The following is a 57,671-nucleotide window of genomic DNA, read 5'->3' on the forward strand; positions in this document are numbered from 1 at the left end:
GGCATGGGCCGTGACCTGCTGCGCCACGAGCCCGCCTTCCACGCCGCGCTGCGCCGGGTCGACGCGGAGATCGCCGAGTACGCGGGCTGGTCGGTGCTCGACGAGCTGACCGGGCCCGGGTCCGCGATGGACCGGATCGACGTGGTGCAGCCCACCCTGTTCGCCGTCGAGGTCGCGCTGGCGCAGCTGTGGCGGTCGTGGGGGATCACCCCGGACGCCGTGGTCGGCCACAGCATGGGCGAGGTCGCGGCCGCGCACGTGGCAGGCGCGATCAGCCTGGCCGACGCGGTGCGGATCATCTGCGGGCGCAGCGCACTGCTGCGCGGGGTCAGCGGCCGCGGCGCGATGCTGGCCTGCGAGCTCACCGTGGCGCAGGCCAACTCTGTCCTCAGTGGATACGAGCACGCAGTCTCGGTCGCGGTGAACAACAGTCCATACGCGACGGTATTGTCCGGGGATCCCGATGCGCTGCGCGAGATCGCCGCCGGTCTGGCCAGCGACGGGGTCTTCCACCGCTGGGTCAAGGTCGACGTGGCCTCGCACAGCCCGCAGATGGACCCGCTGCGCGAGGACCTGCTCGAGCTGGCGCGGCCGGTCTCCCCCCGCCGCGGGCAGGTCCCGGTGTACTCCACGGTGACCGGTCGGGTCACCGATGGCGCGGACCTCGACGCGGGCTACTGGGTGGACAACCTGCGCGAGCCGGTGCTCTTCGGCGACCAGGTGCGCGCCCTGCTCGACGCCGGGACCACCGCGTTCGTGGAGATCAGCCCGCACCCGATCCTGCTGCCCGCGGTCGAGCAGGTCATCGCCGACGCGGGCGCGGTGGCCGAGGTGTTCCCGTCGCTGCGGCGCGCCGAGCCGGAGCGGGCCACCATGCTCGACTCCCTCGGCGGCCTGACCGTGCTCGGTGTGCCGTCGGCGGTGCGCACGCCCGGCAGGCTCGGCACGCGGTTGCCCGCCTACCCGTGGCAGCGGGAGCGGTACTGGCTCGACCACATCGGCGCACCGGGTGCGCCGCGCGGCGTCGGCGCCGGTGGTCACCCGGTGCTCGGTGAGCGGCTCGATTCCCCGATCGACCCCGGGACCTCGTACTGGCAGCGGGCGCACAACGAGGCCCTCGACGGCGCCGGGGTCATGGAGGTCGTGCTCGCCGCGGTGGCCGAGACCTTCCCCTCCGGGGTGGTGGAACTCGTCGACCTGACCGCGCGCCCGGTCGGACCCGGCCTGCTCCAGACCGTCGTCCTGCGCACCGGCGAGCACGCCACCGTCCGGGTGTTCGCCCGGGACGGCGCCGACACCACCGAGGTCGCCTCGGCGGCGGTCGAGGTCGTCCCGAGCGCGGGCACCGGACGCGCCGACATCGCGACCGCGTTCGCCTCGGCCCTGCGCGAGGTGGCCGGGGAGGGGTTCGGCTGCGAGCACATCGAACGCGTGCTCGTCCACCGGCGCGACGTGGCACCTGGACGGCCAGAGGCGCTGGTGCGGGGCGATGCGGCGGCCGCCGTGCGCGGCGCGGACCTGACCCTCGCCGACGTCGAGGGCGCACCGCTGGTGTGCGCGACCGGGATCACGTTGGCACGCAACGAGACCAGGGCAGCGGCCGACCCGGCTGGGATGTCCGCGCACGACGCGCTGTGCCTGCTCGACCTCGACGACCGGCCGTCCGCCGCCGAGCTGATGGTGCGCGAGTGCGTCGCCGAGGTGGCCAAGCTGCCCGCGGCGCGGATCGACCCGGACGGCCCGCTCAAGGCGCTGGGGATCGACTCGATCATGTCGCTGGAGCTGCGCAACCGGCTGGAGAAGCGGTTCGGCACCCGGTTGTCGGCCACCGTCGTCTGGAACTACCCGACCACCCGCGAGCTGGCGCCGATGCTGCTCGACCGTATCGGGGTGCCGGTCCGCTCGGCCGCCGAGCCGCTGGAGCTCGTCGCCGAGCCCGCGCCGGCCGCCGGTGGCCAGGGCCTGACCGCCGAGGAGCTGCTCGACCGCGAGATCGCCGAGCTACACCAGCGCTTGGAGACCATCTGAGATGAGTGACGCCCACCTGACCAAGGCGCTCGCCGCGATCCGCGACCTGCGCGCGAAGATCGACTCACTGGAGAACGCCAAGCGGGAACCGATGGCCATCGTCGGCATCGGCTGCAGGCTGCCAGGCGGGGTGCGCTCGCCGCGGTCGTTCTGGAGGTTGCTCGACCAGGGCCGCGACGCGATCTCCGAGGTCCCCGGCGACCGCTGGGACGTCGAGGAGTTCTACGCCGAGGACCCCGCGGTGCCGGGGCGGATGTCGCTGCGGCACGGCGGTTTCCTCGACGGTGTTGACGAGTTCGACCCCTACTTCTTCGGCATCTCGCCGCGGGAAGCGGAGCGGATGGACCCGCAGCAGCGGCTGTTCCTGGAAGTCGCGTGGGAAGCGCTGGAGGACGCCGGTCGCACCCGCGCGCAACTGCGCGGCAGCGCCACCGGCGTGTTCGTCGGCACGAACTGCACCGACTACCTGCACCTGCAGCTCGCCGACCCGACGGAGATCGACCCGTACACGATCATGGGCGGGCTCGCCTGCGCCATCCCGAACCGGCTGTCCTACCTGCTCGACCTGCGCGGGCCCAGCCTGAGCATGGACTCGGCGTGCTCGTCGTCGCTGGTCGCGGTGCACCTGGCGGTGCAGAGCCTGCGCAGCAGGGAGATCGACACCGCGGTCGTCGGCGGGATGAACCTCATCCTCTCGCCGATCGCGACCATGGCCCACGCCAAGGGCCTCCCCCTCGCCCCGGACGGTCGCTGCAAGACCTTCGACGCGCGAGCCGACGGCTACGTCCGCGCCGAGGGGGTCTCCGCGATCGTGCTCAAGCGGCTCTCCGACGCCGTGGCCGACGGCGACCGGATCTGGGCCGTGGTCAACGGCTCAGCGGTGAACCAGGACGGGCTCACCAACGGGCTGGCCGCGCCGAACGGGTTGGCGCAGCGCGATGTCATCGAGGCGGCGCTGCGAGCTGCGCGCGTCGAGCCCGCCCAGGTGACGCTGCTGGAGGCGCACGGCACCGGTACCTCGCTCGGTGACCCGATCGAGGTCGAGTCGCTCGCCGAGGTCTACGGCGGTGCGGGGCAGCCGTGCGCCCTCGGCTCGGTCAAGACCAACCTCGGTCACGTCGAGGCGGGCGCGGGCATCGTGGGGTTGATCAAGGCCGCGTTGAGCGTGCACCACCGCCGCATCGCGCCGAACCTGCACTTCGACTCGCTGAACCCGCACATCTCGCTCGAGGGCAGCAGGCTGTTCGTGCCGACGCGCAGTCGCGAGTGGACGGTCGACGACGAGCACAGGCACGCGGCGGTCAGCTCCTTCGGCGCGGGCGGCACCAACGCGCACGTGATCCTCGGCCCCGCGCCCGCCACCGACGCCGCGGAGCCGGTGGCCGCAGGGCCGTTCCTGGTCCCGTTCTCCGGCCGCACACCGCAGGCCCGCCAGGCCGCCGCCGCTGCCCTGCGCGAGCACCTGGCGGACGACCCGGCGCCGTTGCGCGACATCGCGTTCACCGCGGCCCGCAGGCGGACCCAGCACGAGCACCGCGGTGCCGTCCTGGCCGCGACGGCGCGGGAAGCCGTGGCGCGGCTGGACGAGTGGTCGGCGGGCGAGGGATCCGCCGCTGTCGTCACGGGGTCGACCACGGCGGGCATCGACCACGGCGTGGTGTTCGTCTTCCCCGGGCAGGGTTCCCAGCGGGCGGGGATGGGCCGCGAGCTGATGCGGCTGTGCCCGGTGTTCCGGGCCGCGGTCACCGAGGTCGACGAAGCCATGTGCCGCTACCTCGGGCACCCGGTCATGGCCGAGGTGTTCGCCGCCGACGACGAGCCGACCCGCATCGACTTCGTCCAGCCCGCGCTGTTCGCCATCGGCGTCGGACTGGCCGCGCGCTGGCGTTCGCTGGGGGTCGAACCCGCCGCGGTCGTGGGCCACAGCATGGGCGAGGTGGCCGCCGCGCACGTGGCGGGCGCGCTGTCGCTGGCGGACGCGGTGCGCGTCATCTGCGGTCGCAGCAGGCTGCTGCGCCGGGTCAGCGGACGGGGCTCGATGCTGGTCGTCGCGCTGCCGATGGCCGAGACCGACGCCCTGATCGAGGGCTACCGGGACCGGGTGTCGGTCGCGGTGTGCAACAGCCCCACCTCGACCGTCGTGTCCGGTGATCCCGCGGCGCTCGAGGAGATCGCGACCGCGCTGCGGGCCAGGAACGTGTTCTGCAAGCCGGTGCGGGTCGACGTGGCCTCGCACAGCCCGCAGATGGACCCGCTGCGCGAGGACCTGCTGGCCGAGCTGGACGCGATCACGCCGATGCGGGCCACCGTCCCGATCCTGTCCACGGTCACCGGACAGGTGTGCGACGGCACGGAGTTCGACGCCGGGTACTGGGTGCGCAACCTGCGCGAACCGGTGCTGTTCTGGGACGCGGTGACGCGGCTGATGGACACGGGCAACGGCGTGTTCGTCGAGATGAGCCCGCACCCGATCCTGCTCTCCGCGGTGGAGCAGGGCTTCGAGGCCACCGACCAGACCGGGGTGCTGATCCCGTCGATGCGCCGCGACGAGCCAGAGGACCGCGCGATGACGATGGGCTTGGCGGCGCTGCACTGCGCGGGGGTCGCCGTCGACCAGGACCTGCTGTTCCCGGCGTCCGGGCGGGTGGTGTCGCTGCCCGGCTACCCGTGGCAGCGGGAGCGCTTCTGGTTCCGCGAGTCGGGACCGCGCCACGTCCAGGGCGCGCCACTCCCCCAACTCCCAGCGGTCGCCCCAGCACCGGCGGTGCGCCCGCTGGTCGCCGACGGAGCTGTCCGGCGCGAGCAGGTCCACGACACCGTCCTCGACGCGGTCACCGCCGTGCTCAAGCTCGACCGGGCCCGCGTCGACCCGGGGGCCGGGTTCTTCCAGCTGGGCATGGACTCCTTGCTGGCGGCGCAGGTGCGTTCCCGCCTGGAGATCGTGTTCGGGCGCAAGCTGCCCGCGACGGTGATGTTCGAACACCCCACCTCCGACAGCCTGGCCGCCCACCTCGCGAGCCTGCTCGACCCGACCGGCACGCCCGCGCCGGAGCCCGCGGCCACCCGCGTGGCCGAACCGGTGGCCGAGCCGCTCGCCGACGACCTGACCGAAGCCGAACTCCTGGCCATCCTGGCCGACGAGGTGCGCGCCGCACGCGCAGCAGGGAGCACCAGATGACCGCGCCCGAGACCGACGACCGGCACCAGTTGCTGGTGCAGAGCGTGGTGGAGATCCGCAAGCTGCGCGCGCGGATCGCCGAGGCCGAGCTGGCCAGGTCCGAGCCGATCGCGATCGTGGGCATGGCCTGCCGGATGCCCGGTGGTGCCGACACCGCGGCGTTCTGGGAGCTCCTGCGCTCCGGCGGCGACGCGATCACCGAGGTACCGGATTCCCGCTGGGACACCGGGAAGTTCTACGACCCGGCACCCGATGCACCTGGGCGGACCTGCACCAAGCGCGCGGGACTGCTGTCCGATGTGGACCAGTTCGACGCGCCGTTCTTCGGTATCTCGCCCAAGGAGGCGGCCACCCTCGACCCGCAGCAGCGGCTGGTGCTGGAGGTCGGCTGGGAAGCGCTGGAGGACGCCGGGATCCGGCCGGACGACCTCGCCGGGAGCAGGACCGGGGTGTTCCTCGGGGTCACCAACAACGACTACGGCCAGCTGCAGGTCCAGCAGGTCGACCCGGCCGAGCTGCGGGCGCACGCGTTGACCACCAACGCCTCCACCTTCGCCGCGGGCAGGCTGTCCTACTGGCTCGGCCTGTCCGGGCCGAGCATGTCGGTGGACACCGCGTGCTCGTCCTCCCTGGTCGGCCTGCACCTGGCCTGCCAGAGCCTGCGCTCGGGCGAGACGTCCATGGCGCTGGCGGGCGGGGTCAACGTCCTGCTCTCGCCGGAGTGGTTCGTGGTGCTGTCCAAGGCGGGCATGCTCGCCCCGGACGGGCGCTGCAAGACCTTCGACGCCGCCGCCGACGGCTACGTGCGCGGCGAGGGGTGCGGCGTGGTCGTGCTCAAGCGGCTGTCGGACGCGCAGCGCGACGGCGACCGGATCTGGGCAGTCGTGCGCGGTTCCGCCGTCAACCAGGACGGGCGCAGCAGCGGCGTCACCGTGCCCAACGCTGCGGCCCAGCGTGCCGTCATCGGTGAGGCGCTGACCGCGGCGGGTGTGCGGGCCGACCAGGTCGGCTACGTCGAGGCGCACGGCACCGGCACTCCCCTGGGCGACCCGATCGAGCTGCGCGCGCTCGACGCCGTCCTCGGCGACCGCGCGGGCGGCGACCCGGTCTTGGTCGGGTCGGTCAAGACCAACATCGGCCACCTGGAGCCCGCGGCGGGGATCGCCGGGCTGATCAAGGCCGCCCTCGCGCTGCACCACGGCGAGATCCCGGCGCACCTGCACCTCACCGAGGTCAACCCCGAGATCGGCATCGAGGACCTCGCGCTGCGCATCCCCACCGCGCTCACCCCGTGGCCGCGCGGGCCCGAGCCGAGGGTGGCGGCGGTGAGCTCGTTCGGCGCCAGCGGCACCAACGCCCACGTCGTCCTCGCCGAGGCGCCGCTGGCCGATCCCCCGGACAGGACCGTTCCCGAGCGCGCCGCGCACCTGCTGACCTTGTCGGCGAAGTCGCTGCCCGCGCTGACGGCCCTGGCCGAGCGCTACCGCGACCGGCTCGCCCGGACCGCCGATGACGAGCTCGCCGATGTCTGCCGGACCGCCAACACCGGTCGCGCCACCTTCGCGCACCGGCTCACCGTGGCGGGGGCGACCCCGAAGGAGATGCACGTCGCGCTCACCGAGGTCACCGCTGGTGCGACGGTGTCGGCCGCCCGCCAGGGATACGTGCCAGCCGGGAGTCGGACCGATGTGGTGTTCCTGTTCACCGGGCAGGGCGCCCAGTACGCGGGCATGGCGGGTGAGCTGGACGCGACCGAGCCGGTGTTCCGGGCCGCCCTCGACGAGTGCGACGCGGTCCTCGCGCCACTGCTCGGCAGGCCGCTGCGGTCGGTGCTCGACCCGCAGGAGGTCGGTCTTGTCGACCAGACCCGCTACACCCAGCCCGCGCTGTTCGCCGTGGAGTACGCGCTGGCTCAGCTCTGGCGGTCCTGGGGCGTCGAGCCCGCAGCAGTGCTGGGCCACAGCGTCGGCGAACTCGTGGCCGCGTGCGTCGCGGGCGTGCTCGACCTGCCCGACGCCGCGCGGCTGGCCGCCCGCCGGGGCGCGCTCATGCAGGACCTGACCACCGGCGGCGCCATGGCGGCTGTGTTCGCGAGCTCCGAGCGGGTCCAGCCGCTGATCTCCGACATCGCCGACCTCGCCCTCGCGGCGGTCAACGGGCCGGAGAGCGTCGTGATCTCCGGGGCGGAGGAGGCAGTCGCCGCGGCGGTGGCGCTGCTGGCCGAGCAGGGCGTCCGCACCAAGCCGATCACCGTCAGCCGGGCGTTCCACTCACCGCTGATGGACCCGATGCTCGACGCGTTCGAGGCCGAGGCATCCACTGTGGACTTCCAGGCGGCGCGGATCCCGCTGGTGTCGAACCTCGACGGCGGTGTGCTGCGCGGCGAAGGTGTGTACAGCGCCGAGTACCTGCGCGCGCACGTGCGCAGGCCGGTCGACTTCCACGCGGGCATGCGCACCCTGTTCGACCTCGGGTACCGGACCTTCGTGGAGATCGGGCCCGCGCCGACGCTCACGGGCATGGCGAAGCGGTTCGCCCCCACGGACGAGCCGATGACGTTCCTGCATTCGCTGCGACCCCAGCACAGTGACGCCCAGGTGATGCTGGAGAGCCTCGGGGCGCTGCACGTCGCCGGGGTCGCGGTCGACTGGGCGGGCTTCGAGGCGGGTCGGGCCCGCACCCGCGTCGACGTGCCGCTCTACCCCTTCCAGCGCTCGCGGCACTGGTTCACCCCCAGCGCGCCGCCCACCGCGGCGGCCGCGCCCGCCGCGCCCACGGGGTTGCTCGGCAGGCGCGTTCCCTCGCCCCTGGACCTGGTCCAGTTCGAGTCCGTGCTCGACGCCGCCGCGCACCCGTGTCTTGGCGACTGCGTGGTCGACGGCCTACCGGTGATCAATATCGGGGTGTACCTGGAGGCGGCGTTCGCCGCAGCGGTCGAGCTGGTCGGTCCGGGACCTGCCGCCGTGCGCGACTGCCTTGTGCTGCAGAGCCTGGTGCTCGACCACGACGAGCGCACCGCCGTCCACCTCGTCGTCGAACCGACGACCGACGGTGGGCACTCGTTCGACTACTACGGCGAACACGCGGGCGACTGGGTGCGGCACGCGCGCGGATTTGTCCACACTGGACCGCAGGACTCCCGCACCGCCGACTTGGACGCCATCAGGGCGCGGCTCGCGGACGAGACTTCGGGGGCGGACTTCTACCGCGCGATGTGGCGTCGTCGGGTCTACCTCGGCGCGGCGGCGCAGTGGATCGAGCACATCCACCACGTGCCGGGCGAGGCGCTCGCCCGCATGCGCGTGCCCGGGCCGCGCGAGTGCGACCCGTACCTGCTGCACCCCGGGCTGACCGACGCCATGTTCCAGGCGCTGTTCTCCTGCCTGCCAGAACGAACCCCGTCCGACGCGGTGTTCATGCTCGTCGGCGTGGAACGGTTCGCCTTCCACGGCTACGACCCCGACCAGACGCTCTACACCCACGTCGTGCTGCACCCGGCCGCCGACCCGACCGCGATGCTCAACGCCACGGTCCGCCTGGTCGACGCCGCGGGCAACCCGGTCGCCGAGGCCGAGGGCGTCTACCTCAAGCGCGCGCAGCGGTCGAGCATGCTGCGCACCCAGGCACCCGCCGAGGCCGTGCCAGCCGCCCGTCGTCCTCTCCCCGCCAGCCCCAAGGCGACCGGGTCCACAGCGTCCATTTCGGACTCACGGACGGATCTGCTTGCCACCTCGCCCGTGGACCGGCCAGGCAAGGTGACGGCCGTGCTGGCCGCGGTGGTCGGCCGCGCGCTCGGTGCCCGCGCCGAAGACCTCGACGTGCACGAACCGCTGCCCAACCTGGGGTTGGACTCGCTGATGGCGTTGGAGGTCAAGGACGCGCTGTCGGCGGAGTTGGGGATCGCGCTCCCGCTGGTGGCGTTCCTGGAGGGGCGCAGCATCACCGGCCTCGGCGAGGAGGTCCTCGGCCTGCTGGGTGCGCCGACCGAGCCCACCGAGCACGCCGGGAGCCCGCGACCCGCTGCCCTGGTGGCCGACCGGGACAACCGCCACGAGCCGTTCCCGCTCACCGACCTGCAGCAGGCCTACCTGGTCGGTCGGTCAGGGGCCTTCGAGCTCGGCGACGTCTCCACCTACTTCTTCCTCGAGGTGGACGTCGAGGTCGACCTCGACCGGCTGCAGTCCGCGCTGCGCACGATGATCATCCGGCACGACCAGCTCCGCGCCGTGGTCAGCCAGGAGGGCTGGCAGCGGGTGCTGCCCGAGGTTGAGGACTACGTCATCGCGGTGACCGACCTGAGCGGCGCCGCGGACCAGTCCAGCCGGCTCGCCGAGATCCACCGCGAGCTCGAGGACCAGGTGTTCGACACCGCCACCTGGCCGCTGTTCGACGTGAGGGCCACCCGGCTCGACGACACGACCACCAGACTCCACATCGGACTCGACGCGCTGATCATCGATGCCTGGAGCACGTCGCTGCTGTTCAAGGAGTGGGCGGCGACCTACCGGGGTGAGGTCGACTCGCTGCCCGAGCTGGAGATCACCTACCGCGACTACGTGACCGCGGCCGCCGAGATCGACAGCCCAGCCGCCCGTGACTACTGGAAGGAGCGGATCGCCACCCTGCCGCCCGCTCCTGAGTTGCCGCTCGCGGTCAGCCCGGCCTCGATCGGCACGCCGCGGTTCACCCACCGCTCCACCCGGCTCGATCCGGCCACGTGGTCGGCGTTCAAGCGCAATGCCCAAGAGCACGGCGTCACCGCGTCCGCGGCGTTGGCCACCGCTTACGCCCAAGTGCTCGCGGCGTGGAGCAAGTCGAGTGACTTCACCCTCAACGTGCTGTTCTTCAACCGGGTCCCGCTGCACCCGCAGGTCCCCGACGTGGTCGGCAACTTCAGCGCCACAACGCTTCTGGAGGTGCACAGCGCGGCCGACGAAGCGTTCGCCGCGCGGGCCGACCGCGTGCAGCGGCAGCTGTGGACGGACCTGGAGCACAGCGCGGTGTCCGGCGTTGAGGTGCTGCGCGAGCTGAACCGGACACGCGGTACCTCGGGTGCCGCGGGCATGCCGGTCGTGTTCGCGAGCATGGTCAACTTCTCGGCGCGCGACGACGAGCCCGCCGCCACCGGGTTGGCCCAGCACCTGGCCGGGCTCAGCCCGCGCGGTCGCGAGGTCTCCAGCTCCATCCGCACGCCCCAGGTGTGGCTCGACCACCAGGTGGTCGAGGACATGGGGGCGCTGCTGGTCAACTGGGACGTCGTCGAGGCGCTGTTCCCCGAGGGGGTGGTGGCGGCGATGTTCGCCGCCTACGTCGAGGTGCTGCACGAGCTGAGCGAGGACCCGGCGGCATGGCGGCGCCCGGCGCCGGTCCTGGTCCCGCCCGCCGACCTGGCCGTGCGCGCCCGGGCCAACGCGACCGACGCCGACCTGCCCACCGGGCTGCTGCACGGCCCGTTCCTCGAGCGCGCCGCCGCCCGGCCCGACGACGTCGCCGTGCTCGCCGCCCGCACCCTGACCTACGGGGACCTCGACGCGCGGTCCAACCAGGTCGACCGGTGGCTGCGGGCCAACGGGGTCACCCCCGGCGCGCTCGTCGCGGTGGTGATGGACAAGGGGTGGGAGCAGGTCGTGGCCACCCTCGGTGTCCTCAAGGCCGGGGCCGCCTACGTGCCGGTCGACGCGGGGGTGCCCGCCGAGCGGCTGCGCACGCTGCTGGAACTCTCCGGTGCCGCGGCCGTGCTGACCCAGTCCGCGGTCGAGCGCCAGATCCGGTGGCCCGAGGGCACGGTCCGGCTCAGCGTCGACCTCGACTCGGCCGAGAGCACCGAACCGCTGCCCGCCACCGCCGTCGCCCCGCGCGACCTGGCGTACGTGATCTTCACCTCCGGCTCGACCGGGACGCCCAAGGGCGTGATGATCGAGCACGCCGCGGCGCTCAACACCATCCACGACGTCAACGACCGGTTCGGGATCACCGCCGCCGACCGCGTGCTCGGCCTGTCCGCGCTGAACTTCGACCTGTCGGTCTACGACGTGTTCGGCGCCCTCGCCGCGGGTGCCGCGGTGGTGCTGCCCGAGCCCTCGGCCCTGCGCGAGCCCGCTAGGTGGGCAGAGCTGGTGACCGAACACCGGGTCACGGTGTGGAACAGCGTGCCGACGCTGATGGAGATGTTCACCGAGCACGCGCTGGCCGCAGGACTCACCGACCTCCCGGTGCGCGTGGTGATGATGAGCGGGGACTGGATCCCGGTCACCCTGCCCGGCCGCATCCGCACCCTGCTGCCGCAGGCCGGTGTGTGGAGCCTCGGCGGTGCCACCGAGGCGGCGATCTGGTCGATCCTGTACCCGATCGGGGACGTCGACCCGGGCTGGACGTCGATCCCCTACGGCACCCCGATGCGCAACCAGCGGTTCCACGTGCTCAACGACGCCATGCGCCCGTGCCCGACCTGGGTTCCCGGGCAGCTCTACATCGCGGGCGTCGGCCTGGCCCGCGGCTACCTCGGCGACCAGGCGCGCACCCGGGCGAGCTTCGTGCGGCACCCGGTCACCGGCGAACGGCTCTACCGCACCGGCGACCTGGGCCGGTACCTGCCGGACGGCACCATCGAGTTCCTCGGCCGCGAGGACTTCCAGGTGAAGGTCAACGGGTTCCGGATCGAACTGGGCGAGGTCGACGCGGCACTGCTGCGCAGGCCCGGCATCCGCGCCGCGGTCGCGGCCGCGGTGGGCGAACGGCACGCCAAGCGGCTGGTCGCCTACGTCGTGGGCGATGCCGTCGACGAAACCGACCTGCTCGCCGGACTACGCGCTGAACTCCCCGAGTACCTCGTGCCCTCGCGGGTCGTCGCGCTCGACTCGCTCCCCCTCAGCGCCAACGGCAAGGTCGACCGCGCCGCGCTGCCCGCGCCGGACGCCACACCGGTCGGGGCAGCGGGCACCGGCCCGCGCGACGCGGTCGAGGTCCGCCTCGCCGAGATCTGGGCCGAGTTCTTCCCCACCGCCGAGATCGGCGTCGACAGCCACTTCTTCGCGCTGGGCGGGGACTCGCTGCTCGCCGTCCGACTGATGTCGAGAGTCCGAAGTGGACTGGGCCGGTCGCTCCCGCTGGCCACCCTGTTCGCCAGGCCCACCATCGCCCAGCTCGCCGAGGCGCTGCGCGGCGCGGCCCAGCACGACCGCCGCGCGCTGGTGCCGATCCGAACGACCGGGCAGCAGACGCCGCTGTTCTTCGTGCACCCCGTCGGCGGCGATGTGCTGTGCTACTCGGCCCTGGCCGAACTGCTCGGTCCCGACCAGCCGTTCCACGGGCTGCAAACCCCCGACGAGCCGCCTGCCTCGCTCTCGGCGATGGCCGCGCACTACGTCGAGGCGATCACCGCGGTCCACCCCGGCCCGTACCGGCTCGGCGGCTGGTCGATGGGCGGGGTACTGGCCGTGGAGATCGCCCGCCAACTGGCCGAGGCGGGCCGTGCGGTCGAGTTCGTGGCGGTGGTCGACCTGGTGGAGGCACCCGGCTCCGGGCAGGAGGTCGACGAGTCGGCGCTGCTGTCCTGGTTCGCCCGGGACCTCGCGGGCCTGGCGGGCCGCGACTGGACACCCGCCGGATTCACCTCCCTGCGGGAGTTCTACGACCGAGCTCGCGCGGAATCCGTTCTGCCGCACGACATCGACTTCGACACGCTCACCGCCATCGTGGACCGCTTCTCGCACAACAGCCGCGCCTTGCTGGCCCACCGGCCGCGCCCGTACCCGGGTCCAGTCCTGGTGTTGCGCGCCCGCCACGGCGCGACCACCGAGGTCACCTCGGCGTGGCTGGCCCTGTTCGGCCCCGGCAGCGAGGTGGTCGACCTCGAGGGCGACCACTACAGCGTGATGCGGCCGCCGCTGCTGGCCGCGTTGGCCGACCGGCTGCGCACGGCACTGCCGCCGTGCGGGGGGACCACCGGTACCGACGAGGAGGCCAGCAGCTAGCCGAGAACCCGCTTCGCCCGAGGTCAACCAGAGAACCCAGTCGTCCCAGGAGGACACACCCGATGAGCCAGTTCGTCGCACACACCCCCGAGACCGCCCCAGCGAGCTCGAAGCCCATGGTCGAGGGCTCGCTGAAGAAGTTCGGCTACGTCCCCGCACCGGTGGCCAACATGGCCACCTCGCCGGATCTGCTGGGCACCTTCATGGGCAACATCGGCGCCTTCGACAAGACCACGCTCACCGCCATGGAGCGCGAGGTCGTCATCATGGCGATGGCCACCCACGTCGAGTGCCACTACTGCGTCGCGATGCACTCCACCATGCTGGCCGGGCAGGACGTCGAGGCCGACGTCATCGACGCGCTGCGCGAGCGCGAGCCGCTGGCCGACGACAGGCTGGAGGCCATCCGCCGGTTCGCCATCGCCGTGATCACCAAGCACGGCGGCGTCGCCCCCGAGGAGCTCGCGGCGTTCCTCGACGCGGGCTACACCCGGCGCAACGCGCTGGAGGTCGTGCTGGGCATCGGCACCTACACCATGTCGACCTTCGCCAACCGGCTCACCGGCGCGAAGCTCGACGCCGCGTTCGAGAACTACCGCTGGGAAGGGCACTCGGCGCACTAGTTCGGTTCACGGGCGGTCCCAGCACTGGGACCGCCCGCTCACACAACAAAGTCCGCACCACGGGGGGAACCCATGAACAGCAACAGAATCCGCAAGATCCTCTTATCGGTGGCCCTGCTCGCCTCCGGCGCCACCGCGTGCACCGCGGCGGCCGCCCAGGACTCGGGGCACGACGGCCACGGCAACAACGGCATCATCGTGGAGAACCGCGCGTCCCTGGGTGACGGCTACGTGCAGACCGTCTACTCGAAGTCGTCCAACGGCGCCCCGACGATGATCGGCATCACCGTGGACGACGCGGCCGCCCGGTCGATGCCGACCCTGCCGCTGCACGACGGCAACACCTGCTTCGACAAGGACGCCAACGGCACCGTCGACCCCGTGTCGGAGTGCAAGAGCGGGCACGAGCGGGTGCTGTGGTTCCCGAAGCTGCAGGGCCTGCCCTTCCAGTGGATGATGTTCAACTGGCAGCCCGGCGGGCACGGGCCGGAGCACGTGTTCGACAAGCCGCACTTCGACCTGCACTTCTTCATCCAGGACTACTACGCGCGCAACGCCATCCGCACCGGCCCGTGCGGCGCGGTGCTGATCAACTGCGTCGACAACGACAAGGCGCTGCGCCCGGTCCCGGACCCGTACAACCCGATCGGCTTCGGCGCCCCCGGCGCGGCGGGCCGGATGGGCAACCACATCGCCGACCTGAGCGCACCGGTGCTCAACGGCGGCCCGTTCACCCAGGCCTTCGTCTACGGCACCTACGACGCGCACATCACCTTCTGGGAGACCGTCTTCGCCACCGACTGGCTCAAGACGACCAAGCCCGTGCGCGACTGCATCCCGCTGAAGTGGGCACCGCAGGTCGAGCAGAGCGGCTTCTACCCGCGCCGGTCCTGCGTGAGCTACCGCCAGCGCGAGCGCGACTACCTGATGACACTCGAGGACTTCGCCTACCGCACCGCACCCGCAGGCGCCGTGGCGCCCAAGTGGGAACAGAGCAGCACTGTTGCGCCCGGCGCCCCCGAGCACCACGGCCACGGCACCGGCTGACCGGACGCCCACACTGCCAACCCGACGAGAGGACAACAGTGACCGCTGATCAGACACCGGCCGCCGTGCAGCGCCGCGCGGTCGCGGGTCTGTTCGCGAGCCAGCTCGTCGGCGGGGTCGGGTTGGGCATCGGGATCGCGGTCGGTGTGCTGTTCGCGGCCCGGCTGGTCGGTCCGTCGCAGGCCGGGCTCGCGGGCAGCGCGATGGTGGTCGGCTCTGCCCTCCTGGCCCCGGTGGGGGCCGCGCTCATGCGGACCCGGGGCAGGCGGGTCGGGCTGGCCGCGGGCTACCTGGTCGGGGCGGTGGGCGCGGCGCTGCTCACCACCACGGCCGCCACCGGCTGGGTGGCCCTGCTCTACCCCGCGATGTTCTGCTTCGGCGGCGCCACGACGTCCAACTTCCAAGCCCGCTTCGCCGCCACCGACCTGGCGGACCGGGCAGGCCGTGGCCGCGCACTGTCCACAGTGGTGTGGGCGACCACCGTCGGCGCGGTGACGGGCCCAGCGATCTCAGCCGCGGTCGACTCCCTGTTCCGGGGATGGCACGCCGCGGTGATGGTGGGCCCCTTCGTGCTCAGCGGCCTGACCTTCCTCACCGCCGCGCTCATCGTGCTGGTCGTCCTGCGCCCCGACCCCCTGTTGCTGGCCCGCGAACTGGGACTCGCGGGCGACCGCCCCGCGGTCGGCATCCGCGCGGCCCTGCGCACACTGCGAACGCGCCCACCCGCCCGCCTCGGTCTGCTGGCGGTGGTGACCGGACACCTCGTCATGGTGTCGCTGATGTCAATGACCCCGGTCCACCTCGACCACGGCAGCCTGGGCGTGGTCGGCCTCGTCATGAGCACCCACCTCGCGGGCATGTTCGGCCTCTCCCCCCTCGTCGGCTGGCTGGGCGACCGCTTCGGCAGGCGTCCGCTGCTCGCCGCGGGCGCCGCGGGCCTGCTCGCCGCCTGCCTGCTCGCCGCGGCCGTCCCGCACGACCCCGCCCTGCTGACGGTCGCCCTGGGCCTGCTTGGCCTGTCCTGGAGCGCAACCCTCATCGGCGGCTCGACGCTGCTCACCGAGTCCCTCCCCGCGGAAGTCCGCCCGGCCGCACAAGGCCTCACCGACCTCCTGATGGGCCTCGCGGGCACCGCGGGCACCGCAGTGGCAGGCATCGTCCTGGCCCAGGCGGGCTACCCGGCCCTAGCCCTGTCCTGCGCCGCCGCGGTGGTCGTACTCACCACGACCGCCATCGTCCACACCAGCTGAGCCGGGGTTCACGGGCTCAGCCCGGCTCTGGCGGTCCAGTCGGAACGGTCAGCGCGGGAAATGGGCGGCCAGCGCGCGCAGGGTCGCCTGCTCGTGCTCGGCCAGGTAGAAGTGGCCGCCGGGGAGGGATTGGGCGGTGAAGGTGCCCGCGGTGACCGCCGACCACGACAGGAGGTCGTTGTGGCTGACGTCCGGGTCGTCGGCGCCTCCTAGGGCCAGGAGCGAGGCTTGGACGGCGAGGGCCTGGGGACGCAGGTAGGTCTGGCTGAGCCGGTAGTCGGCGCGGATGGTGGGCAGCAGCAGCTCCACCAGGTCCGGAGCCTCCAGCAGCGGCGCGAAGGACCCGTTGACCCGCTTGACGTCGGCGAGCAGCTCGGCGTCGGGCAGGGTGTGCGCCTGGTGCGGATCCCGGTGGTGCGGGGCGATCGAGCCGGAGGCGACGAGCAGGTCCACCACCGGGCCGTGGCGGCGCTCCAGTTCCACGGTCAGCTCGTAGCCGACCGAGGCGCCCATGCTGTGCCCGAACACGACCAGCGGCTCACCCGCGTACGGGGCGAGGGCGTCGGCGATCGGGTTCACCAGGTCCTCGATGCGGGTGGCCGGTGGCTCGGCCAAGCGGTCCTGCCTGCCCGGGTACTGCACGGCCAGCACGGCGACGTCGTCGGGCAGTTCGGTGGGCCAGGTGCGGTAGGCGTGCGCGGTGCCGCCCGCGTGCGGCAGGCAGAGCAGGCGCAGCCGGGGGCGGGCCACGGTGTTGCACGGGCGCAGCCAGCGGGTCGCCGGGCTGGTGGTGGCGGGCATGGGATGTCCCCTTTCCGAGATCCGGCTCCAGTGGGCACCACCGGGCTACGCGACCGCTATATCCGTTCCACAGCAGACGATTGGGCCCGCGCCCGTCCTGGGTGGACGGGCGCGGGCCGGGGTGGGGGGTGACGGGACCCGGGGGCGGAGGAGCGGGGGGATCGCCCTCCACCGGTCCCCGCCACCCCCTGGGCGGCCCGCCGCGGGGAAGCGGCGGGCGGGTCAGGCGCGGCGGGTCCGGATGGACCGCCAGGTCATCAGCACGCTGGCGGCCACGGCCAGCGCCAAGCAGGCGACGACCACGAACACCACGGTCGCCCAGTCCATCTGCAACGACACCGGGGTCGCGGTGGCCTCCGCGAGCCCCGAAGCCATGGCCGCCAACGGGGGGATGGTCACCAGCAGCCCCAGCAGGGTTCCGATGCCGACCACCACCGTCGTCTCCCAGGTCACCAACCGCAGCACCTGGCGGACGGTGGCGCCAGCCGACTTGAGCACCCGGAAGTCCGGGCGCCTGGCCTGGGCGCTCATCGCGGTGGTGTTGGCGACCGCGATGCCGGTGTAGCCGACGGCGACCACGATCAGCACGATGGCGAACTGCAGCAGCAGCCGGTTCTCCTTCTCGTACTTGGCCAGCGCGTAGGTCTCCGCGTCGTGGATCCGGGCGCCCGGTCCGACCGAGGCCGGTGCCTGGGCCTGTTGGATGAAGATCGAGTCGGTCATCGCCGACCCGTCGTGCGCGCGGACCAGGGCGCGGGCCATCACGAAGTCGCCGCGGGCCGGGTCGTCCGGCTGGACCGAGGCGATGGTCAACGACTCGTCGCGACCGTCGACGAACCGGACGTCGACCCGCTGCCCGGCTTTCCAGTCGAACTTCGCCGCCAGCGAGGTGGACACGACGGCGCCACCGCGGTCGGCGTACTTCGGGTCGGCGTTGCCCACCCCGTCGACCACGGTCCGGCCGTACCCGGGCCGGTCGAGGAAGATCCGGGTCGGCAGCGACGAGCGACCCACCCCGACCTGGCCGACAGCGGTGTCGGTGAGCCCGGGGGCGCCATCGGGCACCACAACCGACAGGCCGCGCAGCTTGGCGGTCTCCCCGGCCGGGTAAGCGCTCTGCATGGTGGTGACCATGCCGCTGAGCAGCACGGCGAACCCGACCGTGGCGATGATCGGCGCCGCGGTGGACGCGGTGCGCCGGGCCGCGGTGATCAACTCGGCGCGCACCACCACCGGTCCGGCCCCCTTGGCCCGGCGCGCGGGCCAGGTGACCAACCGCACCAGCGGCCCGATCACCACCGGCGCCAGCATCGCCGCCGCCACGGTCAGCACCATCGCGGTCGCCAGGGCCATGTTGACCCGGTCATCGGCCGAGGCGCCCGCGGTCAGCACCGACAGCAGCACCCCGACCCCGAGCGCGCCACCGCCGAAGAGCCAGCGGCCCCTGGTCATCGGCCGCTTCTCCACCTGCGAGTCGCGCAGCGCCTCCATCGGCACCACCTTCGCCGCGCGGTGGCTGGCCGCCCACGCGCCGAGCACCGCCACCGCCAGCCCGATCAGCACCGACACGGCCAGCGGCCAGAACGCCACCTCCACCACGAAGTCCGGTGTGGACACCCCGATGGCCAGCAGCAGCTCGCCCATCAGCGGCGCCAGCACCACCCCGAGGACCGCCCCGGCGACGGCACCGGCCGCGCCGACGAACACCGCCTCGCCCAGGATCATCCGGCGGATCTGGCGGGGCGCGGCGCCGATGGTGCGCAGCAGGCCGATCTCCCTGCGGCGCTGGGCGGCGCCGAGCGCGAAGGTCGCGGCCACCACGAACACGGTCACGAACCCGCCGAGGATCGCCATGGCCGAGATCAGCTGGGTGCCCAGCCACCGGGTGTGCGAGATGTACTCCGGCTCGAGCACCGAACGCCCCGCACCGGTGACGACCTCACCCGAGGACCCCACCACCCCCTCGGCCGCGTCCCGCACGTCCGACGCGGAGGCACCCGGGCGCAGCAGCAGACCGATGGCGCGGACACCGGGCGAGATCGACCTGGCCTCGGCGTCGCTGAGGTAGAACCCCGGTCCGTTGACGGTGCCCACGACCCGCAGGTCACGCTGGCCGGTCGCGGTGAGCACCGGCAGAGTCGAACCGACCCGGGCGCCGAAGGCGTCGTCCACGACGACCTCCCCCACCGCGGTGGGGGCCCGCCCGGAGGCCAGGCCGTAGGGCGCCAGCGACGCGCTGGACCAGCCGTGCCCGGCGCCCTCGGCGTTCGGGTCGGCGACGGGGTGCCCGTCCCGGACGGCTTGCAGGTAGAAGCCGCGGTCCTCGACCGCGGCCGACACCCCGTCGAGCGACCCGAGCCTGCCCGCGAGCTCGGCCGCGGCTTCGTCGCTCCACGGCATGCGGTCGCTGGTGGAACCGCTGAGGTTCACCGAGGCGCTGGCCACCGCCAGCACCGGCGTACCGCCGACCCGCGGCGGCACCTTCGGCGAGGACGAGATGAACACCAGCAGGGTGGTCGTGATCAGCGCGATCCCCAGGGCGATCGCGCTGAACGCGCCGAGGAAGCTCGACCAGCGGTCCCTGACGTTGGCTGCGGCGAGCATCAGGACTCCAACCTGGCCATGTGACCCGCGATGGCCGCCGGGTGCGAGTTGCGGTGCTCCGGCGGCAGGACCAACTGGTCGGCGATCCGCCCGTCCTTGAGGAACACCACCCGGTCGGCGTAGGAGGCGGCCACCGGGTCGTGCGTCACCATGATCACCGTCTGGGCGTGCCGGTCGACGATGCCGCGCAGCAGCCGCAGCACCTCCCGCGAGGTCGTGGTGTCGAGCGCGCCCGTCGGCTCGTCGGCGAAGAGCACGTCCGGCCGGGTGATCAGCGCGCGGGCCAGCGCGACCCGCTGCTGCTGGCCGCCGGAGAGCTCGCCGGGCCGGTGGTGCACCCGGTCGGCCAGGCCGACCTCGGCCAGCGCGGCCAGCACGTCGGCGGGCGCGGCTCGCTTGCCCGCGAAGCGGACCGGCAGTTCGACGTTCTGCGCCGCGGTCAGCGACCCGACCAGGTTGAACGCCTGGAAGACGAACCCGATGTGGTCGCGGCGCAGCACGGTGCGGGCGGTCTCGTCGAGTGCACCGATGTCGGTGCCCGCGACGACGACCTTGCCCGAGGTGGGTTGGTCCAGACCGGCCGCGCACTGCAGCAGGGTGGACTTGCCGGATCCGGACGGACCCATGATGGCGGTGAAGGTCCCGCGCAGGAAGCCGATCGACACATCGTCCAGCGCCGTGACGGCGTGGTCGCCAGTACCGTAGACCTTCCGCGCGGACCAGAGCTGAACCGCTTCCACAGCGGTCGCTTTCGTAGTGGAGGTCATGGTGCACATTCCAGTGCGGCGAGGGGGGTCGGCGCACTGGCGCCAGCGCGAGTCATGAGCTAGTGCCTGCACTACCGCGGTGACCGGTGCCCATGCCCTACGGTCGGACCGTGCTCCCCCGTACCGCCTGGCAGGCGATGGCTCAGAAGCCGCTGAGCTTCGTGACCTCGCCGTGGCCGTGGCGCGCCCTGCTGTACCTGGCCTCGGGGGTGGCCCTGGGGGCCGCGACGCTGGCGGTCATCGCCGTGCTGGCCACCACGGGGACGATGTTGCTGGTGGTGGGTGTGGGGGCCGTGGTGCTGTGCGCGACGGTGTTCTCCGGCATCTACGTCGCCCGGTTCGAGCGGTGGCGGCTGCGGCTGGTCGACCTGGACCCGGCGCCGGACCCGCACCAGTCCCCCGCCGCGCCCGGTCTGCGCGGCTGGTTCCAGACCAGGCTGCACGAACCGGTGACGTGGCGCGAGCTCGGCTACACCGCCGTGTCGATGATCGCGCTGTGGTGGCTGGACGCGGGCGTGCTGCTGTTCGCGCTCGGCGCTCCGGTGCTCACCGCGATGTCGCCGCTGGACGACCCGTCCGCGTGGCCGTGGGTCATCGTCGCGGTGGCGCTGGTGCCCTCCGCGCCCTACACGATCACCGCGTGGGCGGGCTGCCGGGCGGCGCTGACCCGCGCCATCCTCGCCCCCCGCGACAACGAGCTCGGCGACCAGCTCACCGAGATCACCCGGTCCAGGGCGCGGCTGGTCGACGCGTTCGAACTCGAGCGCGGCCGCATCGAACGCGACCTGCACGACGGCGCCCAGCAGCGGCTGGTCACGCTCAGCATGACGCTGGGCATGGCCCGCCTGGACCTCGAGCCGGGCTCCGCGGTCGACCGGCAGCTGGAACTGGCCCAGGAACAGGTGTCGCTGACCCTGGGCGAGCTGCGCGACCTCATCCGCGGCGTGCACCCGCAGGTCCTGGTGGACAGCGGCCTCACCGCGGCCGTCGAGGACATCGCCACCCGCTTCGCCATCCCGGTCGAGGTCGACCTGCAGCTGCCGGTCCGGCTGCCGCGCGACGTGGAGCTGGCGGGCTACTTCCTGATCACCGAGGCGCTGGCCAACATCGCCAAGCACAGCCGGGCCACCCAGGCGGCCATCCGCGGCCGCCTGCTCACCGACCTGTTCGTGCTGGAGGTCAGGGACAACGGCGTCGGCGGCGCCGACTCCTCGGCGAGCACCGGTCTGACCGGCCTCGCCGACCGCGTCGCGGTGCTCAACGGCAGGCTGCGCGTGTCCAGTCCCCCCGGCGGGCCAACCCTGCTCCACGTGGAGATCCCATGTCGCTTCGCATAGTCGTCGCCGAGGACTCGCTGCTGATGCGCGACGGACTCGTCAACCTGCTCACCCGCTTCGGCCACCGGGTGGTCGCCGAGGCCGCCGACGCCGACGAGCTGCTCGAGGTCGTCCGCGACGACGTCCCCGACCTGATCGTCACCGACGTCCGGATGCCCCCCGGCCGCGCCGACGACGGCCTGCGCGCCGCGGTCACCCTGCGCAGCACCCACCGCGGACTGCCCGTCCTGGTCCTGAGCCAGTACGTCGAGCAGTCCTACGCCGCCCGCCTCCTCGACTCCGACGGCGGCCACGCCGTCGGCTATTTGCTCAAAGACCGCATCGGCGCGGTAACGGATTTCGTGGCCGCCGCCGAAAAGGTGGCCACCGGCGGAACGGTCGTCGACCCGGAAGTCATCCGGCAGATGTTACAGCGCCGCCACGATCCACTCAGCCGAATAAGCGCGCGGGAGCGGGAAGTGCTCGCACTGATGGCGGAAGGCCGGTCCAACGCGGCCGTCGCCCGCGCTCTCACGGTCACAGAAGCCGCGGTGAACAAGCACGTCAGCAACATCTTCACCAAGCTGGACCTCCCCGTAGCCCCCGACGACCACCGCCGCGTACTCGCCGTTCTGACCTATTTGCGAGCCTGAGCGGCGCCGACCTTCGCCCGACGAGCGGTTCGACGTCGTCACGGCCCCTGCGGGAATCCGATGCTGACAACCGAAGACCGCAGCTGGTGTCCCACTCGCCCCGTGATCGGTTCGGCGCGCGTCCCCGCCCCCACCCGGGTGTGCGTCCGGATGAGACCATGATCATGGAATACCGTGGTGGCCGCGACCGGGGATTGGTTGGACAACACCCGCGCCGCACCCGGCGTGGCCGCTGTGGACGTCGAGTGTGGTCGGGTGACTCCGCTCAGTGTCCACCCGCGCCGTCCCGACGAGGGGTTGGGTGAGGCGTTTCCGTTCGCCCACCGCCCTTCCTGAGCTACGCGCGGGTACCTGCGGCTACCTCATGTTCGTGTGGACGGCGGGGGGCGGTCCGGGGGGTGGACGGGGGGCCATCGCTTGGGGTGAAACCACAGTTGGGGTGGCGGGTGCTGGGTACAGTGCACCATCGAGCGCGGGTGGGTTGACTTCCCGGGCCGTCGGGGAGGGCGAAGGGGACGGATGGAATCGGAGGGGCGGTCGCCGACGTTTCGGGTGCTGGGGCCGCTGGAGGCGCAGGTCGGGGAGTCGTTCCGGCTCTCGCCGGGGCGCCAGCAGATCGTGTTGACGATGCTGCTGCTCGAGGCCAACCGGGTGGTGGGCACCAACCGGCTGATCGAGGCCATCTGGGACGGGGCGCCGCCCGCCACCGCCAGGGTGCAGGTGCAGATCTGCGTGTCCGCGCTGCGCAACATCCTGCGCGAGTCCGGGTGGGCCGACGCGCTGGTGACCAGGGCGCCGGGGTACCTGCTGCGGGTCCCCGACGACGAGCTCGACGCGCGGTTGTTCGCCAGGTTGACCGCTGACGCCGACGTGCTGGCCGCGCAGGGCAACCTCAAGGAGGCCACGCGGGTGCTGCGCGAGGCCATCGGGCTCTGGCGGGGTCCGGCGCTCGACGGCATCCACAGCAGGCTGGTGCGGGCGCGCGCCGCGCAGCTCGACGAGAGCCTGCTGCTGGCCAGGGAGACCTCGTTCGACCTGGCCTTCCGGGTTGGCGACCACCACACCACGATCGGCGACATCGCCGCGCTGCTGCAGGAACACCCGCTGCGGGAGCGGCTGCGCGGGCAGTACATGCTGGCGCTCTACCGCTCCGGCAGGCGCGCGGAAGCGCTGGAGGCCTACCGGGTCGGCCGGGAGCTGATGATCGAGGAGCTCGGCATCGAGCCGGGCGCGGAGCTGCGCGAACTGGAATCGGCGATGCTCTCCGACGCCCACCAGCTGCTCACCCCGAGGTCCGCGGCGACCCGCGCCGAACCCGAGGTCACCCCCGTGCCCCGGCAGCTGCCCGCCGACATCGCCGACTTCACCGGGCACGCCGACCTGGTCGCCAGGGTGCGCTACCTGCTGGTCGGCCGCGACACCCGGCGCGCGGCGAAAGTGGTGGTGCTGACCGGGAAACCGGGTGTGGGCAAGAGCACGCTCGGCGTGCACGTGGCGCACGCGCTCGGCGAGACGGACTTCCCCGACGGGCAGCTGTACTGCCAGCTCGGCGGCACCGGGCCAGCCCCGGCCGACCCGGCCGACGTGCTCGGTCGGTTCCTGCGCGCGCTGGGGGTGCCGGTCGAGGGGATCCCGGAGACCCTCGGTGAGCGGGCCACCCTGTTCCGGCACCTGCTTGCCGACTCCCGGTCGCTGATCGTGCTCGACGACGCCGCGTCGGAGTCGCAGGTCCGGCACCTGCTGCCGGGCAGCGGCAACTGCGCGGTGGTGGTGACCAGCCGCGTGCGGCTCACCGGTCTGGCCGGTGCCAAGGTGCTCGAGGTCGACGTGCTCGCCCCCGCGCAGGCCGTGCGGATGCTCGTGCAGGTGGTCGGGCAGGAGCGGGTCGCGGCCGAACCCGCCGCCGCGGACGCGCTGGTGCGGTTGGTCGACCGATTACCGTTGGCGCTGCGCATCATCTCGGCGCGGCTCGCGGCGCGGCCGACGCTGACCCTGTCGTGGATGCTGGAACGGCTCTCCGACGAACAGCGCAGGCTCGACGAGCTCTCGCACGGGGAGATGGTGGTGCGCGCCAGCGTCGCCCTCACCTACGACAGCCTCGACCCCCAGGCCCGCGAGCTGATGCGCCTGCTCGGTGCCCTGGCGGGCGCCACGTTCCCGGCCTGGGTGGCCGCCGCGCTGCTCGGCGTCGACCTCGACCGCGGCACCCAGTTGGTCGAGCACCTGGTCGACATGCAGATGATCGAGATCGCCCCGGGGGACGTGGCCTCCACGCCGCGCTACCGGTTCCACGGCCTGCTGCGGCTGTTCGCCAGGGAGCGGCTGGAGCAAGAGGGCGACGACGCGCACGCCGCGATCACCCGCGTGGTCGGCGGGTGGCTCGGGTTGGCCCGCGGCGCGCACACCTCGCTTTACGGGCGCGACAACAGCACTGTGCTGCACGGTTCGGCCGAACGGTGGCCGCTGCCGCGCGACCTCGTCGACCGGTTGCTGGCGCGGCCGCTGTCGTGGCTGGAAGCAGAACGCGACTGCCTGTGCGGCGCGGTGGACATGGCCGTGGCCGCCGGGCTCGACGAACACGCCTGGGACCTCGCTGTGACCCTCGTCGCGCTGTTCGAGGCGCGGCTCTACCACGACCACTGGGAACGGACCCACACCAAAGCCCTGGAAGCGGTCCGCGCCACGGGCAACCGGCGCGGCGAAGCGGCTCTGCTGTGCTCGCTGGGATCGATGCACCTGAGCGGGCGCAAGCTCACCGAGGCGCTGTGGGTGCTGCGACCCGCACTGGCCACGTTCACCGAGCTGGACGAGGTGCACGGCATGGCCATCGCCCGGCGGAACCTGGCCCTGGTCAACCAGATGCGCGGCGAGGACGGCGCCGCGCGGCGCGGCTACGAGCGGGCCTGCGCCGAGTTCGCCACCGTCGGCGACGTCGTGGGTCAGGCGCACGTGTGGGTGCAGATCGCCGCACTCGACCTGGCCGCGGGCGACATCGGCCGCGCCGAGCAGCACCTGTTGCGCGCCTTGGCGTTGTGCCCACCGGAGGGCAGCAGGCGGGTGGAGAACCAGCTGCGGTTCCGACTCAGCGAACTGCTGATGCGCCAGGCCCGCCACCAGCACGCCGCGGAGCTGCTCAACGGGCTGCTCGACACCGTGCGGGTCAGCCGCGACCTGATGGGCCAGGTGCGGGTGCTGCACCGGCTGGGCACGGTGAACGCGGTGCTGGGCAAGCCGGAGACGGCGGCGCGGGTGCTGCGGGAGGCGCTGGACTTGGCGGCGCAGGCGGTGAACACGGTGCCGGTGGACGGGATCCGGTTGGAGTTGGCGGCGCAGTTGCGTGAGCTCGGGAGGCATGAGGAGGCGGCGCGGGTGGAGACCGAGGATTCGCAGCCTGGGCGGTTGACGATCGATCGGATCACGGCGGGCTGAGGCGGGGTCGGCTCGTCGCCTGGCGGCGACCTCGCGACCCGATCCGCGATTTGAGTGAAGGCTCGATGTGGTGGACCTGTTTTGTGCGGGGCCCCTACGACAGCCGTGGCAGGACCGCAAAAGCCGGGGCCGAAGAGCATGGCCCTGCAGCGAGGCAAGGCTACGACTGACGTCCCCCCACGCAAAACAGGTCCACCTCATCGAGCAGTTGGCACCAGCGACTTCCGGGAGCGGTGGTTGGGCTGGGTGGGTCGGCTCGGTGGGTTGGGCTGGCGGGGCTGACCCGGGGGCTGGGTTGGGTGGGCTGGCTCGGGGGGCTGGGTGCGGCGGCTCGATGGGGCGGACTTGTTTTGCGTAGGGTGGCGGCAGTCGTAGCGTTGTGCGCGGACAGGGCCATGCTTTTCGGCCCCAGCTTTGCGGTCCTGCCACGGCTGGTGCAGGGGCCCCGCGCAAAACAAGTTCGCCCCATCGAGCAGTTGGGGGCGGCGGCTTCCGGGAGCGATGGCTGGGTTGGCGGGGCTGACTCGGGCGGCTGGGCTGGGCGGGCTGGCTCGGGGGCTGAGTGCGACGGCTCGATGGGGCGGACTTGTTTTGCGTGGGGGAGCGGCAGTCGTAGCGTTCTGCGCGGACAGGGCCATGCTCTTCGGCCCCAGCTTTGCGGTCCTGCCACGGGTAGCGCAGGGGCCCCGCGCAAAACAAGTTCGCCCCATCGAGCATTAGAGGCAGCGGCCTCCGAGAGCAGCGGTGAGGCAGGCAGGGCCGGCCCGGGCGGCGGGGCTGGGCGGGCCGGCTCGGTGGGGTGGGTGGGCACCGGCGGCTTCTGGGGACGTGGGTGGAACTCATGACCGGGCTTCGCCACCGGGCGGTTGGTTGCCGACTGGGGTGTCTGGTGGCGGGGGCGGGAGGGTAGCGGACTCCCCACCTGGCGGGTGGGGAAATGGCGGGAAAGGGGGCCGCTGGCGCAGCGTGGTGCGCCGAAAGCGGTATTGGGGATTCCACTGTTCGCCATCTCGGGTGGTGATCGGATGACTGGGATTGTGGTACCCGGAACCCCTTCGCGATAAACACCGCGAGCTCGGTTCAGGTTTCCGGGGATTCACCCCGGCGAGGATTCCTCATGGTGGTGGTGAGCCCCACCGGGGACGGCAGGTCCCCGGTGGGGCGGGCGAGCGCTCAGGTGCCCCACGGGGTGTCGGCCACCGCGACGGCGGCCGAAGCCCGTCCCGTCGCCAGCTCCGCGGACACGGTCGTCACGGTCTTGCGCCCCCACATGTTCAGTGCCTGTTCCTCTCACTGGGGATTGCCCCGGCGGCTCGGTACTCCCGCCGCTGTCGGTGATCACGGTACGGCCAGGTGATATCTCGACACTATTACCCGGGGCACCTACGGCGATGCCTCCGCGATAACCGCGGAATAGCCCAACCGGGTTGACTTGGTTTCACCGGCCACCGAGCGCGCCCTATCGCCGGGCGACGAGGCCGGAAAGTGACTATCACACAAATTGGGGGTTTGGGTGATCTCTGTCGAGCAGTCCGAATCGACCGCGCTCGGCCTGCTGCGCGACGCGCGGCAGGCCGTGCTGGCGGGCGGGTCCGAGCAGGAGTGGCTGACCGCGACGGCGGTGCACCTCATCGAGTGCGCCATCGAGGCGGTCTCGCTGCTGCCGGAACCGGGCGTCGACGCCGCCAGGGCCGCCCTGGGCAGTGCCAGGGCCGCCGTCGTCACCGCCACCTACGCCGTGCAGGGCATCGACGGCGACATCCGCCACGCCTTGGCCGCCAGCCGCGGCTGACCTCCCCCGCGGACCCACCCCGATCGACCGGATCGGCCACGACCTGTCGGCGCCAGGCGCCGGGTCAGGTGCGCTGTCCACAACCAGAATGGATCACCAGTCGTGACCAGCCAGCTCGTCCGTCCCGAGAACCCCGCCGTCGACGCCGCGATCCCCGAGATCGAACTCCGCAGCGAGATCACCGTGCAACTGGTCGACCACCAGGCCAGCGACCTCGGCGTGGTGCGCGCGGCCAGGGTGTCCACGGTCGGCGAGATCGCCCAGACCGAGAACAAGACCGACGGCTACGTCGAGGGCCTGATCAAGTACCTGATGAAGGCCAGGCACGGCAGCCCGTTCGAGCACAACTACCTGACGTTCCTGGTGTCGGCGCCGATCTTCACCGTGCGGCACATGATGCGCCACCGCACCTGGTCGTTCAACGAGGAGAGCGCCCGCTACCGCGAGGTGCGCCCGGTGTTCTACGTGCCGGACGCCGACCGGCTGCTGCGCCAGAAGGGCAAGCCGGGCCACTACCAGTACGTGCCCGGCGACGAGGGTGACCACGAGCGCCTGCTCGACATCGCCAAGTCCACCTACGGCGCCGCCTACGCCGGGTACCACGAGCTGATCGAGCGCGGCGTGGCTCGCGAGGTCGCCCGCATGGTGCTGCCCAACGCCACCTACTCCTCGCTGTACGCGACCTGCAACGCCCGCTCGCTCATGCACTTCCTGAGCCTGCGCACCCACCGCGAGGACGCGGCCTACCCGTCGCACCCGCAGCACGAGATCGCCGTGGTCGCCGAGGCGATGGAGGCCCAGTGGCGGCAGCTGATGCCGATCACGCACGCCGCGTTCGAGAACTACGGGCGCGTGAGCCCCTGATGCGGGTCACGGTCTACGCGGGCTCGGCGCCGGGGGACTCCCCCGTCTTCGCCGACGAGGTCGGGCGCTTCGTCGCCGAGCTCGCCGGGCGGGGCACCGAGTTCGTCTACGGCGGCGGCAGCACCGGCCTGATGGGTGTGGTGGCCGACCGCGCGCTCGCCGAGGGCGGCAAGGTCATCGGGGTCATCCCGCGCGAGCTGGTGGACGCCGAGATCGCCCACCCCGGGCTCTCCGAGCTGCACGTGGTGCCCACCATGCACGAGCGCAAGCAACTGCTGGCCGACCTCGGCGACGCGATCGTCGCGGTGCCCGGTGGGGTCGGCACGCTCGAGGAGCTCTTCGAGGTGTGGGCCGCGCTCATCCTGGGCCACCATGGCAAACCGCTGGTGCTGCTCAACATCGACGGGTACTGGGACCCGCTGGTCGAGGTGGTCACCCGGATGGCGCAGCGGGGTTTCCTGCGCGAAGCCGAGATCGGCTCACTGGTCTCGGTGACCGACGCGGCCGGGTTCGAGGCGGCGGTGCGCGACTGGGTCCCGCCGCCGCCGCGCTGGCAGGCCCCAGACCCCACAACCACAGCAGCAACGAGGTGAGGATCCCCGGATGACCATTTCCGAAGCAGGCACCCGGAAGTCGCCGGTCACGCTGATCGACGGCTACGTGCCGGTCATCGACCTGACCAGCGCCCGCGAGGGCGACGCAGCGGCGCGCACCCTGGTCGCCAAGACCCTGGGCCGGGTGTGCGAGACCAGCGGCTTCCTGGCCATCGTCGGCCACGGCGTGCCGCAGGAGCGCATCGACGAGATGTACCGGGCGACCCGGGAGTTCTTCGCGCTGGCAGACGAGTACAAGCTCGCGCTGGTCAGCACCCCGGACGACCCGCTGATGCGCGGGTTCGGCCGCCAGGGCAGCCTGGCCGCCTCCAACTCCGACGCCTCCGTCGAGCAGGAGCGCGACCTGCCGGACCTGTCGGAGACCTACACCTACAACCGGCTCGGCGAGCCGGACGGGCCGACCCTGCCCGAGGGCTCGCACCCGCTGCTCACCACGCCGAACCTGTGGCCGGAGCTGCCCGGGTTCAAGGAGGCCTACCGGGCCTACTACGCGAGCATGGAAGACCTGGCCACCGAGCTGATGCGGCTGTTCGCGCTGGCACTGGACCTGCCGGAGAACTGGTTCGACGACAAGGTCGACGACCACATGACGAACCTGACCGCGAACTACTACCCGGCGCAGCTGGTGCCGCCCAAGCCCGGTCAGCTGCGCAAGGGCCAGCACAGCGACTGGGGCAGCCTCACCATCCTGTACCAGGACGACGCCCCCGGCGGCCTGCAGGTGCTCGACAAGGTGGGCGAGTGGGTCGACGTGCCCGCGATCGAGGGGTCGTTCGTGGTCAACATCGGCGACCTGATGGCGATCTGGACCAACGACCGCTGGGTGAGCACCGTCCACCGTGTGGTCAACCCGGCGCCGGAGCTCGCGGCCAAGGAGCGGTTCTCGGTACCGTTCTTCCACCAGCCGAACTACGGCGCGCTGATCGAGTGCATCCCGACCTGCACCGCTCCCGGCAACCCTCCGCGCTACTCCCCGGTCTTCTCGGGGGAGTACATCATGGAGAAGTTCCGGCGCGCCTACGGCGAGTAAGCCGAACGGTCCGCACCCACACCCCCTGCAAGGACTCCCATGTCTGACACCACCACCGCCGGCGCGCAGCGACCCCCTTCGCGCTGGGGCTTACCCGAGGTCAAGGGCCACACCCGGTTCCTCACCGCGGGCGCCATCGACAGCCTCGGCAGCGGCCTGCTGTTCGCCTTCCAGGTCGTGTACTTCGCCAGGACGACGTCGATGTCGTTGCTGGAGGTCGGTTTCGCGCTGACCGTGGCCCAACTGCTGGCGATACCGGCGCCGACGTTGTTCGGCCCGCTGGTCGACCGGTTCGGTCCCCGGGCGGTGGCGGCGGCGGGCAACCTGGTCGCGGGCGGCGGTTTCGCCGCGTACCTGGTGGCCGAGGAGTTCTGGCACGTGGCGGTGCTGGGGTTGATCGTGCAGGTCGGCGTGAGCGCCTACTGGACCTCCTACGGCGCCCTGGTCGCCCTGGCGTCCACAGAGGACAACCGGACCCGCTGGTTCGGTCTGATGCAGGCACTGCGCAACGCCGGTGTCGGCCTCGGCGGCGCTGTGGCCGCCGCCGTGGTCGGCATCGGCGGGGTGGCCTGGATGCACTGGCTGCTCTTGGCCAACGCGGTGTCCTACCTGTTCGCCGCGTGGTTGCTGGTCAGCTGGCGCCCGGCTGGTGCGGACTCGGCGATCGCGAAGGCCACCGAGGACAGCGAACCCGACGGCGGGGCCGAACCGGAACCGGAGAAGGCAGGCGGTTACCGGGTTGTGCTGCGCGACCAGGCCTTCATGCGGCTGGTGGCGGTGAACTTCGTGTTCGTGCTCTCGGCGATGGTGCTCAGCGTGCTGCTGGCGATCTACATCATCGAGACGCTGGCTGGCATCGTCTGGCTGGCGGGCGTGCTGCTCACGGTGAACACCGTGCTGGTGGCGACCACGCAGACGGTGATCAGCGGCTGGGTGGAGAAGCACCGGTCGTCGCGGATGATCACCCTCGCCGCGCTGCTCAACGCGGGGGCGTTCGGGCTCTTCGCCGCCGCGGGCGTGGTGCCCGGCTGGGTGGTGGTCCCGGCGCTGGTCCTGGCGATCCTGGTCTACACCCTCGCCGAGATCATCCAGTCCCCCGCGGTGAGCACGCTGTCGATCGACCTGGCGCCGCCCGCGCTGCGCGGGCGCTACCTGGCGGTGTTCCAGATGCTGTCCTGGAACGTCGGCGGCGCGCTCGCCCCCGCGCTGTTCACCACATTGCTGTCGTGGGGCCGGATCTGGCCATGGACCGTCCTGATCGTGCTGAGCCTGCTGTCCACTCTGCTGGTGCGCCAGCCGCGCCGGGCCGCCGTCCCCGCCGCGGCGTGAGCGCCGCACCCTTCATCTCCCCGCTGAAATCCCATATACACAAGAGGTCACGATGACGAAGCTGCTGTTGATCGAAGCGAACGGCAACGCCGGGGAGGACCTGCTCAGGGCCGCGCAGGCGCTCGGCGTGGTGACCCACGTCGCCACGCACGCCGACCTCTACGAGAAGTACCCGCAGAGCAGCCGGGACCTGATCGCGGGCACCGTGTTCACCGACTTCAGCGACCTGGAGCTGGCGCGCAAGGAACTGGTGGCCTACGGCCGCGAGGCGGGCGTCGACGGCGTCATCACCGGGTGGGAGTTCTTCTCCGGCCTGGCCACCCTGGTCGCCGCCGACCTGGGCCTGCCCTCGCACGACCCGGCGCTGGCCGACGCCGTGCGCAACAAGCGGGCCATGGCCGAGGCGTTCGACCAGGCGGGCGCCCCGGCGCCGCGCACGGTCAGCGGCCCCGACGCCGAGGTCCTCGCCGCGCGGATCGCCGAGGCGGGCCTGGAGTTCCCGCTGGTGGTCAAGCCCGCCGAGAACGCCGGGTCGATCGGGGTGTCCATCGTGCGCGAGGCCGCCGGGCTCGCGCAGGCGGTGACCTTCGCCCAGGGCTGGCCGTTCGAGTTCCCGCACGGCACCCCGCTGGACAACTCGGTGCTGGCCCAGGAGTACGTGGGCGGCGTGGAGTTCAGCGTCGAGTCGGCCGTGGTCGACGGCGTGGTGCGCCACATCGCGGTGACCCAGAAGTTCACCACCGACAACGACAGCCGCGCGGAGCTGGGTCACACCGTGCCCGCGGAGCTGTCCTCGGCCGACCGCGCCACCCTGCTCGCGGGCGTCGAGGCGGGCCTGTCCGCCCTCGGGTTCCGCAACGGCATCGCGCACACCGAGATCAAGCTGGTCTCCCCGGGTGTCGCGAAGATCATCGAGATCGGTGCCCGCCCGCCCGGCGACCACATCATGAAGCTGGTGCGCCTGGCGACCGGCATCAGCGAGGCCGCCGCCTACATCGACATCGCGGTGGGCCGGGCGCCCGCGCTCGAGCCGACCGAGCAGCGCGCGGCGGCGATCCGGTTCCTCACCCCGCCCACCGCCGGGGTGTTCCGCGGCGTGAGCGGGGTGCCCGACAGCGAGCACGTCGTGGAGGCCGAGGTGTACGCCGAGCCGGGCAAGGAGATCGGCGACCCGACCGACAACGTGGCCAGGGTCGGCTACGTCATCGTCACCGCGGGCTCGACCACCGAGGTCAACGAGCTCGCCAACGACGTGGTCGGCGCGATCACCGTCGAGGTCGAGCGCCCGTGAGGAAGATCGCGTTCTTACGATCCATCGAGATCCAGCAGACGGTCCCCTTCCTCGACGCGCTCGGTGTCGCGCTGCGTGAACGGGGCCTGGTCGGCAAGTTGTTCTACACCGACGGCGAGTGCGGCCCGGACGAGTTCCCCGGCGAGTCGGAGAAGATGCCCGCCGGGGTGTCGGTGGCCGAAACCCTGCGCAGGATCAGGGAATGGGGCGCCGACGGCGTCGTCTCACTGTCCATCCCGGACGAAAACGCACTGCGCGACGCGCTGGTGTGCGAGCAGCTCGCGGCCGAGGGCATCCCGACGGTCATGCACAGCGCGGCGGCGACCGGGCTGATGGCCAACAAGTGGGAGACCAAGCTCAAGGTCGGCGCGCACGGACTGGACACACCGGACGGTGTGCTGGTCGACGGCGACCTGCTCAACTCCAGGACCCTGCCGGTGCCCGCCTACCGCGAGTACCTCATCGAGCGGGCGGGCGAGCTGGGCTACCCGCTGCTGAGCAAGCCGCTGTGGGACTGCCTGGGCAACGGGATCCGCTTCCTGGCCAACCCCGGCGACCTCGACGGCTACCTCGACCAGCCCTACGACGGCAACGTCGTGCTGGAGCGGTGCCTGGCGGGCGAGCTGTGCTCGGTGGAGGTCGTGGGCGCCGCGGGCGACTACGTGGTGCAGCCGCTGCTGTGGAAGGGCCCCACCGGTGGGGCCCCGACCTTCGCCTTCACCACGGTCCGCTACACCGCGCCGCGCGCGGAGGCCGACGAGCGCTTCGAGCCGGTGGCCGAGCGGCTCAAGCGGTTGTGCGCGGCGCTGGAGGTCACCGGCTCGGTCGAGGTCGAGATGATCTACGTCGACGGCCGGTACGAGATCATCGAGATCAACCCCCGGGTGTCCGGCTCGACCTCGCTGTCGATCGCGGCCTCGGGGCTCAACACCTACGTGGCGCTGCTGGACATCCTGTTCGGACAGTGGGGGCAGCGCCGCGGCGCGACCGCAGGCTCGGCCCAGCGGATCGCGATGCAGTTCCCCACCACCCCGCTGAGCGCGGCGGCCGACGCCGACATCAGGGCCACCCTGGCGGTGGTGCGCTCGAGCAGCTTCACCATCGACGGCACCCGCTACGCCAACATGGTGATCACGTGCGAGTACGCCGACGTGGACGCGCTCGGCGCCCACCTCGACGAGCTCAACCGGCGGCACGGGTTCCTCACCCCGCAGGTGCGCGCCGCCGTCGACGACGTGCTCGCGGGCGTGCGCGCGCCGCGGGCGACCGCGGACCCGGCGCTGGCCCAGAGCTGAGCCCGTCCGGAGTTACCCACCCGAATCGCGAAAGGTCTACAACGGTGTCACTCGACAACCCACCCCCACCCGCCCTGGCCAAGGTCCCGCCCGCCGCCCGGCTCAAGCGCGACTACGACGCCGACCAGCTGCAGGAGGACCTGCGCGTCCTGAGCGAGCACCGGTGGAGCCTGCAGCGCAGCTACGCCGACGACGGCACCATCACCGAGGCCGAGATCGACTGGCGCTGCTTGTCGCTGCGCAGCGCCGCTGGCAACCTCGAGCGGACCGACCCGGGCGGCCCCGGCCTGGTCGAGCACGAGGACACCATCTGGCGGGACAAGGCCCCGTACTTCTCCCAGCTGCTCGCCGACATCCCCGCCGAGCTGCGCGCGGTGCGGCTGCTCTCGCTGGGCCCCGGCGCCAAGAGCTGGCTGCACAACGACACCAAGTACGGGCCCGCCTGGGGCAACGCCCGGCTGCACGTGCCGGTCACCACCTGCGACGGCGCCAAGCTGTTCATGGAGGGCACCCTGCACCAGTGGCAGCCGGGCGAGTTCTGGTTCGGTGACTTCTCCCGCATGCACCAGGTGGAGAACACCGACACCGTGCCCCGGGTGCACATGGTGATCGACGCGCTGGTGTCGGAGGAGCTGCTGGAGCTGTTCCCCGACGAGTACCTCGCCGACCTCGACCGCGACGACGTGCTCATCAACAAGAAGCGCGTGCCGCTGACCGAGGACCAGCTGGGCGCGCACGCGGTGGCGTTCCCGATCCCGGTGTCCTTCCCCAGCTGGGAAGAGGAGGACGGCGAGTTCCTGCAGCCGCAGGAGCAGGCCGAGGCCACCATCACCGTCATCGACGGCGCGCTCGTGCTCAGCGTGGCGGGCAAGCCGACCGCGAAGCTCATCCACACCGGCGAAGGCGAGTTCCGCTTCGCTGGCTGGACCGACGAGCGCACCATCACGGTCACCCGCTCCGGTGAGAACGCCACGGTGACGCTGCGAACCCGCGTCGGCACCACGGTCCGCGAGCTCGACATCGCGGCCACCCCGCTCTAACCGGTCCGCCGGTAGGCCACGAGGCGGGCTCCCACCGGGAGCCCGCCTCGTCCGCATGCGCAGTGCGGGCTGGCCCGCCGCGACCGCTCCGCTCACCCCCCGGGGCCGCACCCCAACTGAAAGCGTTGCGCCTCAAGTGCTGTTCGCCGCCACCCCCGAGTGGCTCCAACTGGGGCCGCCTCGTCCACACGCGATGGGGTCGCCGCGCTGCGACCACACCGTTCCCCGGGCCGCACCCCAACTGGAAGCGCTACGCCACAGATGCCACTCACCCCTGGTACGGCCCCCATCGGGAACCCACCCCGCCGCGCCGCGCCGCAACCACACTGCCCACCCGGGATCGCGCCCCGACTCGAAGCACTGCGCGCAAAGTGCCACTCACCCCGGGAGGCTCCATCGGAAGCCTGCCTCGTCCGTGCGGTGACCGCACTGACCGCCCGGGCCGCACCCAGTCCGGAAGCACTGCACCACAAGTGCCACTCACCCCCCCGAAGGGCTCCCATCGGGAACCCACCCCGCCGCGCCGCGACTGCACTGCTCCCCGAGCCGCACTCCGACTGGAAACGCTGCCCCGCAAGTGCTATTTGCCGCCGCCCCCGGGATTCTCCCATCGGGCTGGCCTTGTCCGCGCGCGGTGACCGACCCGCGCCGCGACCACACTGCTTCCCCAGGGCCGCGCCCCGACTGGAAGCGCGGCGCCACCGTGCCATTCGCCTCCACTCCCGGAGTTCCCATCGGGAGCCCACCTCGTCCGCATGAGATGCCCACCCCGCCGTGCTGCGGCCACGGTGTCGAAGTAGTGTTCACCTGTGGCCCGCGCCCCGTTGGGAAGCGTTGCGCCGCAAGCGTTTTCCACCGCCACCCGGGGAGGCTCCCATGCTCCGCATGTCCGATGATGCCTGGCGCGCCTTCGCGCTGAGCGGCACCCGCACCGGGAAGCTGGCGGTCGTGCGCAAGGACGGGACCCCGCACGTCACGCCGATCTGGTTCTTGCTCGACGGGGACGACATCGTGTTCACGACCTGGTCGGACTCGGTGAAGTACCGGGCGCTGCGGCGCACAGGGCGTTTCAGCGTGTGCGTGGACGACCAGGAGCCGCCTTACTCCTATGTCAGCCTCACCGGGACGCCCGCGTTCATCGACGACCTCGCCGTCGTGCGCGAGTGGGCGACCCGCATCGGCGCGCGCTACATGGGTCAGGACCGCGCCGAGGAGTACGGCGCCCGCAACTCCGTGCCCGGCGAGTACCTCGTGCGCGGCCGCGTCGAGTCGGTCGTCGCCTTCACCGGCATCGCCGACTGACCCGCCACGAGCCACCCCTACCGACCCCTGAATCCGACAAGGATCGGACAACTATCCTTTTCGGCGCGATGTCGAACGAATAGGGACCTCCGTCGAGTCAGGGGCGAACTAACTTGAGAAGTCAGACCACAGCGGCGGGTGATCGTTGAATATTTCGATCGTCCACCTATTCGCTTGGCGCGGATATCCGCCATTGGAGTGGGTTTTCCCAGTACAGGTCAGGTAAGGGGCACTGATTGTTCCCCGCCGGACTCCGGATGACCTTGCCTGCCGCACTAACCTCTGGTTAAGTCCCTGATGGGAACAGTCCAAGGGGGTCCGTTGCGGAGCACTGCCCACTGAAGCCACCACCGGGCGACCACGCGCTGACGCGGGTGGGACCGGTTTCTTATTCGACACATCCAACGCTGTCCAGGGGTTCGCCATGCCCGTTGTCGGGTGCCGACATCGGGGCGATTCCGGCTGCCCCGGTGCGGGAAAGGGGAATGATGATCGACCGGAATGACGTCCTCGGTGTGGTCAACGAGTGCATGAACATGCAGTCGGACGTGGCGTTGGACTACGACACGCCGATCATGGTGGATTCGTTCGCGCTGGTGTGGTTGCGCCACCTGTTGGAGGAGCGGCACGGGCTGGTGGTGGAGCCCGGGCGCGACGACGTCCTGGACTTCACCTCGGCCAGGGCGATCCACGAGTACCTGGCCAGGACCCACCCGGACCTGGTCGCCGAAGCGGCGGGGAGCGGGCAGCGATGAGCGGGGTGGATGTCGTCGTCGCCGGGAACGGCGTGCTGGGGTTGTCCCTGGGGTTGGTGCTGGCCAGGCAGGGGCTCAAGGTCACGGTGCTGGGCGAACCGCACCGGCCGGGGGCGGCGTCGGTGGCGGCGGGGGCGATGCTCGGCGCGATCGGCGAGGTCACCGACGTCCTGCTCAGCAGCGAGCACGGCCGGTCCAAGCTGGAACTGGGCATCCGGGCGCTGGGCACCTGGGACGACTGGCTGGCCGGGCTGGCCGAGGACACCGGCGCCGAGGACGACGTGCTGGCCGCCGACGGGACGGTGGTGCTGCTCAACGGGGTCGGCGTGGCCTCGATCGACGACGCGAACTTCGCCGCGATCCGCCGGGCCGCCGCGGAGTACGACCAGCCCTGCCACGACATCGACGTCACCGAGGTGGAGTGGATCAACCCGGACAACGCGGGCAGGCCGTTCCGCGCGGTGCACCTGCCCGACGAGCACGCGGTCGACTCGCACCGGCTGCTCCAGCGGCTGGAGCGGGCTTTCACGGCGCGAGGCGGGGTCCTGGCCGGGGAGTCGGCCGCCAGTCTCGAGTACACCGGCGGCGCGGTGACCGGGGTCGTGCTGACCTCGGGGACCCGGATCGAGGCCGGTCAGGTCGTGCTCGCGGCGGGCACCCGCACCCAGGACATCCTGGACACCGCGGGCGGCGCGGCGGGCCGGATCCCGCGGCTGGTGGCCGGTTTCGGCGTGTCGGCGCTGTTGGACACCGACGGCGCCGACGGGCCGCGGTCGGTGCTGCGCACCCCGAACCGGGCGTTCGCCTGCGGTCTGCACCTGGTGCCGCGCTCGGGCGGTCAGGTCTACGTGGGGGCCACGAACATCATCTCCCCCACCGTGGTGGACAAGCCGGTGGTCCGCGACCTGCACTTCCTGCTCGACTGCGCGACCAGGCAGCTGCACCGCGACCTGTGGACCTCGGGCATCCGCGCCGCGCAGGTCGGCAACCGGCCGGTCTCCCTCGACGGGTTCCCGCTGATCGGCCCGACCGAGCTCGACGGCCTGTGGCTGCTCACCGGCACCTACCGCGACGGCCTGCACCTGTCCCCGCTGCTGGCCCAAGAGGTGGCGGCGCTGATCACCGGCGGTGGGACCGGGGTGGACCTGACCGGTTTCCACCCGGTGCGCCAGGCCATCCAGCCGCACCCCAGGCACGAGGTGATCTCGACGGCGGTGGCCCACCTGCTGGCGACCGGCTACGAGTACGACTGGCACCTGCCGGTCGACTGGCCGCGCACGATCGAGCACAGCCTGCGCATCGAGTTCGCCAGGTTCGCCGACGAGATCCACCCGGGCAAGGTGCCGCCCGCGGAGATCCTGGCCGCGGCCAGGTACTCGCCGGTCCTGGTGAAGATGCTGCGCGAGCTCTACGCCGACTGAGGAGGACCTGGGGCATGCTCAGCCCGTACCGCCGCATCTTCGCCACACCCGGGGCGGTGGCGTTCACCGCCGCCGGGTTCGTGGCCCGGCTGCCGATGGCGATGTTCAGCGTCAGCACAGTGATCATGGTGGCCACCCGCTACGACTCGTTCGCCCTGGCGGGCGCGGTGTCGGCGGCCGGGCTCGTCGCGGTGGCGGTGGGCTCGCCGTTCATCGGCAGGCTGGTGGACCGGCTGGGGCAGGCGAAGGTCGCGTTGCCCGCGACGCTGATCTCGGCGGCTTCGTCGACGGTCACGGTCATCTGCGCGTACCACACGGCTCCTGTGTGGACGGTCTTCGTGACCTACGTGATCTCCGCGGGTGTGCCGTTCGTGAGCGCGATGGCCAGGGCGCGGTGGGCGCACGTGCTCGCCGACGACCCGGACGGGCTGCACGTGGCGAACTCGTTCGAGCGGGTGGTGGACGAGGTGTGCCTGGTCGGCGGGCCGATCCTGGCGACACTGCTGTCCACACTGGTGTTCCCGGAGGCGGGTCTGCTGGTGGCCACCGCGCTGCTGGTCGTGGGGACGGTGTTGTTCGCCGCCCAGAAGCGCACCGAGCCGCCGATCGAGCCGCACACCGCCGGGGCGAAGCCGAAGTCCCCGGTGCGGGCGCCGGGGGTCCAGGTGGTCCTGGTGACCTTCCTGGCCATCGGGGTGATCCTGGGGTCGCTGGAAGTGGTGACCATCGGGTTCGCGGATTCGTTGGGGCACAAGAGCTCCGCCGGGTTCGTGCTCGCGCTGCTGGCCGCCGGGTCGGCGATCTCCGGGATCGTGTTCGGCCTGCTGCGCCCCCAGCGCGGCGCCGCGGTCCGCTACCTCACCGGGGTCGCGGTGCTTGGCCTGGCGATGGTGCCGCTGCTGTTCGTCGACAACCTCCTGCTGCTCGGTGCTTGGCTCGCGGTGGCCGGGGTCGTGGTGTCGCCGACGATGGTGACCAGCATGACGCTGCTGCAGGAGGTCGTGCCCGCCAAGCAGATCAACGAGGGCGTGACGCTGACCGAGTCCGCGCTCATCGTCGGCATCTCGATCGGCGCAGCGAGCGGCGGCTGGGTGGTGCAGCACATCGGCGCCGCCGAGGGGTACCGGGTGCCGGTGGTCGCCGGGCTGGTCGCGTTCGCGGTGGCACTGGTGGGCGCCAGGAAGTTGTTGTCAGCCCCGGCTTTGCAGAGCACGGGAGGTACTCGGTGAACTGGATCGACGAACTGCTCGACCGCGGCGCGGACACCGACCCCTGGTTGGTCGCCGACGGCGCGGAAACCCGGTCCGACCTCCGTCGCGCCGTCGCCGCTCGGGCCGAATCCCTGCCGGACATCGCGCCGGGTTCGATCGTCGCGTTGCGGTTGCCGCCCGGTCCGGCCGCCCTGCACGCGCTGTTCGCCCTGTGGCGGCTCGACGCGCAGGTCGTGCTGGTCGACACCCGGCTCCCGGCGCCGGAGGTCGAGCGGCTCTACGGGCTGCACCCGCCGACCCACGAGCTCACGGAAGCCGGTCTGGACCACCTCGGCGCCGGGGCCGACCCGGGCGACATCCGGTTGGTGCAGTTCAGTTCCGGCTCGACGGGTCTGCCCAAGGTCATCGGGCGCACCGCAGCGGACCTGCACGCGGAGATCGAGCGGTACGCGGTGCTCGACGGGATGCCCCGGCGCGGCGAACGGGTGCTGCTGCTCAACTCGCTGATCCACACCATGGGCCTGATCGGCGGAGTCCTGCACGGCCTGGCATCCGGCACCGGACTGGTCCTACCGCTGGGAACCAGGGCGGCGGGGTGGGTCGAGCGGGCGGCCGAACACCGGGTCGCGGCGATCCTCGGTGTGCCACTGCACTTCGAACTGCTGTCGCGAACGACCCCGCCGCCGCTGCCGGACCTGCGGTTGGCGGTCTCGGCCGGGGAAATGCTGCCGCCCGCGGTGAACTCGGCATTCGAAGCCAGGTTCGGTGTGCCGGTGAGCCCGGTCTACGGCACGACGGAAACCGGGATCCTCACGGCGGAACTGACGAAACCGTGCCCGCCGCCCGGGGTCGGGCGCCCGGTGGCCAACACCACGGTCCGGGTGACCAACGGCGAGCTCTACGTCCGCCTGGACCGGTCGCCGTACCTGCGCGCCGACGGGGTCGACCGGTTCGACGACGGCTGGTTGCGCACCTTCGACCGGGCCGAGCTCGGCGAGGACGGCGCGACCATCAGCATCCTGGGCCGCGCCGACTCCGTGGTCACCGTGGCCGGGCTCAAGATCGACCTGATGGAGGTCGAGGCCGTGCTGCGCGCGCACCCCGGGGTGACCGAGGCCGTCGTCGTGCACAGCGGCGCGGCGGTCGAGGCCTACGTGGGCGCACCGGAGGAGGTCACCGCGGCGGATCTGCTGCGGTGGTGCCGGGAGCGGCTCAGCGACTTCAAGGTGCCGAAGCGGTTCGCGGTCGACCGGGCGGTCCCGCGCAACCCCACCGGCAAGCTCATCCGCAGCCACGAGCTGCTGCACGCCCACCGCGGAGAGGGGGACCCGCATGCGAACGCTGCTGATCGACAATTATGACTCGTTCACCTACAACCTCGCGCACGACGTGGCCAGGGCAACCGGCAGCTGGCCGACGGTGGTCCGCAACGACGACCCGGACTGGCGCCCGGCCGAGTTGGACCGCTACGACCACGTGATCGTCTCGCCGGGACCCGGCACCCCGCAGCGGGAGGCCGACTTCGGGATCTGCGCCGAGGTCATCGCCACCGCCGACCTGCCGCTGCTGGGGGTGTGCCTGGGCCACCAGGGCATCGCGCACGTCTTCGGCGCCGCCGTCGTCCCCGCCCCGGTGCCGCGCCACGGCGAGGAGTCGCTGGTCCGGCACAGCGGCGACGAGCTGTTCGCCGACGTGCCGGAGTCGTTCCGGGCCATCAGGTACCACTCGCTGGCGGTCACCGGCCTGCCCGAGGAGCTGCTGCCGATCGCGTGGACCGACGACGGGGTGCTGATGGGGCTGCGGCACCGCGACCGCCCGTTCTGGGGCGTGCAGTTCCACCCGGAGTCCATCGGGACCCCGGACGGGGCGCGGATCATGCGCAACTTCCTCGCGGTGCCGCCGCGCCGGTCGCCGGTGTCAGTCACCGGCCCGGACCGGGTCGTGGTCCGCACGCTGAGCACCCCGGTGACCGCGGAGCAGGTCTACGAGCGGTGTTTTGCCGGGTCCGAGCACGCGGCGTGGCTCGACAGCGGCACCAGGTCGGCGGGCGGATCAGCCGGACCGGACCGGTTCTCGTTCCTGGTCGACGCCAGCGGGCCCGCCGCGCGGGTGGCCACGGCGGACGTCAACCGGGGCACGGTCACCATCACGTCGGCCACGGGCACCGAGACGGTCCACAGTGGATTCTTCGACTGGCTGGACCGGGATCTGGCCGCCCGCAGGACGATCGTGCCGCCGCTGCCGTTCGACTTCGCCCTCGGCTGGGTCGGCTACCTGGGCTACGAGCTCAAGGCCGAGACCGGCGGCGACGCCGTGCACCCCTCGCCGCACCCCGACGCGGCCATGATCTTCGCCGACCGGGCGGTCGCCGTCGACCACGAGACCGGTGAGCTGTACCTGTTGGCCCTGGCCACAGCGGGCGACACTGCCGAGGCCGACGCCTGGCTCGACGAGACCGAGCGCAGGCTCACCGAACCCGTCGCCCCCGCCAGGGACACCTCCGAGCCGATCGGCCCGCTGGAACTCCGCCACGACCGCGCGCGCTACCTCGACCTCATCGACGACTGCCTCCAGCAGATCACCGCGGGTGAGAGCTACGAGATCTGCCTGACCAACATGATCACCGCGACCGGCCGCCTCGACCCGTGGCCCGCCTACCGGGCGCTGCGCGAGCGCAACCCGGTGCCCTTCGGCGCTTTCCTGCGCCTGGGCGAGCTGTCGGTGCTCAGCTGCTCCCCCGAGCGGTTCCTGCGCGTCAGCCGGGACCGGCGGGTGGAGAGCAAGCCAATCAAGGGCACCAGGCCGCGCGGGCGCACACCGGAGGAGGACGAGCGGCTGCGGCTGGACCTGCGGCACAGCCCGAAGGACCGCGCCGAGAACCTGATGATCGTCGACCTGGTGCGCAACGACCTCGGCCGCTGCGCGCTGCCCGGCACGGTCACCGTCGACCCGATGTTCGCCGTGGAGACCTACACGACGGTGCACCAGCTGGTCAGCACCGTCAGCGCGCGGCTGCGGCCGGACGTCTCGGCGGTGCGGTGCGTGCGCTCGGCGTTCCCCGGCGGGTCGATGACCGGCGCGCCGAAGATCCGCACGATGCAGATCATCGACCGGCTGGAGCAGGGTCCGCGCGGGGTGTACTCGGGGGCCATCGGCTACTTCTCGCTCAGCGGCGCGGCGGACTTCAGCATCGTCATCCGGACCGTGGTGGCCGCCGGGGACCGGGTGGAGTTCGGCGTGGGCGGGGCGATCATCGCGCTGTCGGACCCGGTGGTCGAGTTCGAGGAGACCGCGGTCAAGGCAGCCGTGCTGCTCGGGTTGACCGGGCAGCGCTTCCCCGAGCGCGACGCGGCCACCGAGCCCGCCAGGAGCACCCGATGAGCTACGACAGCGGCCTGCGGCTGCTGGCCGCCAACCGGTTGCGCCGCCCGGACACCTTCACCCTGCTCGGCGACACCTGGGACCTGCTGCCCGGCGTGTTCTCCCCGGTCTACGACGCCTCGACCCGGTTCTTCACCACCCACCTGCCCTACCCGCCAGGCGGCACGATGCTGGAGATCGGCTGCGGCGCCGGGATCACCGCGGTCACCGCCGCCAGGGTGTGCGCCCACGTCACCGCGACCGACATCAGCGCCGCCGCGGTGGCCAACACCCGGCGCAACGCCGAGCGGCACGGCGTCGCCGACCGGCTCGACGCGCGGCGGGGCGACCTGTTCGACGCCCTCGACGACGACGCCCGCTTCGACCTCGTGTTCTGGAACTCGCCGTTCATCGAGTCCCCCGCCGACCACGCGCCCGGGTCCGACCTGGACCTGGCCATCTTCGACCCCGGGTACACCGCGCACCGCCGGTTCCTCGAGCGGGCGCACCGGTTCACCGCGCCGGGCGGGCGGGTGCTGCTGGGCTTCGGCTCGCTGGGCAACCGGGCCCGGCTCGACGGGCTCGCCGCCGGGGCCGGGCTGACCGCCACCGGGTTCGCGGCCAGCCCGCCCGACCGCGACGTCACCTACCAGTTGCTCGAGCTGACCCCTCGTCCGTGAGAAATGAGGCTTTGATGCGACCACCCACCGTGCTGGTCACCGGCGGCCAGGGCTACCTGGGTTCGGTGCTGGCCCCGCTGCTGGCCAAACACGGCGCCGACGTCACCGTCGTCGACGACGAGTCGATCACCCGCGAGCGCCAGGAGCGCCCCGGCATCACTTATATCACCGGCGACATCCGCGACCCCGGCGACTGGGCGTCGCGGCTGACCGGGATCGACGCGGTCGTGCACCTGGCCGCGATCGTCGGCGACCCGGCCTGCGACCTCGCGGGCGACCTGGCCCGCGACACGAACTACCTGGGCACGATCCGGCTGGCCGAGGCGAGCAAGCGGGCCGGGGTCGGGCAGTTCGTGTTCGCCTCCACCTGCAGCACCTACGGCGCGGCGGGCGACGCGCCGGTCGGGGTGGACTCGCCGGTCGAGCCGCGCTCGCTCTACGCCGAGACCAAGGTGTTCGCCGAGCACTACCTGCTCAGCCACGCGGGCGACGGCCCGCGCCCGTCGATCCTGCGGTTCGCCACCCTGCACGGGTTGTCGCCGCGGATGCGGTTCGACCTGGCCGTGAACACGATGACCGCGCGGGCCGCGGCCGACGGCCGGTTCATGGTGCACGGGGGCGACCAGTGGCGGCCGTTCCTGCACGTGCGGGCCGCGGCCGAGGCGGTGCGCACGGTGCTGGGCGCCACCGCGCCGTCGCTGGTCTACAACTGCGGGAGCAACGCGGAGAACTACCGGATCGCCGCCCTGGGCGAGCTGATCAGCGCCGAGGTGCCCGACGCCGAGGTCGACGTGGTGGAGGCGGCCAGGGACCCGCGCAACTACCGGGTGGACTTCGACCCGATCGAGAACGACCTCGGGTTCCGGCCGCGGCTGCGGGTGCTCGACTCGGTCCGCGACATCGCCGCGGCGGTGCGGTCCGGCCGCTACGCCGACCACGCCGACGCCCGCTACAACAACTACCTGCTCATGGTCGAGCGGACCGCGCGCCAGCCGGTGGCCCGATGAGGCCCGCGGCGCTGGGCGGCCCGCCCGCGTTCGACGAGCCACTGCCGTTGATCAGGCCCGCCCTGCCCGCCGCGGACGACCTGCTGGCCGGGGTCGGTGCGGTGCTGGGCTCGGGGATGATCACCAACGGGGCCGAGGTGCGCCGGTTCGAGGGGTTGGCGGCCGAGTACCTGGGCGTGCCGAACGTGGTCGCGGTCAGCAACTGCACGACCGGGCTCATGCTGGTGCTGCGCTGCCTGGACCTGAGCGGGCCTGTTGTGGTGCCCAGCTTCACCTTCATCGCCAGTGGCCACGCCGTGCGGTGGAACGGGCTGCCGGTCGTCTTCGCCGACAGCGACCCGCGAACCGCGACGATCGACCCGTCTTCCTTGCCAGACAACGGTTTCTCGGCGATCCTGGCGACGCACACCTACGGTTCGCCGTGCGCGGTGGACGAGTTGTCGGCGAGGGCTGAGCGGGCCGGGGCGGTGCTGCTGTTCGACGCGGCGCACGGGTTCGGCGCCCGCTACCCGGACGGGTCGATGGTGGGGTCCAAGGGGCTGGCCGAGGTGTTCAGCCTGAGCCCGACCAAAACCCTCACCACCGGCGAAGGCGGCCTGATCGCCACCGCGGACGACGGCCTCGCCCGTCAGCTGCGGGTGGCGCGCGAGTACGGCAATCCCGGCAACTACGACTCGGTGCTGCTGGGGCTCAACGGCCGGATGACCGAGATCGCCGCGCTGCTGGGCAACGCCGCGTTGCCGCAACTGCCCGGCTGGCTGGAGCAGCGCCACAGCCTGGTCGATCGGTACCTGAAGTCGTTGTCCGGCATACCCGGCCTGTCGTTCCAGGAGGTCCCGGCCGGGGCGGTCAGCTCCTACAAGGACTTCACCGTCCGGGTCGGCGCCGACTTCGGCCTGACCCGCGACGAACTGGCGGCCTGCCTGCGCGCGGAGCGGATCTCGACCCGGTCCTACTTCGACCCGCCGCTGCACCGGCAGACCGCGTACGCCGACGTGCCCGCCTGCCCCCTGCCCGGTACCGAGGAACTGGCCAGGACCATGATCACGCTACCGCTGTCGACGCACCTGGCGGCCGCCGCGGTCGACCGGGTCTGCGACACCGTCGCCCGCGTCCACGAGCACAGCGCCGAGATCGCCGAATCCCTGCGGAGGACCGGATGAAGGACTACCTGCGGCAACTGCGCGCGGCGGTGGGCACCGCACCGCTGATCTTGACCGGCGCGAACGTCGTCGTGGTCGACGAGTCCGGGCGGGTACTGCTGATCGAGCGGGCCGACACCCACGACTGGGGCCTGCCCGGCGGGCTGCTGGACCCCGGTGAGTCGCTTGAGGACTGCGGGCGGCGCGAGGTGTTCGAGGAGACCGGGGTCAAGGTCGAGGAACTGGACCTGCTCGGCGTGTTCTCCGGCCCCGAGTTCTACTACAAGTGCCCCAACGGCGACGAAATCCACAACGTCACCGCGGCCTACGTCGCCAGGGTGCCGGATGGGGTCGCGGTCAGCGCGGACCTCGACGAAGCGTTCAGCGCCCGCTTCTTCGCACTCGACGACCTCCCCCCGGCGATCCTGCCGCCGGAGGTGCCGATCATCGAGCGCTACCGGGAGCTGGCCGGTGGGTGAACTCCGCGCGTTCGTCGAGCACGCGCTGCGGGAGGCCACCCAAGGCATCGCCGACCTGCCGCGGCAAGTCATCGGCACGTCGGGCGAACGCGACCAGGTCGTCACCGAAGCCGACCTGCGGGTCAACGCGGTGCTGACTGAGCTGATCCGGGCCCGGTTCCCGGCTTCGGCCATCGTCAGCGAGGAAGCCGACCCCGTCGAGGGCGACGGCCTGACCTGGATCATCGACCCGATCGACGGCACCAGCAACTTCGCCGCAGGCAGCCCGCTGTACGGGTCGATGCTCGCCGCGGTGCGCAACGGGTCCGTGATCGCGGGCGGCATCGCGCTGCCTGCCTTTGCCGAGCTCTACACCGCCGAGTTGGGTGAGGGCGCGTTCTGTGGGGATGAGCGGTTGCGCTTGACTTCGCGTGAGTCTCTTGTGGATGAACTTGTCGCATATGGGATGGATGTGGGCGCTCCGGAAGCGATCGCGCCCGATTTGGCCACAGTGACGGGTTTGGCAGGCTCGTGCCGAGGGATTCGGTCCAGCAACAGCGTTTTCGACGCGGTCATGGTTGCCCGAGGCGCGTACGGGGCGTTGCTGCACCGGGGCATGCGAATCTGGGACATCGCACCGATCGCGATCCTGGTCAGTGAGGCAGGCGGGGAGTGCACCGCGCTGGACGGAACACCACTGCGGTTCGACTCCCCCACCAAACGCCACGCCGAGGTCTACGCGGTGCGATGCGCCCGCCCAGGACTGTCGGAGGCACTGGACGCCGTTGTCGGGGAGGCGCTGTGAGCGGACAGTCAGCGGATCAGTGGCTGGGGCTGGCCTGCGCGGCCGTTGGGAACAAGCTGGCGGTGAACGACCGCGATAGCGGCGGCCTTCGCGGCTCGGCCCGCACAGGCGAGGCTTTCACCGACGCCAAGCGACAGCACGGGCCAGTGGGGGCGCCGATGGCCAACGCCGGGGAGGTTCGGTGAGCGAGCGGCTGACGGTGGTGACCGGGAGCAACCGGGGGTTAGGGCTGCCCTGCGCGCGGGCATTCGCGGGCGCCCGGGACAAGGTCGCGTTGCGCCACCGCAGAGGCGCCCCCGATCGCCTGTACGGCGTCGTATGCGACTCCACAGCGACCAGCGAGGCCAGGCAGCACGGACTGGTCGAAGTGCCGGTGGCCATCGTTGGGGAGGCACTGTGAGCGGGCGGTCGGTGGTGGTGACCGGAGGCAATCGAGGGCTGGGGCTGGCCTGTGCGCGGGCATTCGCGGCCGCCGGGGACAAGGTCGCGGTGAGGCTGGCCTGTGCGCGGACGTTCGCAACGGCCAGGGACAAGGTGGCGGTGACGCGCCGGGGTACTCCGGGCGGGCTGTTCGGCATCAAATGCGACTCGCAGGCGACCAGCCAGGCCAAGCGGCGACACGGACTGGTCGAAGTGCCGGTGGCCATCGTTGGGGAGGCACTGTGAGCGGGCGGTCGGTGGTGGTGACCGGAGGCAACCGGGGGCTGGGGCTGGCCTGTGCGCGGGCATTCGCGGCCGCCGGGGACAAGGTCGCGGTGACGCACCGGGGTAGTGGGGTTCCGGACGGGCTGTTCGGCGTCGTGTGCGACCTTCGCGATTCGGCGGCTACCGGTGAGGCGTTTGCCGAGGTCAAGCGGCAGCAGGGGCCGGTTGAGGTGTTGGTGGCCAATGCCGGGGTGGCTGATGACGGGCTGTTGATGGGGATGGACCGGGAGCGGTTCCTGTCGGTGGTGGAGATCAACCTGGGCAACGCCTACGAGGCGGTCCGGCGGGTGGTGCCGGACATGATCCGCGCGCGTGGCGGGCGGATCGTGCTGATGTCGTCGGTCGCGGGGCTGCGGGGGTTCGCCGGTCAGTCCAACTACGCGGCGAGCAAGGCGGGGCTGGTGGGCATGGCCAGGTCGTTGGCCAGGGAGTTCGCGCCGTGGGGCATCACGGTGAACGTGGTGGCGCCGGGGCTGGTGGACGCGGGCATGACCGGGACGTTGCCCGCCGCGACGGTGGAGCGGATCGTGGCCGAGGTGCCGTTGGGCCGGACGGCGACCGCGGCCGAGGTGGCCGACGCGGTGCTGTGGGTGGCCTCGCCGGGGGCGGGGTACGTGACGGGCGCGGTGATCCCGGTCGACGGCGGTCTCGGGATGGGGCACTAGATGGCTGACGATGTCGTGATCACCGGGTACGGGGTGTTCACCGCGTTCGGGTTCGGCGCTGACGCGGTCCGCACGGGCGTGTTCGGCGGCGGTGACCCGTTCCGGCCCGTCGAACGGTTCGACACCAGCAGGTTCCGCACGGACCGGGCCGCCGTGTACTCCGGCGACGGGGTTCCGGGGGTGACGATCGTGCCTGGCGAGACGCCCGCCCAGGCGCCGGTGCTGCGGGCTTGCGCGGCGGCGGCGCTGGAGATGGCGGGCCATGACGGTGCTGGGGCGCCGTTCTTGCTGGGCAGCGCCGGGGATCGCCGGGCGGATCCGGGGTTCTGGCGGACGCCGGGAGCCGAGCCGCCGCTGGACAGCCTGCCGGGTCGGCTGGCCGACCGGATCGCCGAGGACCTGGGGCTGGCGACACCCCGACTGGCGTTCGTCAACGCGTGTATAGCTTCGACCACCGCGATCATCACCGGGGCGCAACTGGTGCGGACCGGACAGGCACGAGCGGCGGTCTGCGCGGGAGTGCACGTGGTGAGCCAGGACATCTTCGCCAAGTTCGACTCCGGCCAAGCCCTGAGCACCGACGGCGCCGTCCGCCCCTTCTCCCTGGGCCGCACCGGCCTCCTCCACGGCGACGGCGCCGCGGCCCTGGTCCTCGAGTCCGCCACCTCGGCCGCCACCCGCGGCGCCCGGGTACTGGCCCGCCTGACCGGCTGGGGAATGGCCGCCGACGCCCACCACGTCGTACGACCGCACCCGGACGGAGCCGGGCTCGCCGCGGCCGCTCGCGCCGCATTGGTGATGGCGGGCCGGGACCCGAGCTCGGTCGACTACGTGAACGCGCACGGAACGGGGACGACCTTCAACGATGCGGCGGAATCGCGGGGGTTGCGGGAGGTGTTCGGTCCGGGCGTGGTGGTGAGCTCCACCAAGAGCACAACCGGCCACCTGCTGGAGGCGACGGGCGCGGTGGAAGCCGTGATCACCCTGCTCGCCCTGGCCGACGGGGTGGTGCCGCCGACGATGGGGTTCCTCGAACCAGACCCGGAGTGCGATGTGGACTGCGTACCCAACACGGCCAGGCAGGCGGACATCGAGGTAGCGGTGTCGCTCAACGCGGCCTTCGGCGGAGCCAACGCCGCCCTGGTACTGGAGCGAGCGTCATGACAGGTGCATGCGGCGGACACCCTCGGACCAGTGCGGTTGTCCGCGCTGCCACTCGCTGCGGCAGGTGCCAGTCCCGTGGGCAGTGGTGGCATCGAGCCGGTGAACACGCTCCCCAACACCGCACCGGGACGGGCTGCGTCGCCTCCGCAGGGCCGCCCAACACGATCTACCGCCCGATCATCGCTCGTCCGGCCGTGGACGTCCTCGAGGCCGCCCAACACGGCCCGTCAGCGGACCGCTGCTCACCGGACCATGGAGCGCGTGTCGCGGCAGGTGCATATGGCGGACACCCTCGGACCAGTGCGGTTGTCCGCGCTGCCACTCGCTGCGCCAGTTGCCCACTCCGTGGGCAGTGGTGGCATCGAGCCGGTGAACACGCTCCCCAACACCACACAGGGACCGACGACGTCGCCTCCGCAGGGCCGCCACCGATACTGGCTCGTCCGGCCATGGGCGACGCGAGAGGTGAACGCAGCGGAATCGCCCTCCTCGGGGCCATCCACCGCGGCCCGTCGGCGGGATCGAAGCCGCCCAACGCGATCGGCTGGCCGATCGTCGCTCGTCCGGCCGTGGAGCGAGCGTCATGACCGTCGGAGCGGTGCTGACCCCTTGGGGTGACGCGGCTACCGGGTTGCCTGGCGCGGCGCCGGTTGAGCTCGAACCGGTTCGCGGGTATGCCAAGTCGCGTTTCGGGCCGCTGGTGTTCGACGTCGCTCGTCGGTGTCTGGCCGAGGCGGGCGCGGTAGACGGCTCCCGCACGGCCATCGTGCTGGCGACCCTGTTCGGCGACACCTTCACCGCCGATGAGGCGACCAAGGGGCTGGCTGGCGGCGGGACCCCTGATCCGGTGTTCTTCTTCCAGTCCGCCAACAGTTCCATCCTCGGCCACCTCAGCCGCGCGTACGGGATCACCGGGCCGATGGTCTGCGTGTCCGGCGTCGCGGACTTGGCGGTCGAGGCGATGCGGTCGGCGCGGTTGTTGCTCGACACCGGTGCCGCTGACGTCGTGTTGGTGATCGGGGCCGACCTGGCGCCGAACGCTCGAGCCGCGGCGATCGCTGGGGCGCTGGGGCTTTCCGGGGTTCCCGCCGGGGATGTCGCCGCAGGTTTGTTGGTACGGCGAGGATCCAGCGCGATTGACGTGGCTCCGTTCGGTGGCGTCCCAGGGCCGTTGGGGTGGCTCGAAGGGTTGGCCGCAGCCGCGGGTGCTGTCGAGCCCGATGGAGACGGGCTGCTCACCGATCGGTTGGGCATCAGGGTCGTCGAGCGGCGCCCGGAGCGGGTGGTCGGCACCATGCCGGTCGCCGGGAACCGCCAGGACGCGGGGTTCCTCGCCGGGGGCGCCACCGCCGCGTTCGCCGAGACGCTCGGGTCGGTCGCCGCCTGCCTGTTCGCGGGCGAGATCCTCGGCCAGGAGCTGTCGATCACCCACCACCGGGTCGCCGCGGGCGGTCGGGTGACCGGGGTGTGCGTGCCGGTGTTCACCGGGATCGACGTCGCGACCTTCGAGGTCACCGTGTTCGACCGGCCCGACCGCCGGATCGCCACCGCCCGCCTGACGTGCCGCCTGCGCCGCACCGACCGAAGGAGCGCGAAGTGACCAGTGTGCCCATCCCGGTGTCGGCGGGCGAGGACGTCGAAGCGCCGCTCACCTGGGGCCAGCGCAAGATCCAGCGGGAACTGCTCGCCTACCCCGACGACCGCTACCTCGCTTTCCTCCTGGTGGCGATTCCCGTCATCGGATCCACTGTGGACGAAATCATCGGTGCTCTTTCCTTTGTTTTGAACGAATCCGAGTCGCTGCGCACGATCTACCCAGGAGCAGACCGGCAACGGGTGCTCGGGTCACCCGGCTACGCACTGGAGTTGACCGAGGGCGGCACCACCGAATCCGCCCACGCCGACATGATGTCGACGCGGTTCGGCCCCACCGACCTGCCGGTCCGCCTGGCCCTGGTCCTGCGCGACGGCGCGCCGCAGGAGATCGCGGCCGTGTTGACGCACATGGCCGTCGACGGGATCGCTTTGGAGTTCTTCACTTCCCGAGTCGCGGACGTGTTGGCAGGCGACACATCCCCTTGGCAGGCGTGGCAACCACGCCAACTCGCCGAAGCGCAGCGCAGCCCCGAGGGCTTGGCCCGCAACGCCCGAACCCTTGCCTGGTGGGAAGCCAAGTACCGGTCCGCCCCCGCCGCCGTCTTCCCCACACCGGTCGCCACCCCCGGCGACCCGCGCTACGTCGAGGGCCGAATGGTGTCCTTCGACGCCGCCACCGCACTGCGGACCCTGACCCACCGCACCCGCGTGAGCCCCTCGATGGTCGCCCTAGCGGGACTGTGCGCAATCCTCGGCGAGCACTCGGGCCAGCCCCGGATCGCGGTGAGTTCCTTGTCCGCCAACCGTTCCAGCGCCCAAACCCTGCGCATGATGGGCACCCTTTCCCAAGACGCCCTCATCGTCGTGGACACCGACAAGCCCTTCGACGACCTGGCCGCCCAGATCTGGGAATCCGCCACCTCCGCCTACACCCACAGCACCGTCGACCCCGACGAACAACAACTGGTCCGCGAAAAGGTGGACGCCGACCGAGGCTCCCCCTTCCTCCGAGACACCGTCTACAACGACGTCAGCTCCCCCAGCATCTTCGGCCAACCCACCCCTCCACACACCTCCGCCATCGGCACCACGACGATCACCATGGAACCCAGCGAGTTCATGTTCGTCAGCGCCTACGCCACAGTGTTCCGAATGGATAGCACGTTCGAGGTATCGCTATGGGCGGACACCGCCTACCTCCCGGAGGAGGTCGTGGTCGACCTGCTCAAGGCATGGGAGCGAGTACTGATCACAGCGGCGAACTGACAACTGCACCTGGTCAGTGCGGCAGCTGGAAGCTCTTGCTGACCCGCTCCAGCCGTTCGACGGCGGTGGCCAGGGAGTCGGCCAGGGCGAGGCTGGCTTGGACGTTGGTCTCCGTGCGGCCCGCCACGTTCGCGACGTGGCCGATGCTTTCGCGGACGGCGTAGGAGGCGGCGGATTGTTCCTCCACCGCGGCGACGATGGTGCCCTGCAGTTCGGCCATGTCGCGGATGGAGGTACCGATCTGCTGGATCACCTGGACGGTTCCGTCTACATCGGACTGGATGGCGGCGATGCGCTCGGTGACGCTGATCGTGGCGGTGGTCGTGGACTCCGCCAGGCCCTTGACCTCGGTGGCCACGACCGCGAAGCCCCGGCCCGCCTCGCCTGCCCGCGACGCCTCGATGGTCGCGTTGAGGGCGAGCAGGTGGGTTTGGGCGGCGATGCGGGTGATCACGTCGACCACGCCCGCGATGGCGGCCGAGGACCCGGCGAGGCTGCGCAGCTGGTCGGTCATGGTGGCGGTCGCCTGCTCGGCGTCGGTGGCCAGCGTGGAGCCGCGGGAGACGGTGGAGGCGATCTCGGCGACGCTGTCGCTGAACTCCGAGGCGCCGGTGCTGGCCGCGGCCGACTGGGTGTGGGTCACCGCGGCGCTGTCGCGCAGCTCGTCGGCCTGGTCGCGCAACGCCTCGGCCGACCCGCTCAACGCCGTCGCGGTGTCGACCACGGCCCGCACCGAGGCGGTGAGCCCGCGCTGCATCTGCGCCAGGGCGGTGCCGAGTTCGTCGTCGTCACCGGCGGGCCGCACCGGGGCGGCCAGGTCACCGGCGGCGATCCGGCGCAGGTGGTCGGCGGTTCCGCGCAGGGTCGTCACCATCTCGCCGAAGGCTCCCGACAGCTCGCCGAGCTCGTCGCGGCCCGCGGGCGGCAGCGTGACGTCGAGGCGGCCGCGGGCGATGTCGAGCGCCGCGGTGCGCAGGACGGGCATCCGGCGGGTCAACCTGCGGGTGGTGAACCACACGGTCGCGAGCACGACCAACGCGATGCCGAGGGCGAAGCCGATCAGCTTGGTGCGCAGCGCGGCGACCGGGGCGAGGACGTCGCTCATCGGGGTGACCGTCGCCAGCGTCCAGCCGGTCCCCTCAACCGGCGCCCAGCTCACCACCGCGTCACCCGCGTCCTGCGACAACGGGTTCTTGCCGTCCAGGCTGCCGGTGCCGCCCTTGGCCGCGTCGCGCAGGAGCGCGGCGGCGGTGTCGCGTGCGGGTTCGGCAGCGGCCTGCTCCAGCGTCTTCGTGCCCACGACCGCCGCGTCCGGGGCCGCGAGCAGCGTCCCCGCGCGGGAGAGCAGGATCGCGTAGCCGTTGTCGGACACCTTGGCGGCGCTGACCTTCTTGGAGAGCTGGTCGAGGGTGACGTCCACGCCCGCGACCCCGATCGTGCCGCCGCCCTGGACCATCGGCGCGGTGATCGAGGTCATCAGCGCCTTGAGGTTCTCGTCGTAGTACGGCTCCACGACGCTCTCCGCGCCGGTGCGCTTCGGCTCGGTGTACCAGGCGTAGGTGATGGCCTCGGCGTTGGCCGCGTCGTCGAGGTCCTGGCGGACGGGGGTGCCGGTGCCGTCCTTGATCCAGAGGAACTGGTAGACGCCGGAGAGCGGGTAGCGCGGGTCACCGGGGGCGTCGAAGCACAGGTACATGTCGTAGATCTCGGGCGTGGTCGCGAGCGCGCCGCGGACCACCTCGTCGAGGACCGGGCGGCTCTCCACCGGCAGGGCGCTGCCCGCCGCCACGATGCCCCGCTCGGCCGCCCGCGCCCCCGCGATCTGCGTCTCCACCTGCCTGGCGAGGCTGTCGGCGACATCGCGCCCGTGCGCCCGCTGCGCGTCCTCCTCCAGCCCCGTCGCGTTGACCACGACGAACACCGACAACACGGCCAGCCCGCCCACCACGACCGGGACGAGCACGGCGAGCAGACGGCCCCGGAAACTCGACATGCGGACGCTCCCCTCGAAGTGGCGCCGGACCCGAGTCCGGTCACCCCATCGAGCCACATCCGGTGTCCACTGTCGACACAACCCCCCGGTCGGGTGCTTCGCTCGCACCGGAACCGGGTGAACGCCGGGGGTAGCATCGAAGGGTGAACACCGCACCGCCTCCGCGCTTCGCGCTCTACGGATGGCCCGGAGATGCGGCTCGACAACTCGATTGGGTGCACACATACCGGCGAGGCGGAGTGACCTCGACCTACGGAGTGTGGCTGGCGCACCTGACCGGGCAAGGCGGACTGCGGGTGGGCACGTTCGCCGCGGAGACCCTGGCCGCCCTCGCCCCGAACCCGGCGACAGCGGCCGCGCGGCACGGGGCGCACGCGCTGGCGGACCTGACCCTGCCGACCGAGGACCTCTCCGTCGCGAGCGCCAGCGCCGAGCACGCCACGCGGGCCGCCCAGGACCACGCGCACTGGCACACCGCCGAGTGGGTGGTCGACGGAGAGCCGCACGTGGCGCGGATGTGGGAGTTCGCGGGCGGGTGGACGGGGTTCGCGCACCTGGGGGACGTGTACGTGGTGGCCGTCGGGATCGGCGTAGGGGCGGGACCGCTAGTGCGCCTGGCCGACACCCGGGCGTACGGGTTCGACCACACGGCCCCCATCGGCCGGTCGCACCACCGCGGCGAACAGCGCCAGTGGGTCGAATCCGCACTCCCCCGCCCGAACCGCCACCGACACCAGGACCACACCGCCCTCGTGGGCTGATCAGCCCAGCGACCGGCAGATTCCACTACGGCGGTAGATTCCCTAATCTTGCTGATGGATGGTTAATGCCTGCCCAGTCCACAGATTGGGCCCCCTCCAACTCTGGAGTCCGCCCCGATGGCATTCACCTTCCGCACCGCCCTGGCCACCCTTTCCCTCGGCGCCGCGCTCGTGACCACCACGGCACTGGTCGCGGCGCCCGCGCAGGCGTCCACCACCGAGACCCACCGCGTCTGCCAGACCGTCCTCGCGCCGCTCGCACCGGGCGAGCAGGCGTCCAAGGTGCTCAGCAAGCGCTGTTTCGACGAGCCGGTCGCCGCCAGGGCCCAGCGGCAGCCGCTGCCCGACGAGCTGCTGGTGACCTTCTACGAGGAGGCGGGCCAGACCGGCGACGAGTCCGAAGTGTACGGTGGCGACACCTGCGACAGCGAGGGCTACGGCATCTCCGACATGGACGACGTCCAGGACGAGGCCGACGGCGTGTCCTCGTACACCCTGTTCGGTGACTGCGACGTCTCGGAGAAGTTCAGCGACTACGACTTCGAGGGCACCTCGAGCGGTCTGATCTTCGGGCAGAACCAGTCGTGGGTCGGCGCCGAGTGGAACGACGGCGGCATCAAGTCGTTCTCCCTGCACAGCTGACCGCGGGGGGCCGTGCCATGCTGGGTACCGTGCGACATCCCGGTGCGGCGCGGCCCCTCCTCGCGGTGGCGGCCGGTGTCCTTTCCGGCGCGTTGGGCGCCTTCGCCGCGTCCACCCCGGTTATCCGTCCGCTCGCGCACACCATCGGGTTGTGGGCCCTCTTGGTGGCCTTGCTCTGCGCGGGAACTACTCGGGCCGTGGCCATGACCAGGTCCACCCTCGCCTTGGTGGGAGCGGTGATCGCGTTCTTCGGGCTCACCGGCTTCCACCTGAGCGCCGGGAAGTTGGCCCTGTGGCTGGCGCTGGCCGTGATCAGCGGTCTGGCGCTGGGAGAGGTGTCGCGCCGCATCCCCCATCCACTCGCCACCGCCACCACGGCGGGTCTGCTGGTGGCCGACGCCGCCAGGCGGGGGTGGCACTACCCGAACCAGATCCCTTTCCTGGCCGCGTTCCTACTCATCGCCCTCGCCGCCCTGGCCTGGCGCGCACGCCCGCTCCACCCCCGAACCGCCCTCTTCCTCCCCCTGACCACGGCCCTCGGCTACGCGGTCGTCGCCGCACCGGACCTCCTGGAAGACCTCATCCGCTGACGGTTCGCGCTAGGGCCACACGGCCAGGCCGCCGGTCCACGGGTCGTCGAGGTCTTGTTCGGTGAGGCGGACCCCGGTCGCGACTTGGATCGCGAGAACGGCACGTTGGGTGGGGGTGTGCGAGTCGTCGGCGGAGAAGGTGGTGAGGGCAGCGGTGTTCTCCGCGCCCCACAGCCTCATGGAGCGGGGGTTGAGGCCGGTGACGGGTGAGCCGTTGAAGGACGTGAGTACTTCGGTGTTGTTCGGGTCGGTGAAGGCGGCGCAGGCGACGCCCCCACCGGCCGAGAGTTCGGCCAGCAGGTCGGGGTCCATCCCGATCCAGCCGGTCAGGCCGTCGAGTTCGAGGACGAGGGTGTGACCCGGCCGCACCCGCTTGGCCAACAACAACACGCCGTCGGCCGCGCCGCTCGCCAGGCGGGCACTCGCCCGCCCCAGACCGTCGGGCAGGTCGCGTTCCTCGGCGACGCCCATCAGTTCCAGGGTCGCGTCGACCGGCATGTCGGTGACGAGCAAGCACCAGCCCTCACCGAGCAGGGCCGTGGGGTCGAACGGATCAGCCACCCTCGTCCTCCCGTCTACTGGACGTCTACGTAGAAGCGGTCGTTGCTGTCAAAGGGATCCTCGAGGTCGTAGTCCCACTGCAGGATCCGGTCGTCGACATAGTAGACGCGCACTTTCCCGCCCGCGGCGCGGTTGTGCGAGCGCGGAACGGCCTTGACCGAGAAGTCCCAGTCCGGGTGCGCGGCCCCTTCCAGCGTCGACCCCATCGGGTACTCGTCGCACTCCTCGGGGATCGAGGTGTCCGGCGGCACCGGCAACCCGAGGTCGCGGTAGAGGTCGGCGTGGACCCCGGTCCCGTAGCAGGCACCGTTCTTGTGGGCGTCGTTCTCCTTGTCCTCGGTCGGGTGCAGTTGCGGGCTGATCCGGTGCAGCCCCGGCGCGTTCTCGTCACCGGCGAGGTACTTGCCGGGGATCCGCTTGTCGCGCGGCGGCGGCACACCGTCGGGCACGAGCCTCGGGTAGGTCTGGTTCGGGGCGTCCTGCGCCTGCAGGATGTGCAGCGACACCAGGTAGTAGGTGGACGACGGGTCGGTGGTGAACACCGACCGCGGGGTGACCTCCGAGAACACGCAGGCGTGCGGGTAGGTCACGGTGCCGTGCCGGAAGTAGGTCGCCGAGTCGCAGCGCAGCTTCCGTTGCGGGCTCTCGCCGCGCTTGATGGTC

At 71.8% G+C, this 57,671-nt stretch carries 43 protein-coding genes (2 of these 43 only partly in view); 37 read left to right on the top strand and 6 right to left on the bottom strand.

Annotation, left to right across the window (positions count from 1 at the left end; genetic code table 11):
- The 6 genes from JOD54_RS31055 to JOD54_RS31080 all read left to right on the top strand — a co-directional run.
- Positions 1 to 2,028, top strand: the final stretch of a protein-coding gene (locus JOD54_RS31055) for a type I polyketide synthase (protein WP_204455487.1). Its footprint begins 2,808 nt before the window's first position; the window shows 2,028 of its 4,836 coding nt (coding positions 2,809-4,836); its start codon lies beyond the left edge, outside the window; it ends in the stop codon at positions 2,026 to 2,028.
- 1 nt (position 2,029) lies between these two features.
- Positions 2,030 to 5,206: a type I polyketide synthase gene (locus tag JOD54_RS31060; RefSeq protein WP_204455488.1), complete on the top strand. Its 3,177-nt coding sequence runs from the start codon at positions 2,030 to 2,032 to the stop codon at positions 5,204 to 5,206.
- Positions 5,203 to 13,179 (top strand): hybrid non-ribosomal peptide synthetase/type I polyketide synthase, encoded by a 7,977-nt coding sequence (locus tag JOD54_RS31065; protein ID WP_204455489.1) that lies wholly within the window; start codon positions 5,203 to 5,205, stop codon positions 13,177 to 13,179. The genes JOD54_RS31060 and JOD54_RS31065 overlap by 4 nt, the downstream gene beginning before the upstream one ends.
- 62 nt (positions 13,180 to 13,241) lie before the next feature.
- Positions 13,242 to 13,802: a carboxymuconolactone decarboxylase family protein gene (locus JOD54_RS31070; RefSeq protein WP_204455490.1), complete on the top strand. Its 561-nt coding sequence runs from the start codon at positions 13,242 to 13,244 to the stop codon at positions 13,800 to 13,802.
- A gap of 72 nt (positions 13,803 to 13,874) precedes the next feature.
- On the top strand, positions 13,875 to 14,849 hold the full coding sequence (locus tag JOD54_RS31075; RefSeq protein ID WP_204455491.1) for a hypothetical protein: 975 nt from the start codon (positions 13,875 to 13,877) through the stop codon (positions 14,847 to 14,849).
- Between the two features lie 38 nt (positions 14,850 to 14,887).
- The gene (locus JOD54_RS31080) at positions 14,888 to 16,099 is read left to right on the top strand and encodes an MFS transporter (RefSeq protein WP_204455492.1); all 1,212 of its coding nucleotides are present in this window, start codon (positions 14,888 to 14,890) and stop codon (positions 16,097 to 16,099) included.
- A 48-nt stretch (positions 16,100 to 16,147) separates the two neighbouring features.
- On the opposite strand, the gene JOD54_RS31085 is transcribed toward JOD54_RS31080, so the two are convergent.
- From JOD54_RS31085 to JOD54_RS31095, 3 genes are all read right to left on the bottom strand, one after another.
- A complete protein-coding gene (locus JOD54_RS31085) occupies positions 16,148 to 16,900 on the bottom strand; it encodes a thioesterase II family protein (RefSeq protein WP_204455493.1) in 753 nt (250 codons plus the stop codon).
- Positions 16,901 to 17,122: 222 nt separating this feature from the next.
- Positions 17,123 to 19,504: an ABC transporter permease gene (locus tag JOD54_RS31090; protein ID WP_204455494.1), complete on the bottom strand. Its 2,382-nt coding sequence runs from the start codon at positions 19,502 to 19,504 to the stop codon at positions 17,123 to 17,125.
- On the bottom strand, positions 19,504 to 20,271 hold the full coding sequence (locus JOD54_RS31095; RefSeq protein ID WP_204455495.1) for an ABC transporter ATP-binding protein: 768 nt from the start codon (positions 20,269 to 20,271) through the stop codon (positions 19,504 to 19,506). Before JOD54_RS31095 ends, JOD54_RS31090 begins: the two co-directional genes overlap by 1 nt.
- Positions 20,272 to 20,381: 110 nt before the next feature.
- On the opposite strand from JOD54_RS31095, the gene JOD54_RS31100 reads away from it, so the two are divergent.
- The 28 genes from JOD54_RS31100 (at position 20,382) to JOD54_RS31235 (ending at position 52,461) form a co-directional block, all read left to right on the top strand.
- Entirely contained in the window at positions 20,382 to 21,608 is a 1,227-nt protein-coding gene (locus JOD54_RS31100; RefSeq protein ID WP_204455496.1) for a sensor histidine kinase, read from the top strand.
- Positions 21,593 to 22,240 carry a response regulator transcription factor gene (locus JOD54_RS31105; RefSeq protein WP_204455497.1) on the top strand — a complete coding sequence of 216 codons (648 nt, stop codon included), beginning with the start codon at positions 21,593 to 21,595 and terminating at the stop codon, positions 22,238 to 22,240. The genes JOD54_RS31100 and JOD54_RS31105 overlap by 16 nt, the downstream gene beginning before the upstream one ends.
- A 519-nt stretch (positions 22,241 to 22,759) precedes the next feature.
- Entirely contained in the window at positions 22,760 to 25,669 is a 2,910-nt protein-coding gene (locus JOD54_RS35400; RefSeq protein WP_204455498.1) for an AfsR/SARP family transcriptional regulator, read from the top strand.
- 1,513 nt (positions 25,670 to 27,182) lie between these two features.
- Positions 27,183 to 27,461 (top strand): hypothetical protein, encoded by a 279-nt coding sequence (locus JOD54_RS31115; RefSeq protein ID WP_204455499.1) that lies wholly within the window; start codon positions 27,183 to 27,185, stop codon positions 27,459 to 27,461.
- 102 nt (positions 27,462 to 27,563) lie between these two features.
- Complete coding sequence (gene thyX / locus JOD54_RS31120) at positions 27,564 to 28,325, top strand: FAD-dependent thymidylate synthase (RefSeq protein ID WP_204455500.1); 762 nt, start codon at positions 27,564 to 27,566, stop codon at positions 28,323 to 28,325.
- Positions 28,325 to 28,918, top strand: coding sequence for an LOG family protein (locus JOD54_RS31125; protein WP_204455501.1), 594 nt, complete (start codon positions 28,325 to 28,327; stop codon positions 28,916 to 28,918). Before thyX ends, JOD54_RS31125 begins: the two co-directional genes overlap by 1 nt.
- Before the next feature lie 10 nt (positions 28,919 to 28,928).
- Positions 28,929 to 29,969 carry an isopenicillin N synthase family dioxygenase gene (locus tag JOD54_RS31130; RefSeq protein WP_204455502.1) on the top strand — a complete coding sequence of 347 codons (1,041 nt, stop codon included), beginning with the start codon at positions 28,929 to 28,931 and terminating at the stop codon, positions 29,967 to 29,969.
- Between the two features lie 39 nt (positions 29,970 to 30,008).
- Positions 30,009 to 31,298 carry an MFS transporter gene (locus JOD54_RS31135; RefSeq protein ID WP_204455503.1) on the top strand — a complete coding sequence of 430 codons (1,290 nt, stop codon included), beginning with the start codon at positions 30,009 to 30,011 and terminating at the stop codon, positions 31,296 to 31,298.
- A 52-nt stretch (positions 31,299 to 31,350) separates the two neighbouring features.
- Positions 31,351 to 32,589: an ATP-grasp domain-containing protein gene (locus JOD54_RS31140; protein WP_204455504.1), complete on the top strand. Its 1,239-nt coding sequence runs from the start codon at positions 31,351 to 31,353 to the stop codon at positions 32,587 to 32,589.
- Positions 32,586 to 33,884 (top strand): ATP-grasp domain-containing protein, encoded by a 1,299-nt coding sequence (locus JOD54_RS31145; RefSeq protein WP_204455505.1) that lies wholly within the window; start codon positions 32,586 to 32,588, stop codon positions 33,882 to 33,884. Before JOD54_RS31140 ends, JOD54_RS31145 begins: the two co-directional genes overlap by 4 nt.
- Before the next feature lie 44 nt (positions 33,885 to 33,928).
- The gene (locus tag JOD54_RS31150; protein WP_204455506.1) at positions 33,929 to 34,924 is read left to right on the top strand and encodes an aspartyl/asparaginyl beta-hydroxylase domain-containing protein; all 996 of its coding nucleotides are present in this window, start codon (positions 33,929 to 33,931) and stop codon (positions 34,922 to 34,924) included.
- An 876-nt stretch (positions 34,925 to 35,800) separates the two neighbouring features.
- Complete coding sequence (locus JOD54_RS31155; protein WP_204455507.1) at positions 35,801 to 36,226, top strand: PPOX class F420-dependent oxidoreductase; 426 nt, start codon at positions 35,801 to 35,803, stop codon at positions 36,224 to 36,226.
- Between the two features lie 488 nt (positions 36,227 to 36,714).
- A complete protein-coding gene (locus tag JOD54_RS31160) occupies positions 36,715 to 36,981 on the top strand; it encodes a hypothetical protein (RefSeq protein ID WP_204455508.1) in 267 nt (88 codons plus the stop codon).
- Complete coding sequence (locus tag JOD54_RS31165) at positions 36,978 to 38,402, top strand: NAD(P)/FAD-dependent oxidoreductase (protein ID WP_204455509.1); 1,425 nt, start codon at positions 36,978 to 36,980, stop codon at positions 38,400 to 38,402. The genes JOD54_RS31160 and JOD54_RS31165 overlap by 4 nt, the downstream gene beginning before the upstream one ends.
- Before the next feature lie 14 nt (positions 38,403 to 38,416).
- Positions 38,417 to 39,631, top strand: coding sequence for an MFS transporter (locus tag JOD54_RS31170; RefSeq protein WP_204455510.1), 1,215 nt, complete (start codon positions 38,417 to 38,419; stop codon positions 39,629 to 39,631).
- Positions 39,628 to 40,974 (top strand): class I adenylate-forming enzyme family protein, encoded by a 1,347-nt coding sequence (locus JOD54_RS31175; protein ID WP_204455511.1) that lies wholly within the window; start codon positions 39,628 to 39,630, stop codon positions 40,972 to 40,974. Before JOD54_RS31170 ends, JOD54_RS31175 begins: the two co-directional genes overlap by 4 nt.
- Positions 40,946 to 42,994: an aminodeoxychorismate synthase component I gene (pabB, locus tag JOD54_RS31180; RefSeq protein ID WP_204455512.1), complete on the top strand. Its 2,049-nt coding sequence runs from the start codon at positions 40,946 to 40,948 to the stop codon at positions 42,992 to 42,994. Before JOD54_RS31175 ends, pabB begins: the two co-directional genes overlap by 29 nt.
- Positions 42,991 to 43,653 carry a methyltransferase gene (locus JOD54_RS31185; RefSeq protein WP_204455513.1) on the top strand — a complete coding sequence of 221 codons (663 nt, stop codon included), beginning with the start codon at positions 42,991 to 42,993 and terminating at the stop codon, positions 43,651 to 43,653. Before pabB ends, JOD54_RS31185 begins: the two co-directional genes overlap by 4 nt.
- 14 nt (positions 43,654 to 43,667) lie before the next feature.
- On the top strand, positions 43,668 to 44,660 hold the full coding sequence (locus JOD54_RS31190) for an NAD-dependent epimerase/dehydratase family protein (RefSeq protein ID WP_204455514.1): 993 nt from the start codon (positions 43,668 to 43,670) through the stop codon (positions 44,658 to 44,660).
- The gene (locus tag JOD54_RS31195; RefSeq protein WP_204455515.1) at positions 44,657 to 45,823 is read left to right on the top strand and encodes a DegT/DnrJ/EryC1/StrS family aminotransferase; all 1,167 of its coding nucleotides are present in this window, start codon (positions 44,657 to 44,659) and stop codon (positions 45,821 to 45,823) included. The genes JOD54_RS31190 and JOD54_RS31195 overlap by 4 nt, the downstream gene beginning before the upstream one ends.
- Positions 45,820 to 46,281 (top strand): NUDIX hydrolase, encoded by a 462-nt coding sequence (locus JOD54_RS31200; RefSeq protein WP_204455516.1) that lies wholly within the window; start codon positions 45,820 to 45,822, stop codon positions 46,279 to 46,281. Before JOD54_RS31195 ends, JOD54_RS31200 begins: the two co-directional genes overlap by 4 nt.
- Positions 46,274 to 47,065: an inositol monophosphatase family protein gene (locus JOD54_RS31205; protein WP_204455517.1), complete on the top strand. Its 792-nt coding sequence runs from the start codon at positions 46,274 to 46,276 to the stop codon at positions 47,063 to 47,065. The genes JOD54_RS31200 and JOD54_RS31205 overlap by 8 nt, the downstream gene beginning before the upstream one ends.
- A gap of 181 nt (positions 47,066 to 47,246) precedes the next feature.
- The gene (locus tag JOD54_RS36110; protein WP_204455518.1) at positions 47,247 to 47,465 is read left to right on the top strand and encodes a hypothetical protein; all 219 of its coding nucleotides are present in this window, start codon (positions 47,247 to 47,249) and stop codon (positions 47,463 to 47,465) included.
- Positions 47,462 to 47,731 (top strand): SDR family NAD(P)-dependent oxidoreductase, encoded by a 270-nt coding sequence (locus JOD54_RS36115; protein ID WP_239576007.1) that lies wholly within the window; start codon positions 47,462 to 47,464, stop codon positions 47,729 to 47,731. Before JOD54_RS36110 ends, JOD54_RS36115 begins: the two co-directional genes overlap by 4 nt.
- Positions 47,728 to 48,435: an SDR family oxidoreductase gene (locus JOD54_RS31220; protein WP_307860428.1), complete on the top strand. Its 708-nt coding sequence runs from the start codon at positions 47,728 to 47,730 to the stop codon at positions 48,433 to 48,435. The genes JOD54_RS36115 and JOD54_RS31220 overlap by 4 nt, the downstream gene beginning before the upstream one ends.
- Positions 48,436 to 49,599 carry a beta-ketoacyl-[acyl-carrier-protein] synthase family protein gene (locus JOD54_RS31225; RefSeq protein WP_204455520.1) on the top strand — a complete coding sequence of 388 codons (1,164 nt, stop codon included), beginning with the start codon at positions 48,436 to 48,438 and terminating at the stop codon, positions 49,597 to 49,599.
- Between the two features lie 583 nt (positions 49,600 to 50,182).
- Positions 50,183 to 51,199, top strand: a complete 1,017-nt coding sequence (locus JOD54_RS34855) for a hotdog fold thioesterase (protein WP_239573567.1) — start codon at positions 50,183 to 50,185, stop codon at positions 51,197 to 51,199.
- Complete coding sequence (locus tag JOD54_RS31235) at positions 51,196 to 52,461, top strand: condensation domain-containing protein (protein ID WP_204455521.1); 1,266 nt, start codon at positions 51,196 to 51,198, stop codon at positions 52,459 to 52,461. Before JOD54_RS34855 ends, JOD54_RS31235 begins: the two co-directional genes overlap by 4 nt.
- Before the next feature lie 13 nt (positions 52,462 to 52,474).
- Here the strand turns inward: JOD54_RS31235 and JOD54_RS31240 are convergent, their stop codons facing one another.
- Complete coding sequence (locus tag JOD54_RS31240; protein WP_204455522.1) at positions 52,475 to 54,454, bottom strand: methyl-accepting chemotaxis protein; 1,980 nt, start codon at positions 54,452 to 54,454, stop codon at positions 52,475 to 52,477.
- 239 nt (positions 54,455 to 54,693) lie between these two features.
- On the opposite strand from JOD54_RS31240, the gene JOD54_RS31245 reads away from it, so the two are divergent.
- The 3 genes from JOD54_RS31245 to JOD54_RS31255 all read left to right on the top strand — a co-directional run bounded on the left by JOD54_RS31245 (position 54,694) and on the right by JOD54_RS31255 (position 56,447).
- Positions 54,694 to 55,215: a hypothetical protein gene (locus tag JOD54_RS31245; protein ID WP_204455523.1), complete on the top strand. Its 522-nt coding sequence runs from the start codon at positions 54,694 to 54,696 to the stop codon at positions 55,213 to 55,215.
- A gap of 117 nt (positions 55,216 to 55,332) precedes the next feature.
- Positions 55,333 to 55,857 carry a hypothetical protein gene (locus JOD54_RS31250; RefSeq protein WP_204455524.1) on the top strand — a complete coding sequence of 175 codons (525 nt, stop codon included), beginning with the start codon at positions 55,333 to 55,335 and terminating at the stop codon, positions 55,855 to 55,857.
- A 29-nt stretch (positions 55,858 to 55,886) separates the two neighbouring features.
- Positions 55,887 to 56,447 (top strand): hypothetical protein, encoded by a 561-nt coding sequence (locus JOD54_RS31255; protein WP_204455525.1) that lies wholly within the window; start codon positions 55,887 to 55,889, stop codon positions 56,445 to 56,447.
- 9 nt (positions 56,448 to 56,456) lie between these two features.
- Here the strand turns inward: JOD54_RS31255 and JOD54_RS31260 are convergent, their stop codons facing one another.
- Both JOD54_RS31260 and JOD54_RS31265 read right to left on the bottom strand, forming a co-directional pair.
- The gene (locus JOD54_RS31260) at positions 56,457 to 57,008 is read right to left on the bottom strand and encodes a hypothetical protein (protein WP_204455526.1); all 552 of its coding nucleotides are present in this window, start codon (positions 57,006 to 57,008) and stop codon (positions 56,457 to 56,459) included.
- 14 nt (positions 57,009 to 57,022) lie between these two features.
- Positions 57,023 to 57,671 carry the 3' portion of a hypothetical protein gene (locus JOD54_RS31265; RefSeq protein ID WP_204455527.1) on the bottom strand. It continues 860 nt past the right edge of the window, so 649 of the gene's 1,509 nt are visible here — the last part of the coding sequence; its start codon lies off the right edge, out of view; it ends in the stop codon at positions 57,023 to 57,025.

The sequence above is a fragment of the Actinokineospora baliensis genome (genome assembly GCF_016907695.1).
GTDB classification, from domain to species: Bacteria; Actinomycetota; Actinomycetes; order Mycobacteriales; family Pseudonocardiaceae; genus Actinokineospora; species Actinokineospora baliensis.

Excerpts from the sequence above, each read along its gene's own strand:
- JOD54_RS31060 (WP_204455488.1), top strand. The coding sequence starts at position 2,030 with ATGAGTGACGCCCACCTGACCAAGGCGCTCGCCGCGATCCGCGACCTG.
- JOD54_RS31065 (WP_204455489.1), top strand. The coding sequence starts at position 5,203 with ATGACCGCGCCCGAGACCGACGACCGGCACCAGTTGCTGGTGCAGAGC.
- JOD54_RS31070 (WP_204455490.1), top strand. The coding sequence starts at position 13,242 with ATGAGCCAGTTCGTCGCACACACCCCCGAGACCGCCCCAGCGAGCTCG.
- JOD54_RS31075 (WP_204455491.1), top strand. The coding sequence starts at position 13,875 with ATGAACAGCAACAGAATCCGCAAGATCCTCTTATCGGTGGCCCTGCTC.
- JOD54_RS31085 (WP_204455493.1), bottom strand. The coding sequence starts at position 16,900 with ATGCCCGCCACCACCAGCCCGGCGACCCGCTGGCTGCGCCCGTGCAAC.
- JOD54_RS31090 (WP_204455494.1), bottom strand. The coding sequence starts at position 19,504 with ATGCTCGCCGCAGCCAACGTCAGGGACCGCTGGTCGAGCTTCCTCGGC.
- JOD54_RS31095 (WP_204455495.1), bottom strand. The coding sequence starts at position 20,271 with ATGACCTCCACTACGAAAGCGACCGCTGTGGAAGCGGTTCAGCTCTGG.
- JOD54_RS31105 (WP_204455497.1), top strand. The coding sequence starts at position 21,593 with ATGTCGCTTCGCATAGTCGTCGCCGAGGACTCGCTGCTGATGCGCGAC.
- JOD54_RS35400 (WP_204455498.1), top strand. The coding sequence starts at position 22,760 with ATGGAATCGGAGGGGCGGTCGCCGACGTTTCGGGTGCTGGGGCCGCTG.
- JOD54_RS31125 (WP_204455501.1), top strand. The coding sequence starts at position 28,325 with ATGCGGGTCACGGTCTACGCGGGCTCGGCGCCGGGGGACTCCCCCGTC.
- JOD54_RS31130 (WP_204455502.1), top strand. The coding sequence starts at position 28,929 with ATGACCATTTCCGAAGCAGGCACCCGGAAGTCGCCGGTCACGCTGATC.
- JOD54_RS31135 (WP_204455503.1), top strand. The coding sequence starts at position 30,009 with ATGTCTGACACCACCACCGCCGGCGCGCAGCGACCCCCTTCGCGCTGG.
- JOD54_RS31140 (WP_204455504.1), top strand. The coding sequence starts at position 31,351 with ATGACGAAGCTGCTGTTGATCGAAGCGAACGGCAACGCCGGGGAGGAC.
- JOD54_RS31155 (WP_204455507.1), top strand. The coding sequence starts at position 35,801 with ATGCTCCGCATGTCCGATGATGCCTGGCGCGCCTTCGCGCTGAGCGGC.
- JOD54_RS31160 (WP_204455508.1), top strand. The coding sequence starts at position 36,715 with ATGATCGACCGGAATGACGTCCTCGGTGTGGTCAACGAGTGCATGAAC.
- JOD54_RS31165 (WP_204455509.1), top strand. The coding sequence starts at position 36,978 with ATGAGCGGGGTGGATGTCGTCGTCGCCGGGAACGGCGTGCTGGGGTTG.
- JOD54_RS31170 (WP_204455510.1), top strand. The coding sequence starts at position 38,417 with ATGCTCAGCCCGTACCGCCGCATCTTCGCCACACCCGGGGCGGTGGCG.
- pabB (WP_204455512.1), top strand. The coding sequence starts at position 40,946 with ATGCGAACGCTGCTGATCGACAATTATGACTCGTTCACCTACAACCTC.
- JOD54_RS31185 (WP_204455513.1), top strand. The coding sequence starts at position 42,991 with ATGAGCTACGACAGCGGCCTGCGGCTGCTGGCCGCCAACCGGTTGCGC.
- JOD54_RS31190 (WP_204455514.1), top strand. The coding sequence starts at position 43,668 with ATGCGACCACCCACCGTGCTGGTCACCGGCGGCCAGGGCTACCTGGGT.
- JOD54_RS31195 (WP_204455515.1), top strand. The coding sequence starts at position 44,657 with ATGAGGCCCGCGGCGCTGGGCGGCCCGCCCGCGTTCGACGAGCCACTG.
- JOD54_RS31200 (WP_204455516.1), top strand. The coding sequence starts at position 45,820 with ATGAAGGACTACCTGCGGCAACTGCGCGCGGCGGTGGGCACCGCACCG.
- JOD54_RS31225 (WP_204455520.1), top strand. The coding sequence starts at position 48,436 with ATGGCTGACGATGTCGTGATCACCGGGTACGGGGTGTTCACCGCGTTC.
- JOD54_RS34855 (WP_239573567.1), top strand. The coding sequence starts at position 50,183 with ATGACCGTCGGAGCGGTGCTGACCCCTTGGGGTGACGCGGCTACCGGG.
- JOD54_RS31240 (WP_204455522.1), bottom strand. The coding sequence starts at position 54,454 with ATGTCGAGTTTCCGGGGCCGTCTGCTCGCCGTGCTCGTCCCGGTCGTG.
- JOD54_RS31250 (WP_204455524.1), top strand. The coding sequence starts at position 55,333 with ATGGCATTCACCTTCCGCACCGCCCTGGCCACCCTTTCCCTCGGCGCC.